50 protein-coding genes, 4 tRNA genes and 1 pseudogene (1 of these 55 running past the window's edge) are annotated in these 57671 nt (G+C 37.8%); 33 read left to right on the forward strand and 22 right to left on the reverse strand.

Going from position 1 to position 57671, the window contains the following annotated elements; genetic code table 11:
- Positions 1 to 94 precede the first annotated feature (94 nt).
- Positions 95 to 167: transfer RNA gene (locus RUH60_RS06135), tRNA-Gly, on the reverse strand.
- 39 nt (positions 168 to 206) lie between these two features.
- Positions 207 to 279, reverse strand: a tRNA-Gly gene (locus RUH60_RS06140).
- Positions 280 to 484: 205 nt separating this feature from the next.
- Here RUH60_RS06140 and RUH60_RS06145 point away from each other — a divergent pair.
- Entirely contained in the window at positions 485 to 922 is a 438-nt protein-coding gene (locus tag RUH60_RS06145; protein ID WP_313806465.1) for a GNAT family N-acetyltransferase, read from the forward strand.
- Between the two features lie 82 nt (positions 923 to 1004).
- Positions 1005 to 2594 (forward strand): murein L,D-transpeptidase, encoded by a 1590-nt coding sequence (locus tag RUH60_RS06150; protein ID WP_313806467.1) that lies wholly within the window; start codon positions 1005 to 1007, stop codon positions 2592 to 2594.
- Here RUH60_RS06150 and RUH60_RS06155 read toward each other — a convergent pair.
- Positions 2583 to 3293: a murein L,D-transpeptidase catalytic domain family protein gene (locus RUH60_RS06155; protein WP_313806469.1), complete on the reverse strand. Its 711-nt coding sequence runs from the start codon at positions 3291 to 3293 to the stop codon at positions 2583 to 2585. The two genes, RUH60_RS06150 and RUH60_RS06155, sit on opposite strands and share 12 nt — an antisense overlap.
- A 207-nt stretch (positions 3294 to 3500) precedes the next feature.
- Here RUH60_RS06155 and RUH60_RS06160 point away from each other — a divergent pair, with 207 nt between their 5' ends.
- From RUH60_RS06160 to RUH60_RS06180, 5 genes are read left to right on the forward strand one after another with little or no spacing between them, the layout of a single operon-like run.
- A complete protein-coding gene (locus RUH60_RS06160) occupies positions 3501 to 5930 on the forward strand; it encodes a DUF5916 domain-containing protein (protein ID WP_313806471.1) in 2430 nt (809 codons plus the stop codon).
- Positions 5931 to 5984: 54 nt separating this feature from the next.
- On the forward strand, positions 5985 to 7502 hold the full coding sequence (gpmI, locus tag RUH60_RS06165; protein WP_313806473.1) for a 2,3-bisphosphoglycerate-independent phosphoglycerate mutase: 1518 nt from the start codon (positions 5985 to 5987) through the stop codon (positions 7500 to 7502).
- Between the two features lie 3 nt (positions 7503 to 7505).
- A complete protein-coding gene (locus RUH60_RS06170) occupies positions 7506 to 8048 on the forward strand; it encodes a thioredoxin family protein (RefSeq protein WP_313806475.1) in 543 nt (180 codons plus the stop codon).
- Between the two features lie 38 nt (positions 8049 to 8086).
- Positions 8087 to 8905 (forward strand): type I methionyl aminopeptidase, encoded by an 819-nt coding sequence (gene map / locus RUH60_RS06175; protein WP_313806477.1) that lies wholly within the window; start codon positions 8087 to 8089, stop codon positions 8903 to 8905.
- Positions 8905 to 9675, forward strand: coding sequence for a methyltransferase domain-containing protein (locus RUH60_RS06180; protein ID WP_313806479.1), 771 nt, complete (start codon positions 8905 to 8907; stop codon positions 9673 to 9675). The genes map and RUH60_RS06180 overlap by 1 nt, the downstream gene beginning before the upstream one ends.
- A gap of 49 nt (positions 9676 to 9724) precedes the next feature.
- Here RUH60_RS06180 and RUH60_RS06185 read toward each other — a convergent pair whose 3' ends face one another.
- Positions 9725 to 12535: an insulinase family protein gene (locus RUH60_RS06185; RefSeq protein WP_313806481.1), complete on the reverse strand. Its 2811-nt coding sequence runs from the start codon at positions 12533 to 12535 to the stop codon at positions 9725 to 9727.
- A gap of 142 nt (positions 12536 to 12677) precedes the next feature.
- On the opposite strand from RUH60_RS06185, the gene RUH60_RS06190 reads away from it, so the two are divergent.
- The 3 genes from RUH60_RS06190 (at position 12678) to pruA (ending at position 16124) form a co-directional block, all read left to right on the forward strand.
- Positions 12678 to 13934 (forward strand): DUF5103 domain-containing protein, encoded by a 1257-nt coding sequence (locus RUH60_RS06190; RefSeq protein WP_313806483.1) that lies wholly within the window; start codon positions 12678 to 12680, stop codon positions 13932 to 13934.
- 71 nt (positions 13935 to 14005) lie between these two features.
- On the forward strand, positions 14006 to 14392 hold the full coding sequence (apaG, locus tag RUH60_RS06195) for a Co2+/Mg2+ efflux protein ApaG (RefSeq protein WP_023578511.1): 387 nt from the start codon (positions 14006 to 14008) through the stop codon (positions 14390 to 14392).
- Positions 14393 to 14498: 106 nt separating this feature from the next.
- Positions 14499 to 16124 carry an L-glutamate gamma-semialdehyde dehydrogenase gene (gene pruA, locus RUH60_RS06200; protein ID WP_313806487.1) on the forward strand — a complete coding sequence of 542 codons (1626 nt, stop codon included), beginning with the start codon at positions 14499 to 14501 and terminating at the stop codon, positions 16122 to 16124.
- A 44-nt stretch (positions 16125 to 16168) separates the two neighbouring features.
- Here pruA and rsmG read toward each other — a convergent pair whose 3' ends face one another.
- Positions 16169 to 16798 carry a 16S rRNA (guanine(527)-N(7))-methyltransferase RsmG gene (gene rsmG, locus RUH60_RS06205; RefSeq protein WP_313806489.1) on the reverse strand — a complete coding sequence of 210 codons (630 nt, stop codon included), beginning with the start codon at positions 16796 to 16798 and terminating at the stop codon, positions 16169 to 16171.
- 109 nt (positions 16799 to 16907) lie between these two features.
- Between rsmG and RUH60_RS06210 the strand changes: the two genes are divergently transcribed.
- On the forward strand, positions 16908 to 18002 hold the full coding sequence (locus tag RUH60_RS06210) for an acyl-CoA desaturase (RefSeq protein ID WP_313806491.1): 1095 nt from the start codon (positions 16908 to 16910) through the stop codon (positions 18000 to 18002).
- A 21-nt stretch (positions 18003 to 18023) separates the two neighbouring features.
- Positions 18024 to 19211: a pyridoxal phosphate-dependent aminotransferase gene (locus RUH60_RS06215; protein ID WP_313806493.1), complete on the forward strand. Its 1188-nt coding sequence runs from the start codon at positions 18024 to 18026 to the stop codon at positions 19209 to 19211.
- A gap of 183 nt (positions 19212 to 19394) precedes the next feature.
- Here the strand turns inward: RUH60_RS06215 and RUH60_RS06220 are convergent, their stop codons facing one another.
- A complete protein-coding gene (locus RUH60_RS06220; protein ID WP_313806495.1) occupies positions 19395 to 20378 on the reverse strand; it encodes a hypothetical protein in 984 nt (327 codons plus the stop codon).
- 108 nt (positions 20379 to 20486) lie between these two features.
- On the opposite strand from RUH60_RS06220, the gene purT reads away from it, so the two are divergent.
- The 8 genes from purT (at position 20487) to RUH60_RS06260 (ending at position 25952) form a co-directional block, all read left to right on the forward strand.
- Positions 20487 to 21695 carry a formate-dependent phosphoribosylglycinamide formyltransferase gene (gene purT / locus RUH60_RS06225; RefSeq protein WP_313806578.1) on the forward strand — a complete coding sequence of 403 codons (1209 nt, stop codon included), beginning with the start codon at positions 20487 to 20489 and terminating at the stop codon, positions 21693 to 21695.
- 2 nt (positions 21696 to 21697) lie between these two features.
- Positions 21698 to 22033, forward strand: coding sequence for a DUF6370 family protein (locus tag RUH60_RS06230; protein WP_313806497.1), 336 nt, complete (start codon positions 21698 to 21700; stop codon positions 22031 to 22033).
- A 1-nt stretch (position 22034) separates the two neighbouring features.
- On the forward strand, positions 22035 to 22610 hold the full coding sequence (locus RUH60_RS06235) for a Crp/Fnr family transcriptional regulator (protein ID WP_313806499.1): 576 nt from the start codon (positions 22035 to 22037) through the stop codon (positions 22608 to 22610).
- 280 nt (positions 22611 to 22890) lie between these two features.
- Complete coding sequence (locus RUH60_RS06240) at positions 22891 to 23607, forward strand: pirin family protein (RefSeq protein ID WP_313806580.1); 717 nt, start codon at positions 22891 to 22893, stop codon at positions 23605 to 23607.
- Between the two features lie 97 nt (positions 23608 to 23704).
- Positions 23705 to 24235, forward strand: a complete 531-nt coding sequence (locus RUH60_RS06245) for a YceI family protein (protein WP_313806501.1) — start codon at positions 23705 to 23707, stop codon at positions 24233 to 24235.
- Positions 24236 to 24458: 223 nt separating this feature from the next.
- Complete coding sequence (gene fabD, locus RUH60_RS06250; RefSeq protein WP_313806502.1) at positions 24459 to 25328, forward strand: ACP S-malonyltransferase; 870 nt, start codon at positions 24459 to 24461, stop codon at positions 25326 to 25328.
- Positions 25329 to 25339: 11 nt separating this feature from the next.
- Positions 25340 to 25591: a hypothetical protein gene (locus tag RUH60_RS06255; RefSeq protein ID WP_313806504.1), complete on the forward strand. Its 252-nt coding sequence runs from the start codon at positions 25340 to 25342 to the stop codon at positions 25589 to 25591.
- Between the two features lie 109 nt (positions 25592 to 25700).
- Entirely contained in the window at positions 25701 to 25952 is a 252-nt protein-coding gene (locus tag RUH60_RS06260; protein ID WP_313806505.1) for a hypothetical protein, read from the forward strand.
- A gap of 68 nt (positions 25953 to 26020) precedes the next feature.
- On the opposite strand, the gene galE is transcribed toward RUH60_RS06260, so the two are convergent.
- On the reverse strand, positions 26021 to 27034 hold the full coding sequence (gene galE / locus RUH60_RS06265; protein WP_313806507.1) for a UDP-glucose 4-epimerase GalE: 1014 nt from the start codon (positions 27032 to 27034) through the stop codon (positions 26021 to 26023).
- A 42-nt stretch (positions 27035 to 27076) separates the two neighbouring features.
- A pseudogene (locus RUH60_RS06270) lies at positions 27077 to 28207 on the reverse strand (DegT/DnrJ/EryC1/StrS family aminotransferase).
- A gap of 100 nt (positions 28208 to 28307) precedes the next feature.
- On the opposite strand from RUH60_RS06270, the gene RUH60_RS06275 reads away from it, so the two are divergent.
- From RUH60_RS06275 to RUH60_RS06290, 4 genes are all read left to right on the forward strand, one after another.
- The gene (locus RUH60_RS06275; protein ID WP_313806509.1) at positions 28308 to 29540 is read left to right on the forward strand and encodes a 3-deoxy-D-manno-octulosonic acid transferase; all 1233 of its coding nucleotides are present in this window, start codon (positions 28308 to 28310) and stop codon (positions 29538 to 29540) included.
- A 55-nt stretch (positions 29541 to 29595) separates the two neighbouring features.
- Positions 29596 to 31347: a DUF4153 domain-containing protein gene (locus RUH60_RS06280; protein ID WP_313806511.1), complete on the forward strand. Its 1752-nt coding sequence runs from the start codon at positions 29596 to 29598 to the stop codon at positions 31345 to 31347.
- Positions 31348 to 31383: 36 nt separating this feature from the next.
- Complete coding sequence (locus tag RUH60_RS06285) at positions 31384 to 33552, forward strand: S46 family peptidase (protein WP_313806513.1); 2169 nt, start codon at positions 31384 to 31386, stop codon at positions 33550 to 33552.
- Between the two features lie 183 nt (positions 33553 to 33735).
- Positions 33736 to 33954 (forward strand): hypothetical protein, encoded by a 219-nt coding sequence (locus RUH60_RS06290; RefSeq protein WP_313806515.1) that lies wholly within the window; start codon positions 33736 to 33738, stop codon positions 33952 to 33954.
- Positions 33955 to 34004: 50 nt separating this feature from the next.
- Here RUH60_RS06290 and RUH60_RS06295 read toward each other — a convergent pair whose 3' ends face one another.
- Positions 34005 to 34148, reverse strand: a complete 144-nt coding sequence (locus RUH60_RS06295) for a hypothetical protein (RefSeq protein WP_313806517.1) — start codon at positions 34146 to 34148, stop codon at positions 34005 to 34007.
- An 8-nt stretch (positions 34149 to 34156) separates the two neighbouring features.
- On the reverse strand, positions 34157 to 35680 hold the full coding sequence (locus RUH60_RS06300; protein WP_313806519.1) for a GH3 auxin-responsive promoter family protein: 1524 nt from the start codon (positions 35678 to 35680) through the stop codon (positions 34157 to 34159).
- 90 nt (positions 35681 to 35770) lie between these two features.
- Between RUH60_RS06300 and RUH60_RS06305 the strand changes: the two genes are divergently transcribed.
- On the forward strand, positions 35771 to 36568 hold the full coding sequence (locus RUH60_RS06305; protein ID WP_313806521.1) for a DUF2797 domain-containing protein: 798 nt from the start codon (positions 35771 to 35773) through the stop codon (positions 36566 to 36568).
- A gap of 29 nt (positions 36569 to 36597) precedes the next feature.
- Here RUH60_RS06305 and RUH60_RS06310 read toward each other — a convergent pair whose 3' ends face one another.
- Entirely contained in the window at positions 36598 to 39240 is a 2643-nt protein-coding gene (locus RUH60_RS06310) for an AsmA-like C-terminal region-containing protein (RefSeq protein WP_313806523.1), read from the reverse strand.
- A 98-nt stretch (positions 39241 to 39338) separates the two neighbouring features.
- A complete protein-coding gene (gene sppA / locus RUH60_RS06315; RefSeq protein WP_313806525.1) occupies positions 39339 to 41105 on the reverse strand; it encodes a signal peptide peptidase SppA in 1767 nt (588 codons plus the stop codon).
- 135 nt (positions 41106 to 41240) lie between these two features.
- Here sppA and folK point away from each other — a divergent pair, with 135 nt between their 5' ends.
- Positions 41241 to 42368, forward strand: a complete 1128-nt coding sequence (gene folK / locus RUH60_RS06320; RefSeq protein WP_313806526.1) for a 2-amino-4-hydroxy-6-hydroxymethyldihydropteridine diphosphokinase — start codon at positions 41241 to 41243, stop codon at positions 42366 to 42368.
- Positions 42369 to 42370: 2 nt separating this feature from the next.
- Here folK and RUH60_RS06325 read toward each other — a convergent pair whose 3' ends face one another.
- Together RUH60_RS06325 and RUH60_RS06330 are read right to left on the reverse strand one after the other, a co-directional pair.
- On the reverse strand, positions 42371 to 42901 hold the full coding sequence (locus RUH60_RS06325; RefSeq protein WP_313806528.1) for an RNA methyltransferase: 531 nt from the start codon (positions 42899 to 42901) through the stop codon (positions 42371 to 42373).
- A 70-nt stretch (positions 42902 to 42971) separates the two neighbouring features.
- Complete coding sequence (locus RUH60_RS06330) at positions 42972 to 43478, reverse strand: DUF1573 domain-containing protein (RefSeq protein ID WP_313806530.1); 507 nt, start codon at positions 43476 to 43478, stop codon at positions 42972 to 42974.
- Between the two features lie 144 nt (positions 43479 to 43622).
- Between RUH60_RS06330 and mutS the strand changes: the two genes are divergently transcribed.
- The 6 genes from mutS (at position 43623) to RUH60_RS06360 (ending at position 48892) form a co-directional block, all read left to right on the forward strand.
- Positions 43623 to 46229 (forward strand): DNA mismatch repair protein MutS, encoded by a 2607-nt coding sequence (gene mutS / locus RUH60_RS06335; protein WP_313806532.1) that lies wholly within the window; start codon positions 43623 to 43625, stop codon positions 46227 to 46229.
- 149 nt (positions 46230 to 46378) lie between these two features.
- Positions 46379 to 46454 (forward strand) — tRNA-Gly (locus RUH60_RS06340).
- Positions 46455 to 46467: 13 nt separating this feature from the next.
- A tRNA-Leu gene (locus RUH60_RS06345) sits at positions 46468 to 46552 on the forward strand.
- Positions 46553 to 46788: 236 nt separating this feature from the next.
- The gene (locus tag RUH60_RS06350) at positions 46789 to 48354 is read left to right on the forward strand and encodes an OmpA family protein (RefSeq protein WP_313806534.1); all 1566 of its coding nucleotides are present in this window, start codon (positions 46789 to 46791) and stop codon (positions 48352 to 48354) included.
- A 13-nt stretch (positions 48355 to 48367) separates the two neighbouring features.
- Positions 48368 to 48496 carry a hypothetical protein gene (locus tag RUH60_RS06355; RefSeq protein WP_313806536.1) on the forward strand — a complete coding sequence of 43 codons (129 nt, stop codon included), beginning with the start codon at positions 48368 to 48370 and terminating at the stop codon, positions 48494 to 48496.
- 39 nt (positions 48497 to 48535) lie between these two features.
- Complete coding sequence (locus RUH60_RS06360) at positions 48536 to 48892, forward strand: hypothetical protein (RefSeq protein ID WP_313806538.1); 357 nt, start codon at positions 48536 to 48538, stop codon at positions 48890 to 48892.
- A 31-nt stretch (positions 48893 to 48923) separates the two neighbouring features.
- Here RUH60_RS06360 and clpX read toward each other — a convergent pair whose 3' ends face one another.
- From clpX to RUH60_RS06400, 8 genes are all read right to left on the reverse strand, one after another.
- Positions 48924 to 50156 carry an ATP-dependent Clp protease ATP-binding subunit ClpX gene (gene clpX / locus RUH60_RS06365; RefSeq protein ID WP_313806540.1) on the reverse strand — a complete coding sequence of 411 codons (1233 nt, stop codon included), beginning with the start codon at positions 50154 to 50156 and terminating at the stop codon, positions 48924 to 48926.
- Between the two features lie 38 nt (positions 50157 to 50194).
- Positions 50195 to 50857 carry an ATP-dependent Clp endopeptidase proteolytic subunit ClpP gene (gene clpP, locus RUH60_RS06370; protein WP_313806542.1) on the reverse strand — a complete coding sequence of 221 codons (663 nt, stop codon included), beginning with the start codon at positions 50855 to 50857 and terminating at the stop codon, positions 50195 to 50197.
- An 82-nt stretch (positions 50858 to 50939) separates the two neighbouring features.
- Positions 50940 to 52265 (reverse strand): trigger factor, encoded by a 1326-nt coding sequence (gene tig, locus RUH60_RS06375; protein WP_313806544.1) that lies wholly within the window; start codon positions 52263 to 52265, stop codon positions 50940 to 50942.
- Positions 52266 to 52366: 101 nt separating this feature from the next.
- Complete coding sequence (locus RUH60_RS06380; protein ID WP_313806546.1) at positions 52367 to 52708, reverse strand: phage holin family protein; 342 nt, start codon at positions 52706 to 52708, stop codon at positions 52367 to 52369.
- A gap of 72 nt (positions 52709 to 52780) precedes the next feature.
- Positions 52781 to 54346: a G-D-S-L family lipolytic protein gene (locus tag RUH60_RS06385; RefSeq protein WP_313806548.1), complete on the reverse strand. Its 1566-nt coding sequence runs from the start codon at positions 54344 to 54346 to the stop codon at positions 52781 to 52783.
- Between the two features lie 21 nt (positions 54347 to 54367).
- Complete coding sequence (locus RUH60_RS06390) at positions 54368 to 55618, reverse strand: OmpP1/FadL family transporter (RefSeq protein WP_313806550.1); 1251 nt, start codon at positions 55616 to 55618, stop codon at positions 54368 to 54370.
- Positions 55619 to 55757: 139 nt separating this feature from the next.
- Positions 55758 to 56525: an alpha/beta fold hydrolase gene (locus RUH60_RS06395; RefSeq protein ID WP_313806552.1), complete on the reverse strand. Its 768-nt coding sequence runs from the start codon at positions 56523 to 56525 to the stop codon at positions 55758 to 55760.
- The gene (locus RUH60_RS06400) at positions 56525 to 57238 is read right to left on the reverse strand and encodes a pyridoxine 5'-phosphate synthase (protein ID WP_313806554.1); all 714 of its coding nucleotides are present in this window, start codon (positions 57236 to 57238) and stop codon (positions 56525 to 56527) included. The genes RUH60_RS06395 and RUH60_RS06400 overlap by 1 nt, the downstream gene beginning before the upstream one ends.
- 93 nt (positions 57239 to 57331) lie before the next feature.
- Here RUH60_RS06400 and RUH60_RS06405 point away from each other — a divergent pair, with 93 nt between their 5' ends.
- Positions 57332 to 57671: the 5' portion of a CBS domain-containing protein gene (locus RUH60_RS06405; RefSeq protein WP_313806556.1), read on the forward strand. Its footprint extends 320 nt past the window's final position; 340 of the gene's 660 nt are visible here — the first part of the coding sequence; its start codon is at positions 57332 to 57334; the stop codon falls past the right edge of the window.

Here is a 57671-nt window from a genome sequence, read left to right on the forward strand (position 1 = left end):
AACTCGCGACATTCAGCTTGGAAGGCTGACGCTCTACCAACTGAGCTACTTCCGCGTTTTGATGCTTTTTAAAACTTCATCGGGTTTTTCCAAGAGCGGAAGACGAGGGTCGAACTCGCGACATTCAGCTTGGAAGGCTGACGCTCTACCAACTGAGCTACTTCCGCGTTTTGATGCTTTTTAAAACTTCATCGGGTTTTTCCAAGAGCGGAAGACGAGGGTCGAACTCGCGACATTCAGCTTGGAAGGCTGACGCTCTACCAACTGAGCTACTTCCGCATTTCAATCATCAAACAATGTTGAATGATTTCGTATTTGTGGGTGCAAATATAGAAAAATAATTTTGTTACAAACAAATTTTATGACGAAAAAATATTTTCAATTGCAAAGCAACTTTCGATACTTTTTTGCATCTAAACAATAATATACTAACAATTAAATCGTTAGCTCTTATTCATCATTACACAACTAAAACGAATGGCTTATGATTTTTATCCATCAAATTGAAGCAGAAGAAACCTTTTCGGTACGCTTACCCGTGCTTCGACCAGGAAAACCGATTGAAAGTTGTCATTTTGAAGGCGACAATTTAGGCACAACGGCCCATTTCGGAATGTACGAACACGATGATTTAATTGGCGTAGTATCTGTTTACAAAGTAAATCACCCCATTTCTTCCAAAAAAGAACAATATCAAATGCGTGGCATGGCTGTTTTGCAGGAACACCAACGAAAAGGTATTGGCGAACAATTAGTAAAAAAAGTTGAACATTATGTAAAGGAGAAAAAAGGAGAACTTATTTGGTTTAACGCCAGAGAATTAGCTGTTCCTTTTTACCAGAAATTAGACTATAAAATCAAGGGAGACTCTTTTGAAATAACTGAAATCGGCACACATTTTGTTATGCTGAAGTGCATGTAAATGTTGAAACATAAAAATGTTAAATTATAAAGACAAGCCTGCTCTTTTTTGTAATTTAACAGTAGTAAAAAAATGATCGATTATGTCGTATAAGTACCTGTTTTTCTTAGCTCCCATCTTTCTTTTTAGCTGTAAAAAAGATACCGTTTTAGCGCACACTCCTCAAAAAGACACCATTAAAGTTGTGCCGCTTTCTTCTCCGGAAGCTATTGCATTCGACAGTTTACTCATCAAAGACAAACCGCTAAGAATTCAGGAATTCTACAAAAACAATTTATATAAAACCGTCTGGACCAAAACCGAAGATCGCGAAAACCTCATCAGCCTGATAAAAGCGACAGAATCCGAAGGTTTAGAACCCGATGACTACAGTTTGAAAACCATCGAACGAAAAGAAAAATCCAGAGCAACATTACCCGAAGCGGAAATTATTGCTACCGATTTTTTACTTACTGAATCGTTTCAAAGGTTAGCCAATCACCTATACAACGGAAAAATTGACCCGACACAATTGTATAAGGACTGGGAAATGCACCCAAAAGAACTAAAAGCCATCGATTTACTACAGGAAGCTTTACGAAATCACACAGTTGCTCAAACCCTTGACACGCTGAAACCAAAGCATTTCGTGTATCATCAGCTTGTTAAAAGTTTGGCAAAAATCAATTCTTATCCAAAAGACAATATTGGATCAATTACTGTTGTCGACAAAATCAAACCCAACGACACTGTTCCTGAAATTAAAACTGTAAAAGAGCGTTTAGCCTATTGGGGCGATTACCGCATGCCGGATTCTCTCACTACAATTTATGATGAAAAAACCGTTGCTGCCATCAAACATTTTCAAACGCGACACGGTTTGGTAGCCGATGGAATTATCGGAAAAGGGACTGCAGCAGCTTTAAATGTAACCCGAAACCAACGCAAGCAACAAATCTTAGTCAATTTGGAGCGCTGGAGATGGTTCCCGAGGCATTTAGGAGACGATTATGTTATCGTAAACATTCCAGAATTTAAATTATATGCCGTAAAAGGCAATGATACAACGCGTACTCACAAAGTTGTTGTTGGGCGCGATAAAAGAAGAACTCCAATCCTTTCGTCCAAATTCAGCAATTTGGTAATTAATCCGACTTGGACAGTTCCACCAACCATCATCAAGGAAGATTTGGGTCCGGCTGGTGCTAAAAATCGAGGGTATTTTGCCGCAACAGGAATTACAATATACAATTCAAAAGGAGCGGTTGTGGATCCGTACAGCTGGAACGCAGCAAAACCAAACAATTATCGTTATGTTCAGAAGCCGGGAAGCAACAATTCCTTAGGTTTGGTGAAATTCAATTTTCCGAATGGACATTTGGTGTATTTGCACGATACCAACCACCGCGAATTATTTGCTTTAAACGGAAGAGCTTTAAGTTCGGGATGTGTCCGTGTGGAAAACCCTTTGGACTTAGCCTATTATATTTTGGAAACTGATGAAAACATCATGAATCAAAAGCGCGTGGAAAAAATTCTGGAAAGCAAAAAAACATCGGGCATTCCATTAAAAAAGCCCATTTTCGTACACCAGTGGTATTGGACCTCGTGGATGGACAAAAATGGACTTCTTGAATTTCGAAACGATATTTACAATCTCGATTTCGAATTGTATGAAAAGTTACGAAACTAATTTCGACTGCTTCTCGTAATTTCTTGACGGATGATAAATAAACAAACATGATTTATCTTTTATCATCTCAATAATTTTTTTGTGAATTGCATAAGGAACCGCAGGACAACCTTGGCTTCTTCCTAATCGGCCTTGTTGTCTGATAATGCTTTCTGCTGCATAATCCGCTCCGTGCATTACTACCGCTCTGCTTCTTGCATTGCTGTTGATTCCGTATTCTAATCCGTCTAATTTTAATGACAAACCGTGTTTCCCGTTATAAGTTTCTCCGGTGGCATAAAATCCTAAGCTGCTTTTGAAAGAATTCGCTTCGTTTGAAAAAGAAGTTGCAAATTCTTCTCCGCTGTTTCTTCCATGAGAAACCACAGATTGCAATAAAACGGAATTAGTCGCCATATCAATCACCCATAATCTTTTTTGCGAAGACGATAAGCTGAAATCGATAATGGTTAAAATCTCTTTTTGAATCGCACCTTGTTCTTTCAATTGGAAATAACCTTCCATTGCTTTTGAAAACGCTTCCATTTTGGGCAACTGAAACGAATTCGCATTCAAACCGGTGTACAAGTTCTTAATCTTTAACTCTAGTGAAGCCTTTGCATTTGCAGCCAATAACTTCGGGTCGTTGTTTTCTTTTATTGTGGCGGGTTTAAAGGATAAAAGAAAAACAAATAAAATTGGCAATACTCTGTAAATCATTGATAATCTAGTTGTTATGTTTTAGTTAAGTCGGCTCAAAAATATACAAATAATTTAAAGTTCCAAATTTATTTTACCACTTATCGGTAATTTTTAACATTTCATCGAATGTTTTTCTTACTTAGTAGTTAAAGATTTCTTAATAAATGCAAGGGTTACGGCAAATATCTATCTTTGACATGTCAATCATCAAATCGAACCAAATAAATGAAACTTAATCTACAATTTGTATTAGTTTTTTTTGCTAGCTATATAATTAACGCTCAAGAGACTACAAATATTTCATTAGCCCCCAAAAAAAAACTTACTGCTTTTAAAACATCCAACTCGATTACAATAGATGGTAAACTTAATGAAAGTGAATGGAGTACTGCAGAAACAGCTTCAGACTTTATTATGTTTGAACCGGATAACGGCAAACCACTTGTCAATGAAAAACGAACCGAAGTAAAAGTTTTGTACGACAATGATGGTATTTATATCGGGGCTGCAATGTATGATGACCCTCAAAAAATATTAAAAGAAATTACTGAACGAGACAACTTCGGCACCTCCGATTTCTTTGGGATTTTTGTAAACGGCTACAACGACGGACAACAAGATTTCCGATTTTTCGTAAGTGCCGCGGGAACCCAAATGGACGCTTTGGCCACCGAAGGTAACGAAGACTATTCTTGGGACGGAATCTGGAACAGCGGTGTTTCCATAACCGATTTTGGCTGGGTAGCCGAAATGAAAATTCCATACGCCGCCTTGCGTTTTGCCGAAAAAGAAGAACAAGTTTGGGGAGTTAACTTTTTTAGGGAAATCCGAAGAGACCGCCAAAAATTTACCTGGAATCACATTAACAATAAAATAGGAACGGTCATTCAACAAGCCGGAATTGTAGAAGGCATTAAAAACATTCAACCACCGACTCGTTTATTTTTCATACCCTATTCCTCCTATTATCTGAGCACCAATAAAAAAGGTACGGAAAATAAATTCAAAGCCGGAATGGATTTGAAATACGGCATCAACGATTCCTTTACATTAGATGCGATTTTAGTACCCGATTTTGGACAGACTACGTTCGATAATGTGGTTTTAAACTTAGGCCCGTTCGAACAACAATTCAATGAGAACCGACCTTTTTTTACTGAAGGAACCGATTTATTTAACAAAGGTAATTTATTTTATTCCCGAAGAATTGGCGCGGAACCTTCAACTTATCCTTCCACAACGGATGACGAAGAGGTAGTCGATTATCCAGCCGCAGTGAATTTAATCAACGCTTTAAAAATATCCGGAAGAACTTCAAAAGGATTGGGAATTGGCGTATTAAATGCCGTAACCGAAAAAACCGACGTTACCATTCGCAACAGAAATACAGGCGAAAGTCGTTCCGAAACGGTAGAACCTTTAACCAATTACAATGTTTTGGTTTTAGACCAGCGTTTCCGAAAAAACTCATCGGTAACTTTTGTCAACACCAATGTTACGAGAAACTGCGAATTTCGTGATGCAAATGTTTCGGCTGTATTATTCGATTTGAACACTAAAGCCAACACTTACAAACTCTCTGGAAATTTCAAATTCAGCCATGTAAACGAAATTGCGGAAGACCTGAATGGCTATACCGGTTATTTAAACTTTAGTAAAACCAGTGGTAAATATCGCTTTACTGTAAACAGCACTTATGTTTCCAATAAGTATGATATTAATGATATGGGAATTATGTTCATCAACAATTACCATAATATCTATGCTAATGTAAATTATCGTATTCTGAATGCCAATAAAACATTCAACAGTTTCAACATCAACACCAATTACTATGCTGAATTTCAGAATGTAACGGGTCGTGCGCAGGAAGCCTACATCAACGTAAATGTAAACACTACTAATAAAAAAAATCATTATATCGGTGGCGGATTACAGGTAAGTCCGTTTGAAACCTACGATTTTTATCAGCCAAGACAAGAAGGCCGTTATTCGTACAATCCAAAAGCGTATAGTGGATGGTTTGATATTTCCACCAATTACAACAATCCGTTTGCTTTGGACACGGGTATGTGGTATGACCGATACAATCAGGACATCCGTCATAATATTGGATTTTATTTCAGTCCTAGATACCGTTTCAGCGATAAATTTGCCTTGATATACTATTTGCAACACAACCGACAAAATGCTGATAAAGGCTGGGTAGATTATGACAGCGTAAACGATGAAATCATTTATTCCAACCGCGACCGTAACACGATTGAAAATACATTGACCGGAAAATTTTCGTTAAACCATAAAATGACGTTCAACTTAAAAGCGCGTTATTATTGGTCTTATACTGAAAATTTAAATTTTCTAACCTTAAAAGAAGATGGTCATTTCGAGGACAACACTACTTATGATCAAGACCAAAACAACAACTTTAAAATCTGGAACTTTGACTTAACGTATTCGTGGTGGTTTGCTCCGGGAAGCCAGATTTCGGTTTTATATCGTAACAACGCTACGCATTTTGAGCGTCGTGTAAACAAAAACATCATTGACAACCTCAACAACACTTTAAGCAACGACCTTAATAATATTTTTTCGGTAAGTGTGCGGTATTACATCGATTACAATCAAGCCAAAAGTTGGGTTAAAAAAGTTTAAAACTGATTTTCCGCTCGCAGCCGATTCGCTATCTTTGTTGAAATTTACGACACGATGAACAAAAAAGTAATCCTGATGATTCTGGATGGCTGGGGAAAATCTCCCGATCCGAAAGTTTCCGCGATTGATAACGCCAATACGCCTTTTATTGATAGTTTATATACCAAATATCCGAATGCCCAATTACGCACTGACGGATTAAATGTTGGGTTACCGGAAGGTCAAATGGGGAATTCCGAAGTGGGGCATATGAATTTGGGCGCCGGTCGCATCGTGTATCAGGATTTGGCTAAAATCAACTTAGCCGTTCAGCACAAAACTTTAAATCAGGAAAAAGTTTTAAATGATGCTTTTGCGTATGCCAAACAGCACCATAAAAACGTTCACTTTTTAGGTTTGGTTTCCGATGGTGGCGTACATTCCCACACTTCACATTTACGAGGTTTGTTGGATGCCGCGAAGGATTTCGGATTACAAAATGTTTTCGTTCACGCTTTTACGGATGGTCGTGATGTCGATCCAAAATCCGGAGCAAAATATATTGAAGATTTAAACAATTACCTGCAAAATTCATCCGCAAAACTAGCGTCAATTGTTGGCCGCTATTTCGCTATGGATCGGGACAAACGTTGGGAGCGCGTTAAAAAAGCTTATGATTTGATTGTGAACGGCATCGGAACGCATTCCATCAATCCGGTAATGAGTATTTTGGCGAGTTACCACAATAATGTAACCGACGAATTCATCGAGCCGATTTTAATGGTAGACGAACACAATCAACCGATTGCCACTATAAAAGAAGATGATGTGGTGATTTTCTTCAACTTTAGAACCGACCGCGGACGCCAGTTGACCGAAGCGCTTTCACAAAAAGATTTCCACGAACAGAACATGCATAAAATGGACTTGTACTACGTTACGATGACCAATTATGACGATACGTTTGAAAAGGTTCATGTGATTTACGACAAAGACAACATCACGGAAACACTGGGTGAAGTTTTAGAATACAACAACAAATTACAAATTCGCATTGCCGAAACTGAAAAATATCCACACGTTACGTTTTTCTTTTCTGGTGGTCGCGAAACGCCATTTGTGGGAGAACGCCGTTTGCTTTGTCCTTCTCCTAAAGTTGCCACATACGATTTGCAGCCTGAGATGAGTGCTTTCGACATCAAAGACAAATTGATTCCCGAACTAAAAAAAGGCGAAGCGGATTTTGTCTGCTTAAATTTCGCCAACGGAGACATGGTTGGTCACACCGGTGTTATGGAAGCTGCCATTAAAGCTTGTGAAGCCGTCGATGTTTGTGTAAAAGAAGTGATTGAAACCGCATTGGAAAACAATTACACCACCATCGTAATCGCCGATCACGGTAACTGTGAAACCATGATTAATCCAGATGGAACGCCAAATACGGCGCACACAACCAATCCGGTACCTATTATTCTAGTTGACAAAGAGTTAAAACACATTAACGACGGCGTTTTAGGTGACATCGCGCCAACTATTTTAGAATTAATGGGACTTGAAAAACCCGAAGTAATGACAAGACATTCTCTTTTATAGCATATGAAAAAAGCAATTTTACTTTTTGCGGCAGTATTGGTGTTCACTATTTGTACCGCTCAAAAGAAACCGATTATGACCTCACAAACCACAACCGTACAATCTAACGATATGCTAGTTGGAAAATATTCCAAAAAAACTTTACTTCATAGTCCTTATAATTTATGGTTCAATCCGAATTATGATAATTACAATCCGAGTGCAACTACAATTTCGGAACTTCAAAAACATCTTGAAGGTGTAACCATCACGGTTTTTCTAGGCACTTGGTGTGAAGACAGCCAGCATCGTGTTCCGGAATTTTTCAAAGTGATTGACGCTATCGGTTTTGACAATAGCAACATCACTTTAATTATGGTGGACAAATCAAAAACCACTCCGGAGCAGTTTGAAAAAGATTTGAACATTACCAACGTTCCGACATTTATCTTCTATAAAAACGGAAAAGAAATCAACCGCATTGTGGAATCCTTCATGGAAAGTGCCGAAAAAGACATGCTGAAAATCATCAGCCAGCAACCCTATAAGCATGCTTATCAGGACTAAAAAATAAACTGTATCTTTGCTGCCCAACATTTTTCAAAATGATTATTACAAAAACCCGCGAAGAAATTGAATTAATGCGTGAAAGCGCTTTGATTGTTTCCAAAACCTTAGGAATGATTGCCTCGGAAGTTAAACCCGGTGTAAGCACTTTATATTTGGACAAATTAGCCGAAACCTTTATTCGTGATCACGGTGCTACACCTGCTTTTTTAGGCATGTATGGTTTTCCGAATTCGTTGTGTATGAGTCCAAATTCTCAAGTAGTTCACGGAATACCGAATGACAAACCTTTGGAAAGTGGCGATATCATTTCTGTAGATTGTGGCGCATTGAAGAATGGTTTTTACGGCGACCACGCTTACACTTTTGAAGTTGGCGAAGTGAATGAAGCTACCCGTAAATTATTGAAAGTAACCAAAGAATCGCTTTATGTTGGTATCCGCGAATTAAAAACCGGAAACCGTACCGAGGATGTTGGAAATGCGATTCAGAAATATTGCGAAAACAACGGTTATGGTGTAGTTCGTGAATTGGTCGGACATGGTATCGGACGTACAATGCACGAAGCTCCCGAAATGCCCAATTACGGAAAACGCGGTCGTGGTAAAATGTTAGTCGAAGGAATGGTGATAGCCATCGAACCGATGATTAATCAAGGCACCAAAAACATCAAACAGCACAAAGACGGCTGGACAATTACCACCGCGGACGGCAAACCATCGGCACATTTTGAACATGATGTGGCTATTATTGACGGTAAACCGGAATTACTTTCCACTTTTGCTTATATCTACCAAGCCTTAGGCATTACTTCCGATGAAGAAAACGAATTCAGAAAACAACCGTTAGTGCTTTAATGAAGAAGCTTTTCAAATTCATCTTAAATACGATTCCACGCCCGATATTAATTCGATTGAGTATTGTGGTGCGTCCAATATTGGCTTTTCTGTTAAAAGGTAATCGATTCACTGACCCGATTGACGGGAAAAGTTTCCGCATGTTTTTACCTTATGGTTACGGAACACAGCGCAATAACGTTTTATCACCCAGCACTTTATCTCTGGAAAGACATCGCTTGCTTTGGTTGTATTTAAAAAACGAAACTGATTTTTTTACGAATACTGAAAAGAAAAAAATATTACACTTTGCTCCGGAACAGGAATTTTACAAGCGTTTCAAAAAGCAAAGCAATATCGATTATACCACAACCGATTTGTTTTCTCCGTTAGCCGATGTGAAAGCCGACATCTGTAACCTTCCGTTTGAAGACAATTCGTATGATATTATTTTCTGCAACCACGTTTTGGAACATATTCCGGATGACACTAAAGCGATGCAGGAATTGTACCGCGTATTAAAACCAGGCGGTATGGGCATTTTTCAGATTCCACAGGATTTGTCGCGCGCTGTAACTTTTTCAGACGATTCAATTACTGATCCGAAAGAACGCGCTAAAATTTTTGGTCAATACGATCATGTTCGCGTTTACGGCCGTGATTATTTCGACAAATTGAGAAGTATCGGTTTTAAAGTTTCTGAAGTCGATTACACCAACAAAATTGCACCCGAATTGGTTGAAAAATACTGTTTAGCAAAAGGTGAAATTCTTCCGGTTTGTTATAAATAAAAAGAGCTGCAAATTGCAGCTCTTTTTTGTTGTTAATTTTTAAATCAACTTATGATTTTTCAGGCATCAACATACCAACTACTTTATCTTTCGTTAAGTATTTCTTAGCAACTTCCTGAACTTCTTTTGCTGTTAATGCGTTTACTTTTTCTTCAAATTTCAACACCTCTTCTGCACTTTGCTCATTAGTATAAGAACGAGTAAAGTTCGATAACCAGAATTTATTCTCTTTGCTTTCTTTTCTGTAATCCTGTAATTCAGCTTCTTTGAATTTTGCTAAATCTTTTGCTTCAGGACCGTTAGCGATAATTTTCTGCAATTCCGCCAAAGCTGAAGTCGTCAATTTTTCTGCATTATCCGGACCACAAGGGAACGAAATACTGAAATTATAGAATCCGTTTGGTACTTTACTCATACTACCACGCGCTCCTACTCCGTAAACACCACTTTCATTTTCACGCAATTGCTCTACCAATTTAATCGTTAAGATTTCTCCCAAAGCCTGCATAGCAAATGCTTCTTTTGCAGAATATTGCGCATCCCCATAATACATAATGTTCACGTTACTCTTAGGATCTTTTCCTTTGTTTACCACTTTTTTGTGCTCTCCTTTTAGCATTCTGTACCCTAAATCTTTCGCTTTCTCTTTAGTTGGAGTACCTGGTAAAGATGCTAAGTATTTAGCAGAGAAATTTTCAATGGCTTGGTCATCAATGTTTCCGACAAAGAAAAACTCAAAATCTCCCGCATTGGCGAAACGCTCTTTATACTTCTCATATGCTAACTTATAATCCGTTTCTGCCCAAGCTTTATCATTTGGAACTAATCCGTTAAAACGTGGATTTTCTTTATTCAAATACGTATAAAACTCCTGTTGGAAGAAGAAATTAGGCTGAGACGCAATATTGTTGAAAAATGCTGATTGCTTTTGCTTATAGCCTTCATATGCTTCAACATCATAATTCAAATCTGTAAAATAAGCATATACCGTTTGAAATAAATATTCTAAATCTTTAGGTGTTGCATTTCCGCGAAAACCTTCAGTAACAGAACTGATATACGGATTTGCATTGGCAATTTTCCCTGTCATGAATTTATTGATATCATTTAATTTCAATCCTGAGAATCCAGCATCAGTTAACGCTCCGTTAGCATACTGTACTTTTTTCATATCGGCATCCGAATACAAATTACTTCCACCGAAACTTACCGCTTCAAACAAAACCTCATCATTTTTGAAATCGGTTTTCTTGTACGTAACTTTAGCACCATTTGACAAATAAAGCGTTTGCGTTCCTAGCTTATCGTTTTTCTCACGCTTTACAATGGAACCTGATTTAGGCTCAGTCTTTAACAAGCTTGCAGCAACAGCAACATCTTCGTAAGCAGTCAGTTCAGCATCATTTACTTTTAGAGCAGCTAAAACCTCTTTCTCAGTCGCTTTCTTCAAATTGTCTTTTTCCGGTCCGGTTAAAATTACCACACGGTTTTCGTCTTTGATAAACCCGCTGATTAATGCGTTAACATCTTTTAATTGCACCGTTGGCAATATTTTTTTGAACGTTTCATATGTCCAAGAAATTCCAGGAACCGGCTCTTTTTCTAAGAAATGAGATTGGTATTCGCTCACAAAATTTTCTGAATTGGTTTTATCACGATCATTGTAACTTCTTTCAATCGAAGCTAAGAAATCTGCTTTAGCACGGTCTAACTCACCTTGTGTAAATCCAAATTTCTTAACACGCTCGTTTTCTCTAACTAAAACTTTCAAGGCTTCAACCTGCTTGTCTTCCTGTGACATTGCTACTGATTGATACGCTTCTTTGGTTCTTGCGAAAGTTCCTCCGTGGTATGAAAAACCATAGGTAAATGGCGGCGTTGCTGAGTTAGTAAGTTCATCTAAACGCGTATTCAACATCGATGTAAATAATCCTTCTGTCAATTCAGATTTAAAATCTTTTAAGGTTATAACTGGTTTTGGCGCTTCAGAATCTTTATACATCAACTGAACCTGAGCGGCAGATGCTTCTTTATCGCTTTCAATAGCTACGAAAGTCTCTTTGTGGTTTGGAACTTCGTAAACTTTTCTTGGTTTCTCGTTCTTAGGGTTTTGATAATTCGAGAAGTGGCTGATGATTTTTTGCTCCATTTCGGCCACATCAATATCTCCCACTACGATTACACTCATTAAGTTCGGACGGTACCAGTCTTTGTAAAAACGAACCAAAGCTTCCGGTTTAAATTTCTCTAGAACTTCTTTTTGTCCGATTGGTAATCGTTTTGCGTAATGAGAATTGTACATCATTTTTGGCATAAAACGGCCCATCATTCTTTTTTGAGCTCCTAATCCGATGCGGTATTCTTCTAAAACTACACCTCTTTCTTTGTTAATTTCTTCTGGAGTTAACACAGCATTGAAAGCCCAGTCTTCTAAAATCTGAAAACCTTTTTCTACTTTTTCAGGGCTGTCGGATGGGATTGGTAAGAAATAAACCGTTTCGTCAAAACTGGTATAGGCATTCAAATGCTGACCAAATTTCACTCCGATACTTTGCAGGTAATCCACCAATTCATTTTTAGGAAAACGTTTGGTTCCGTTAAAACACATATGTTCCATAAAATGCGCTAACCCTTGCTGATCATCGGCTTCTAAAATTGAACCGGCGTTGATTACTAAACGTAAATCGACTTTCTTTTCCGGTTTGGCATTCTTCTTAATGTAGTACGTTAACCCGTTTTTTAATTTTCCGGTTTTCACTTCCGGATCAAAAGGTATGGTTTTTGACCATTCCATTTCCTGAGCAAAAAATGCTGTCGGAATTAACAATAGCCCAAAGGCTAATTTGTTGAGTTGTTTCATAGATGATTAATATTTTTTGTAAAACTATTCATATAACTATTAAGTAAGTTTTTTATTATGTCTTTTTTAACAAAAATATTTTACACTCAAAATAACTCAACAAAATCAATGTTATTAGCTATATTTACTTTTTAATTTTACAATGATGATTTTCAAAAAAATAGCACCAATATTTTTCTTTTTAACCTGCCTAACAAACGTTTTCGGTCAGACAGAAACCGAAACCAATCCACCCTTCAATATCAAAACCGTTGCTTTTGTTCAAAATGGTAATGTGATGATTCCGATGTTCCGATTGGGAGATCCTTTTGAACTGCAATTCGACGATTTATACGGAAACGAAGCTGATTACTACTACACCATCACCCAATGCAATTACGATTGGACGCCAACCCAACTGGCTAAAATGGAATACCTGCAAGGCATGGACAACCAACGGATTATGAATTATCAGAATTCGTTCAACACGCTTCAGATTTACTCGCACTATTCGCTTTCGTTCCCGAATCGCTTCAACCGAATCACTAAAAGCGGAAATTACATTGTGAAGGTTTTCGATTCGAATCAGGAATTGGTTTTTTCCAGAAAATTTATGTTATACGAAGAAAATCTGACGATTCCGGTACAAGTGAAACGTTCTCGTGATATCAGCACCATCAATCAGATGCAGAACCTGGATTTTGTCATCAAAACCGGCGATAATTTATTTCAGAATCCAGCCAATAACATTAAAGTTGTATTGCTACAAAACGGAAGGTTAGACAATGCTATCTACAACATCAAACCGCAATACACTATCGGCAACGACATGATTTACCGCTACAATAAGGAAACGCAATTTTGGGCAGGAAACGAATTTTTATACTTCGAAAACAAAGACATTCGTGGAGTTGGCAACAATGTATTGAATGTTACGGCTGGAGAAATCTACAACAGCCATTTGTACCAACATGAGCCACGTCACGATAAAGGCTACACCTTTGCTCCAGACATTAACGGTAACTTTATGATTAACAACCGAAATGCTTCAAACAGTGATTTAGAGGCCGATTACGCTTGGGTGTATTTTTCACTAAGTGCCAATCCTTTTATTAACAATCAGGATATTTATGTAAACGGATTGTTCAACAATTATGCTTTGTCGGATGAAAACAAAATGGAGTACAACAAAGAGCGTGGTATTTTTGAAAAAGCCGTTTTAATCAAGCAAGGGTTCACCAATTACCAGTTTGTGATTGCGGACAAAAAAGGTAAAATCGATTATGAAAATGCAGTTGACGGCAATTATTATCAAACCGAAAACAATTATTTTGTCTTAGCCTATTACCGTGGTAACAACGACAGATATGACCGAATTATTGGACGCGGCTATGCCAATTCCGAAAACATCACGAATTAAATTTTTCCTAAATCGCTGTTTCTAAAACAAATATTTACTATTTTTGGGAAACTTAAATGATTTCACCTTAGATGGTTTCACAGATTACAAGCGGCATAAAAATTTCAGTTCTGACTAGTTTTGAAGGCACGTACTTCAAGAACTACAAGATTCATTTTGCCTTTTCGTATGAAGTAACCATTGAAAATCAAAGCAAAGACTCCGTTCAGCTGAATTCCCGCCACTGGGAAATCCACGATTCTTTAAACGATTTAGAAGTGGTTGACGGTGAAGGCGTAATCGGGAAAAAACCGGTTTTAAAACCAGGGGAAAAACACACGTATAGTTCCGGTTGTTTGCTTTCGTCTCCATTTGGGGCAATGCGCGGCTATTTCAATATGGTGAATTTTACCTCAACCAGAAGTTTCCGAGTGATTATTCCAACCTTCAAATTAAGCGCTCCTTTCGCCTTAAATTAAGCACAAAACTTTACAAAAGCATTAACAATTAGCCGATTAACATATTGGGTAATAATTTGTATCTTCGCTTCGCGAAAATTTTTTCAAAACACAAATACAACAAATTATGCCAAAAGGAATTTACAATGTTCCCAAAGCGGTTAACGAGCCCGTTAAATCATACGCTCCCGGAACACCGGAAAGAGAAGCTGTAGCGGCAGCTTTCAAACAAATGTACAACAGCACAGTAGACGTGCCTTTATATATCGGTTCGGAAGAAATTCGTACCGGAAAGACCAAAAACATGACGCCTCCGTTCGACCATAAACATGTGGTAGGACAATACCATGAAGCGGAAAAAGAGCACATTGAAAAAGCAATCGCTTCGGCTTTGGAAGCTAAGAAAAAATGGGCCAACATGCCTTGGGAGCAAAGAGCTTCCATCTTCTTAAAAGCAGCAGAATTATTAGCAGGTCCTTACCGCTCTAAAATCAATGCGGCGACTATGATTGCTCAGGCGAAAACGGTTCATCAGGCGGAAATTGATTCGGCTTGTGAATTGATTGACTTCTTACGTTTCAACGTGCAGTTCATGACGCAAATTTATGCTGAACAACCTGTTTCTTCAGAAGGTATTTGGAATCGTATGGAACACAGACCATTAGAAGGATTCGTATACGCGATTACTCCGTTTAACTTTACGGCAATTGCAGGAAACTTACCAGCTTCTCCAGCATTAATGGGGAACGTGGTAATTTGGAAACCAGCAGCTACTCAAGTATATTCTGCTAATGTGATTATGGAAGTGTTCCAACAAGCTGGCTTACCGGCTGGGGTTATCAACATGATTACAGGAAATTCAGGAATGATTTCTGATACTTTATTAGCAAGTCCTGATTTCGCTGGAATTCACTTTACAGGATCGACTGGTGTATTCAATGATATGTGGGCAAAAATCGGACAGAACATCCACAACTATAAAACGTATCCAAGAATTGTTGGAGAAACTGGTGGTAAAGATTTCGTATTGGCACACCCTTCTTCAATTCCTGCACAAGTGGCAACAGCTTTATCCAGAGGTGCTTTCGAATACCAAGGACAAAAATGTTCGGCGGCTTCAAGAGCTTATATTCCAGCTTCAATCTGGCCAAAAGTAAAAGAATTATTAGTAGCCGATTTAGCTACGATGAAAATGGGATCACCGGCAGACATGAGTAATTTCGTTTCTTCGGTAATTTCAGAACAATCGTTTGACAAACTAGCCGGATTCATCGATCAGGCTAAAAAAGACAGCGATGCAGAAATCATTGCCGGTGGAAACTACGACAAATCTGTTGGATATTTCATTCAGCCGACGGTTATTGTAACTACAAATCCAAAATACAACACGATGTGTACGGAATTATTCGGACCAGTGCTTACAATTTACGTTTATGAAGATGCAAAATGGACGGAAACTTTAGCTTTAGTGGACGGAACTTCTAGCTACGCACTTACTGGAGCCATCTTCAGTCAAGATCGTTACGCGATTGTAGAAGCAACCAAAGCGTTAGAAAATGCAGCCGGAAACTTCTACATCAACGACAAACCGACGGGAGCTGTTGTAGGACAACAACCATTTGGTGGTGCCAGAGCTTCAGGAACAAACGACAAAGCAGGTTCGGTATTGAACTTGTTGCGTTGGGTTTCGCCGAGAACGATTAAAGAAACGTTTGTTACTCCTACAGATTACAGATATCCATTCTTAGGATAATTATAATTCAAACAAAAAACGCCTCGAATTATCGAGGCGTTTTTTTACACTTTATATTTCAACGGCAAATGCACTACTTTCTTCGTTTCAAAAAATTCATCTTCAAAGAAATCGGATAAATTGTAAAGTGTAGCTTTTGGAAAATCCTGCAATTCTTCGGTCAAATCGCCTCCTTTTAAATACAAAATACCATTTTGGAGTTCGTGATTGTTTTTCTTCTTGATTTTATCTTTGATCCATTTGTAAAAATCCGGCATGTTAGTTACGGCACGACTTACGATAAAATCGAAATCTTCTTTTACGTTTTCGGCGCGCATTTGTTCGGCTTTTACGTTTTGCAAACCTAATCCTTGCGCTACTTCATTAACGACACGGATTTTTTTGGCGATAACATCAATTAGATAAAAATCGGTTTCAGGATATAAAATTGCTAACGGAATCCCCGGAAAACCACCACCTGTTCCTACATCCATCACTTTGGCACCTGGTTGAAATTCCATCACTTTGGCAATTCCCAAAGAATGCAAAACGTGTTTCGTATACAACTCATCAATATCTTTTCTGGAAATCACATTGATTTTAGCATTCCAATCTTTGTACAATTCTTCCAGTTTTCGAAATTGTTCTCGTTGAGTATCAGTAAGGTTAGGGAAATGGTTTACAATATCCTGCATCGTTCAAAATTTTAGCAAAAATAAACATTTAATACGTGATTTTTTTACAGACTTTAACGAAATAGTTTCTATTAATAATTACCTTTGGGCGAATTTAATGCAATTGAATATGGATACGAATGCTCCTATTTTTTCAAAATCTGATAGTCTGAAGTTTTTCCGAACGCTGAACAAACGCGTAAACGAATACTTTAAGGAAAATAACATCAAAAAAACCGGAAACTGGAAACTGCACTTAAAAACGGTGATTATGTTTACCATTTTCCTTACTCCGTATTTTTTAATTTTAACGTTAGATTTACCGCTTTGGGCGCATTTATTGTTAACTATTGTTATCGGAATCGGAATGGCTGGCGTTGGAATGAACGTTATGCACGACGGGAACCACGGTTCGTATTCTTCCAAACCTTGGTTGAACAAAATCATGGGCGGAAGCATTTATATTTTGGCTGGAAACGTGTACAACTGGCAGGTTCAGCACAATGTTTTACACCATACTTATACCAATATTCACGGTCATGACGAAGATTTGGAAGCAGGACGCATCATCCGCTTTACCAAACATGCTGATTGGTCGCCGATGCACAAATTTCAACACTATTATTCGATTTTCTTATACGGATTATTGACGTTCAACTGGGCCATCACTACCGATTTCAAACAGATGAGAAGTTACATCAAACGTAAATTATCGTACGGTGAATTTCCAAGTCCGGTGAAACTTTGGTCAACTTTAGTGATTACCAAAGTGATTTATTTTTCGATTTGGCTAGTGGTTCCGATGGTTTTAGGTATCGTTTGGTGGGAAGTTTTACTAGGCTTTTTCATCATGCATTACACGGCCGGATTAATTTTAAGTATCGTATTCCAGTTAGCGCACGTTATTGAAGAAACCGAACATCCGCTACCGGACGAAAACAATGAAATTGAGAATACTTGGGCAGCGCATCAATTGTTCACTACAGCAAATTTCGCTCCTAAAAACTGGTTGGTAAACTGGTACACTGGAGGCTTAAACCATCAAATTGAGCATCATATTTTCCCAAATATCAGCCACATCCATTACGGGAAAATAGCCGATATCGTAAAACAAACCGCTGCGGAATGCAACTTACCGTATTACGAATTCAAAACGATGCGTTCGGCTGTATATTCCCACTTTAAGCATTTAAAAGAAATGGGGCAAAAACCTCAATTAGCATAACTCATAACAACACAACACACAATGAACCCGCTTTCGGACAGAATTAACAATTTAGCCGTATCCCAAACTTTAGCCATGGCGGCATTGGCAAGAGAATTAAAAGCCCAAGGAAAAGACATTATCAGCCTTAGTTTAGGAGAACCGGATTTCAACACCCCGGATTTCATCAAAGAAGCTGCCAAAAAAGCCATTGATGACAACTGGAGTGCTTATCCGCCTGTTGACGGTTACGCCGACCTGAAAGAAGCCATCAGCAAAAAGTTCAAACGCGATAACAATTTAAGCTATGCTCCTTCGCAAATTGTGGTTTCCACTGGAGCAAAACAATCCTTATACAACATTGCTCAGGTAATGATAAACGACGGTGACGAAGTGATTTTACCAGCACCGTTTTGGGTTTCATATTCTGAAATTATCAAATTATCAGGTGGAATTCCGGTTGAAGTTCCGACATCGGTTGCAACCAATTTCAAAATCACGCCCGAACAATTAGCAGCTGCTATCACTCCAAAAACCAAAATGATGTGGTTCAGTTCGCCTTGTAATCCTTCAGGTTCCGTTTACAGCAAAGCAGAATTGGAAGGTTTGGCAAATGTTTTAAAAAATCATCCGAATATTTATGTGGTTTCCGACGAAATCTACGAACATATCAACTACACCGGAACGTATTGCAGTATCGGCTCAATCGCCGGAATGGAAAACAACACGATAACCGTGAACGGAGTAGCGAAAGCTTACGCGATGACCGGTTGGAGAATCGGTTATATTGGCGCTCCGGAATTTATCGCCAAAGCATGTACTAAAATGCAAGGACAGGTAACCAGCGGCGCTAACAGTATTGCACAACGCGCAACCATTGCAGCTGTTGAAGCAGAACCATCAGCCATCAAATATATGGTGGATGCTTTCCGTAACCGAAGACAATTGGTGTATGATTTACTTTCGGAAATCCCAGGTTTTAAATTGACGATGCCTGAAGGTGCTTTTTATTTCTTCCCGGATGTTTCCGCCTATTTCGGAAAAACTTTGAGAGGAACTCTTATTAAAGACGCCAACGATTTTGCGATGTATTTATTATCCGAAGCGAATGTTGCAACGGTAACGGGTGATGCTTTCGGAAATCCGGATTGTATTCGTTTGTCGTATGCTACTTCCGAAGACGCTTTAAGAGAAGCTATCAAACGCATTAAAGAAGCGGTTACTGTTTAATAAAAATTTTAAAGCCTCATTTCCGAGGCTTTTTTATTGGATTAATTTCAACGGCTGTGATAAAATTATTCTTCATGATAAAAATTATCACAACTCTGTGATAAACCCATTTGTGATAAAATAAAAAATTACAAATTACTTTATCACAAAACTATCAAGCTTATCTTCTTTGCGGTATATCACTTAATATCCCGTAATCGCATACCCAATCCCAATATTGTAATTTGGATATTCTTCCCCTCTTTTATACACCATCGGACGATTAATACGATGCCACTTCTTATTATCATCAAACACATGCCTGAATAAGGTCAACGCTCCTTTAGGTGCTTCAACCAACGGATAGTTCGGCAATATAATTTTAATAAATTTTCTTTTTACACCTTGGACCTCACGAATATTATAAGGCAGTTCAGGAACATACACTCCAGCTTCGTCCGTTTTTCCCAAAACAGTCAATACTACGAAAAGACCTTCTTCAGGGATGGGTACTTTCTGCTGAAAATCAATATCAATCTTTTTAGAAATCTTTCCCGAATGAACAACAAAGGTTTTGTCATAATCGTAAAGTTTCTCTCCCGGCTCATCGGCAACATTCTCCATAAACTCAATTTTCATCATCGTGCCATAAGGTTTGTTTTCAAAAGAGGCTTCTGTCATTCCTTGATACAAATCCTTTACAATCAACGGAATGGAAACCGACTGCAAAACTCCCCTTTTCCTTTCATTCGGGATATAAAACGCATACTGCTGCCCGAGTGACGACCAATACATCCGATTGATATTTTCATGCAAAACCGGCTTAGTGACAAACTCTTTGCGCTTTTTAATGTCTTCTTTTTCTACAATTACATTTAACTCCTTTAACATTTGAGTGGATGGTTTAAGTAAGACATCCGAACGCGAAACATTCGCTAATAAAATTTCTTTAGCCTCATAACCTACAAATGATACCTTTATTTTCTCCGGAAATTCTTCGTTCAAAACGACCTTACCATTTTCATTGGAAAAAACACCATATCCATTCAGAAAATCAATAGTTGTATAAGGAAGTTGCTCTTTGGTAATCGAATCTTTCACTACAAAATAGTTTTCCTGCGCCAACACAGGACTAAAAGACATACCGATTAAAAAAAAGCAACAAAATTTCAAGATTAGGTTTTTCATACCCTGCAATTATTTTTTAAAAATTATACTACAAAACAATGATGGTCTTTGGATAACTCTAAAACTTTGCAATTAGTATTCAAGCAAAAACATTTTTTGTCAAAACTCATAAACTTACTACCTTTAAAACTTCAAAACAACAACACAACAATGCAAAAAAAAATACTATTACTGGGTTCCGGAGAATTGGGTAAAGAATTCGTCATCGCGGCACAACGCATCGGTCAGAAAGTCATCGCAGTTGACAGTTATGAAAACGCTCCAGCCATGCAGGTTGCCCACGGATTCGAAGTTATCAACATGTTAGACGGCGCCGAATTAGACCGCATCGTCGCCAAACACCAACCCGATTTTATCGTTCCCGAAATTGAAGCCATCCGTACCGAACGTTTTTACGACTACGAAAAACAAGGCATTACGGTAGTTCCTTCTGCCAAAGCGGCCAACTTTACCATGAACCGAAAAGCGATTCGCGATTTAGCCGCTAAAGATTTAGGGTTGCGAACTGCCAATTATCGTTATGCTACCACCAAAGCTGAATTAGAAAACGCAGTAGCCGAAGTTGGTATGCCGTGCGTGGTAAAACCGTTGATGAGTTCATCCGGAAAAGGACAATCCACAATCAAAACACACGAAGATATTGAAAAAGCCTGGAATTACGCCGTAGAAGGTTCTCGTGGCGACATCATTGAAGTTATTGTGGAAGCGTTTGTCAATTTCCATTCTGAAATCACCTTATTGACCGTTACTCAAAATAACCATCCGACTTTATTTTGCGCACCGATTGGACACCGTCAGGAACGTGGTGATTATCAGGAAAGTTGGCAACCGGCACGAGTTTCAGAAAAAGATATTTTAGAAGCACAAGATATGGCCAGAAAAGTTACCGAAGCCCTAGGTGGAGCAGGGCTTTTTGGAGTAGAATTTTTCCTAACTGATGAAGGTGTTTATTTCTCCGAATTATCGCCACGTCCACACGATACCGGCATGGTAACTTTAGCCAAAACCCAAAATTTCAACGAATTTGAATTGCATTTGCGTGCGATTTTAAGTATTCCGATTCCGGAAATCACTTTGGAACGAATTGGAGCGAGTGCTGTGGTGTTGGCATCGGAAAATTCAAACAACCCTACTTACACAGGAATTGAAAAAGTAGCTTCATTGTCTAAAACCGATTTCAGAATCTTCGGAAAACCTACTTCAAGACCATATCGAAGAATGGGTGTTGTTTTAACCAACGATACTTTAGACACACCGATTGAAGAAGTGGTGGAGAAAGCTAAAAAAACAGCTACCTTAGTAACAGTAAATCCTTAATTATGAAAAATATCTTAACACTATTTCTTATCACTGTAGCGTTTTCAGCAAGTGCTCAAGAAAAGAAAGAAAAACCGAAAACTCAAGTCGTAGAAGCTTCCTGCGGACAATGCCAATTTGGTATGACCGACAAAAAAGGCTGCGACTTAGCCGTTCGCATTGATGGAAAACCTTATTTTGTGGAAGGTACTTCAATCGACCAACACGGAGACGCACACGCACACGATGGTTTTTGCAACGCTATCCGCAAAGCAGAAGTTTCCGGTGAAATTGTAGACAACAAATTCAAGGCTACTTCATTCGTTCTATTGGAAACGCAAAGAGCAGAGAAAAAATAAATTGAATTTACTACTGGAAAATATCGCCAAACATGTTTCACTCACAACTGAGGAGCAGGAACGTGTTTTGGCTTTAACCGAAGTACAACATTACAAAGCAAAAACCATTCTCCTGAAAGAAGGTGAAATTTGCACCCATTCCTTTTTTGTCACTAAAGGGATTCTGCGCAGTTATAACATCGATGAAAACGGTGTTGAGCATGTCGTGAGTTTCGCCTGCCCGGGATGGTGGATTGCTGATATGTACAGCTTTTTATCCCAACGACCGGGACAATTGTATATTGAAGTTAATGAAGAAGCCGAAGTATTACTCATGTCCAAAGAAAACCAGGACAAGCTATATATCGACGTTCCTAAAATGGAGCGCTTTTTCAGAATCTTAATTGAAAACTCGCTGGTTGCCCATCAACAGCGCTTAATTGACAACTTAAGTTTTACAGCTGAAGCCCGTTACGACAAATTCTTGAAAAAATTCAAAGATTTAGCACACTGCATTCCACAAAAACAGATTGCTTCCTATATTGGGGTTACTCCGGAATTTTTCAGTAAAATGAAAGCGCGTCTTTTGAAAAAGTAGTCACAGTTTTCAGTCTCAATCAACAGTAAAAATATCTCAATAAATAGCTATTGTAACTCACTACCTTTATTTCTTAATCTAGGTTAAGGACGCTTGCCATATTGCCAACGTAACTTTGTCGTATCAAAATGAACAAGTTATGAACCGAAAAGATTTTATCCGAAAAACGATTCTAGGCAGCGGCGCAGTACTTACTGGTTCTGCTTTAGCCAAACAAACTTCTGAAGCTGCAGAAGAAACTGTAGGATTCAATCACATTCAAAATACAAATTCAAAGATTATGGAAAATGTAGTTTTACATAAAGCCGATTCGCGTGGCAATGCGAATCATGGTTGGTTACAAAGTTTTCACACGTTTAGTTTCGCCAATTATTACAATCCGGAGCGCATGAATTTCGGAGTGCTTCGCGTACTGAACGACGACACGGTTTCGGCTGGAATGGGTTTTGGTAAACATCCGCACCAGAACATGGAAATCATTAGCATTCCTTTAGAAGGCGATTTGGAACATCAGGACAGCATGGGCAACAAAACCGTCATTAAAAACGGGGATATACAAGTGATGAGCGCCGGAACCGGAGTGCAACACAGCGAATACAATAAAAATGAAGACAAGGCTGTAAAATTTCTTCAGATTTGGGTGATCCCGAACAAACAGAGCGTGGCTCCACGCTACGACCAGATTACTTTAAATCCGGAAGAACGACATAACAGATTACAACAGATTCTTTCACCAAATGCAGATGATGCCGGAGTTTGGATTCATCAAGATGCCTGGTTTCATTTAGGAAAATTTGACAAAGATTTCACAACAGATTACAACTTCAAAAAACAAGGCAACGGCTTATATGTTTTCGTTGTGAATGGCGATGTAACTGTAAACGGACAAGTTCTGAACAAAAGAGACGGATTTGGTATTTGGAATACCGATAAAATTTCCATCAAAGCAGATTCGGAAGCAGAAGTTTTACTGATGGAAGTTCCGATGCAATTCTAAAATTAAATTTCTTAATCTAGGTTAAGCACCTGAACAACAACCCTAACCTAACTTTGTTTTATCAAATTTCAACAATTAAAATTTAAAAAATACAATTATGGCAACAACAAAATGGGCAATTGACCCAACACATTCGACAGTAGGTTTTAAAATCAAACACATGATGTTTACCAACGTAGCCGGAAAATTTGAAAACTACCAGGCAAACATTATTACTGAAGATGATGATTTCACGAAAGCAACTATTGATTTTTCAGCCGATATCAATTCGATTGACACTAGAAATACTGACCGCGATAACCATTTAAAAAGCGCCGATTTCTTTGATGTGGAAAACCATCCGAAGATGACTTTTAAAGCTTCTTCTTTTTCAAAAATTGATGACGAAAACTACGAAATCGCAGGAGATTTGAGCATGCACGGCGTAACGAAATTCGTAAAACTTCCGGCAGAATTCAGCGGATTGATGACGGATCCTTGGGGAAATACCAAAGCCGGCTTAAACATTTCCGGAAAAGTAAACCGTAAAGATTGGGGCTTAAACTGGAACTCGGCTTTAGAAACCGGTGGCGTTTTGGTAAGTGAAGATGTAAAACTCGACATCGAATTACAATTGATTAAACAATAAATAGCTTTTCATAATAATAGTTTTTGGTTGATGATGAAACCCGTGGCTTTGTAATGAAGTTCCGGGTTTCTTTCTTTACCGACACAAAAGACAATACCTCTCCAGCCCCGATGGAAGCGGCACCTTGTAAAGCGAACAGCGGGAACGACCACTCCAAAAAAGCCTGAATGTTGGCGCTCCAAAAAAATTAGTATTTTTGTTATTCAAACTAAACAAAATTTAAATGAAAGCATACGTTTTCCCGGGTCAGGGCGCGCAATTTACCGGAATGGGTAAAGAGTTATACGAAACATCGGCTGTAGCAAAAGAATTGTTCGAAAAAGCCAACGATATATTAGGGTTCCGAATCACAGACATCATGTTTGAAGGAACTGCTGAAGAATTAAAAGAAACCAAAGTAACGCAACCAGCTGTGTTTTTACACTCGGTGATTTTAGCCAAAACATTAAACATTAAACCTGATATGGTTGCCGGTCACTCATTAGGCGAATTTTCGGCTTTGGTGGCTAACGGGACTTTGTCTTTTGAAGACGCTTTGAAATTAGTTTCCAAACGTGCTATGGCGATGCAAAAGGCTTGTGAAATTACGCCTTCCACTATGGCTGCGGTTTTAAATTTAGACGATAAAGTTGTAGAAGACATTTGCGCTTCGATTGAGGGCGTTGTCGTGGCTGCAAATTATAACTGCCCAGGACAATTAGTAATTTCAGGAGAATTAAAAGCGGTTGAGGAAGCTTGCGAAAAAATGAAAGAAGCCGGAGCAAAACGTGCTTTGATTTTACCGGTTGGTGGTGCTTTCCACTCGCCAATGATGGAGCCGGCACGCGAAGAATTAGCGGCTGCTATCGAAGCAACAACATTTAACACACCAAGTTGTCCGGTATATCAGAATGTAACAGCAAGTGCGGTTTCTGATCCTGCGGAAATCAAGAAAAATCTAATCATCCAATTGACCGCTCCGGTAAAATGGACGCAATCCGTACAGCAAATGATTGCTGATGGCGCCACAAGTTTTACAGAAGTTGGACCAGGAAAAGTATTGGTTGGTTTGGTGAACAAAATCAATAAAGAAGTAGAAACGATTTCGGCTTAAAACCTGTATTTATGAAAAACCTATTAGTTGTTGCTGTAATACTAACATTGGCTTCCTGTCAGAAAGAAACCCGTGAAAAAGTAAACGAAGCTCGCAAAGCCGTTGGCACTGAAATGAAACAAGGATTGGATTCTGTAAAAAAGAAAGCCGGAAAAGTAATTGACACGGCCAAAGTAAAACAGCAGGTTAAAACCGTAATCGCAAAAAGTGCCGAGACCGTTGAAAAAGGAGCTAAAAAAGTAAAAGAGAAAGCTAATAATTAACTTTAACAAAATAATTTTTCAATTTTTTCACACTGACGTTAAGTATTTTTAAAAAAAAACTATAATTTTATGTCAATTAAAACAATTATTAATTCTTAAAATTTAAAAAATGAAAAAAACACTTTTAGCGTTAGCTTTCGTAGGAGCATTAATGGTTTCTTGTAAAGAAAAAACAGAAGATAAAGTTGAAGATGCAGTAGAAGCTGTAGGTACAGAAATGACTGAAGCTGTAGATTCAACGGCTGCTGCTGCCGGAGAGGCTGTAGACTCTGCTGCTGCTAAAGTAGAAGATGCTGCTGCTGCTGGTGCTGCTAAAGTAGAAGCTGCTGCTAAAGAAGTAAAAGAAGAGGTTAAACACTAAGACCAACGCTTTTTACAAAACAAAAAGTCCTTACTTCGTAAGGACTTTTTTATTGACTTAAACAGAAATTAGTTTCTTATTTTTTGTTCCCATTTCCAGGCGCTGGCCAAGGCTTCTTCTAAAGTTGATTTTGCCTTCCAGCCTAAAACAGTATTGGCTTTATCTGTGTTGGCGTAAGCTACTGTAATATCGCCTTCACGTCTTCCTACAATTTTATAAGGTAATTTTTGACCACTTACTTTTTCAAAAGCAGTAATTACTTCTAATACTGAACTTCCGGTTCCGGTTCCTACATTGAAGGTTTCTACTTTTTGTTGATTTTTGTTGTCAATCAGTCGTTGTAGCGCCACTACATGGGCTTTCGCTAAATCAACTACATGGATATAATCGCGAATGGCAGTTCCGTCTGGTGTTGGATAATCATCTCCGAAAACTGACAAAGATTCCCGCAATCCAGCTCCAGTTTGCGTAATAAAAGGCACTAGATTTTGTGGAACCCCAATCGGCAATTCGCCAATTTCCGCAGATGGATGTGCTCCAATCGGATTGAAATAACGCAGAAGAATCGCATTAATATTGGTTACTTTGGCTACGTCTGTAATAATCTCCTCTCCAATTTGCTTGGTATTTCCATATGGAGAAGCTGCTGGCTGTACTGATGCATCTTCGGTTATCGGCATTTTTTCGGCTTGTCCGTAAACTGTACAAGAAGAACTAAAAATAAAATTTCCAATCTTATTTTGAACTAATTCCTGAAGAATATAAACCAACGTATTTATATTATTTTCATAGTACAACAACGGTTTTTCTACGCTTTCACCAACTGCTTTACTCGCAGCAAAATGAATCACTCCTTTTATATCAGAATGCTTTGTAAAAAAATCCTTAACCTGACTTTTCTCTCTTAAATCAAGTTTTTCAAACACAGGTGTTTTTCCAGTAATTCTCGAAATACCCTCTAAAACTTCTATGGAAGAATTAGACAAATCATCTACAATTACAACATCAAACCCTTGGTTTTGCAATTCAACAACAGTATGAGAACCAATAAAACCTAAACCACCTGTCACTAAAACCTTCATTTTTTTATCCTTTTAGAATCTAAAACTAATTTTAAAAATCGATTACTTAAAAAATTCAAGCACAGAATCGGTGATGTATGCAATTTGTTCGTCGTCTAACTCCGTATGCATCGCTAAAGAAATCACTTCATTTACCAACTGATTGGTTACCGGAAAATCTTCTTCTTTGTAACGAGCATCCAAATACGCTTTTTGACTGTGCAATGGAATCGGATAATAAATCGCACAAGGTACACCTTTATTTTGCAGATGTTCCATTAATGCATTACGATCTGCATCTACAATTCGTAATGTATATTGATGAAACACGTGATCATCACCATTTAAATCAAAAGCCGGTGTAATAATGTTTTTATGATTCGCAAAAGCAGCATTGTATTTAGCAGCAGCTGCTCTTCTGGCTGTATTGTAATCGTTCAACAACGGTAACTTTGCATTCAAAACAGCAGCCTGGACACTGTCCAGTCTAGAGTTCACTCCTACCACATCGTGATGATAACGTACATACATTCCGTGATTTACAATTCCTCTTAACGTGTGTGCCAAAGCATCATCATTGGTGAAAATCGCTCCACCATCTCCATAACAACCTAAGTTTTTAGAAGGAAAGAAAGATGTTGAAGCTACGTGTCCAATCGCTCCTACTTTCTGCTTCGTTCCGTTTCCGAAAGTATAATTAGCTCCAATAGCCTGCGCGTTGTCTTAAATTACAAACAAATTATGTTCTGAAGCCAATTGCATAATCGCTTCCATATTTGCTGCACGTCCGAACAAATGCACCGGAACAATCGCTTTGGTTTTTGGAGTAATCGCTTTTTTAATCGCTTCAATGGAAATGTTCATCGTATCAGCGTCAACATCTACTAAAACCGGCGTTAATTGCAACAAAGCAATCACTTCAACAGTTGCGGCAAAAGTAAAATCGGCTGTGATTACTTCGTCGCCAGGTTGCAATCCTAAGCCCATCATCGCAATTTGTAATGCATCAGTACCATTGGCGCAAGGAATTACGTGTTTCACGCCCAAATAATCCTCTAAAGATTTCTGAAACAGATGAACCTGAGGTCCGTTAATATAGGTTGTAGTATCTAAAACTTCCTGAATCGAAGCGTTTACAGTGTCTTTTATTTTATCGTATTGACTTTTTAAGTCAACCATTTGTAGTTTTTTCATCTGAAAAATTTTTTTGAAAACAAGCAAAAATACGAATTAAAGTAGAATGATTTATGGATAACGAAAAGAAACCGTATTTTAGCACAACAAAAGAAAAAGTATGTTTTTTTGCTATAATGTATTGGTTCATATTGTCGGTTTTCTGTTGAATATCGTAGCCTTATTCAGCCCGAAAATCAAGTTGTTTGTAGAAGGAAGAAAAACCGTTTTCAAAACACTTTCCGATAAAATTTCAGCTTCCGACAAAACGATTTGGTTCCACGCCGCTTCTTTGGGCGAATACGAACAAGGGCTTCCGGTGATGGAAGAAATCAAACATCAATTTCCGGATCATAAAATCATTGTGACGTTTTTCTCGCCATCGGGTTATGAGGTTCGGAAAAACAATACGGTAGCCGATGCAACGGTTTATCTTCCGTTGGACACCAAAAGCAATGCTCAGCAATTTTTAAAATTAGCGCATCCGGATTTAGTCTTTTTCATCAAATACGAATATTGGCCCAATTATCTGAACGAACTCAAAAAACAAAACATCAAAACCTATCTGATTTCAGGAATTTTCAGAGAAAAGCAAAGTTTTTTCAAATGGTACGGCGGCTTTTACCGCAACGCTCTGAAAACCTTTGACTACTTTTTTGTACAGAATGATTCTTCCAAAAAATTATTACAAAGCATCGGATTTAATAATGTAAAAGTTTCGGGCGATACACGTTTTGACCGAGTTGCAACTATTTTGGAACGCAACAACACCTTAGCCTTTATCGAAGAATTTAAAAACAATACAACCACAATCGTAATCGGAAGTTCGTGGCCGAAAGACGAAGAAATTCTCATCAACTACATCAATCAATCGGCTGATGTGAAATTCATTATCGCGCCGCACAATATTAAATCGGAACAGATTCAAAATTTGAAAGCACAACTCAACAAAAAAACAGTTTTGTTTTCAGAAAAAGAAACTAAAAATCTAGCTGAATTTGACGTTTTTATCATCGACACCATCGGAATCCTAACCAAAATCTACAGTTATGCCGACATAGCTTACGTTGGCGGTGGTTTCGGAAATCCGGGCGTTCACAATATTTTGGAACCCGCAACTTTCGGTGTTCCCATTGTAATCGGTCCGAATTATTCACATTTTGCTGAAGCAACCGCATTAGTCAATATGGAAGGCTGTCTTTCTATAAAAAATCAATCGGAACTGAATCAGGCTTTTGATTTGTTATTGCAAAATGAAGACGAGCGTTTCGAAAAAGGGCATATCTGCTCGACTTTTGTACAGATGAATAAAGGTGCGACGAAAATCATACTTTCTCATATTGGCAATAAATAATACTAATTCTGAAAACAGTATCTTGCATAAAATTTAGAGCTAAACACCACACATTATGAATGAAAAGATAGCATTAATTCTTAAAAAAATTCAAAACCTTTTTGTTTGGTATCCGCTAGTTTTATTAATGTCTTTTGGATTAGCTAGCGTGATAATTTATGCTATTGAAAACAACTTAAAGAAAGATCCTGGTTTTTTCTGTTTAAAAATCGGTTTTATTTTTGGTTTGGGAATTTCGCTAATGTTCGCGCTAAAAATGCTTTCCCAAAGAATAAAAAAAGGCTATTTATTCGAAATTTTAGGCTTACTTATTCTCTTTGGTTACTATTTTATTTTCCCGGAAAAAGAAGAAGATTTTACAGAAGTTTATGCTTTTATACTTGTTCCGACGTTCATTCTCAGCCATTTATTAGTGGCTTTCGTTCCTTATTTAAAAAAGGAAAATTCCGAGAAAAGCTTCTGGCAATACAATAAAAACTTATTCGTAAATTTTGTACTGACTTTAATATTCACAGGTGTATTAGTTGGCGGTGTTGAACTTGCCATTGTGTCCGTTGAAAACCTTTTCAATTTAGATTTTAACAGTGAAACCTATGCCGAAGTATTCTTCTCGCTTTCGATAATCGGAAGTGCTATAATCTTTTTATTATTCAATGAAACAGGGCTTGAGTATTTAGAAAAAGACGGAAGCTATCCGATTGTTTTAAAGTTTTTTACGCAATTTATCCTGATTCCGCTTTTACTGATTTATGCAGTAATCTTGTATTTTTATTCTGGAAAAATACTTATCAACTGGGAATTACCAAGAGGCTGGGTTTCCTATCTGGTTTTGGCGTATTCCATCGTCGGGATTTTAGCCTTGCTTTTGGTTCATCCGTTAAAAGAAGAAAAGGCGAAATCGTGGGTAAAAATGTTCAGCAAAATATTTTACTACACCTTAATTCCGCTTATAATTCTACTCTTCATTGCAATTTTTACACGAGTACTGGAATATGGTTATACCGAACCAAGGTATTTCGTTTTACTCTTAGCATTATGGCTAACTACTGTAGTTTTTTACTTTATTTTCAAACGAAATGCTACTATTAAATTTATTCCGATATCACTTTTTCTATTCGGTTTATTCGCGCTGACATTTCCGTATTTCAATACGTTTTCCTTATCCAAAAGAAGTCAGAAAAACGAGCTTGAAAAAATCTTAACCGAAAACCAATTGTTAGTTAATGGTAAAATCGATTTCAACAAAGAAGTTGTCGATACTGTAAAAACAGAAATTGAAAACAAATTCAAATATCTGAACGATCGTCATGAAGAAAATTTCCTAGTTAACTTTATGAGTAAAAAACCAAAATCAACAGAAAACAAGTATTGGTTTTACGATCATTTTAAAAATATCAGATACACGACAACCAATGATTATGATCCAAACAATCGAGTAATCCGACTTCGCAACACTGCTGATTATTTTGATATTAGTGGTTATCAGTACATCATCAACAAAGAAAACTACGAAACCAATATCGATAAGCAATTTGGTGAAGACAATTTCAAAATAGAAAACAGCGGTGGTAAAAACCCTAGTTACCAATTGACTATTAATAGCAAAACAATAGAATTATTTCCAAAAATTAAAGAACTTTGCAAAAACAAGCAAGCATCGGAAAATGAACAAGAAACAACCGATTTATTTATCGAAACAGATTGGGAAGGTTATCACATAAAAATCATCTTCGAATCCATTCAGCGATTCCCGAAAGACGAAACCTATTACATCCAAGATGCTGTTTATCTAATTAAAAAGAATTAAAAAAATTATCCAAATATTAAATCTCAATATACCATTATGAAGTTTTTAAGACTGCTTATTATTTTATTCGTTCTACCAACCTTTGCGCAACAAGGTGGTATGTGGATTCCTTCGTTATTAAAAGGAATGAACGAAACCGAAATGAAAAATTTAGGAATGAAAATTTCTGCGGATGACATTTATTCCGTGAATCATTCTAGTTTAAAAGATGCCGTTCCGCATTTTGATGGTGGTTGTACCGCAGAAGTTATTTCTTCCAAAGGCTTAATTTTAACCAATCACCACTGTGGTTATGACAACATTCAGAGTCATTCTTCCGTAGAACACGATTATCTGACGGATGGTTTCTGGGCTATGAAAATGGAAGACGAATTACCGAACAAAGATTTATTCGTAACCTTCATCGTTCGTATTGAAGACGTAACCAATAAAGTTTTAGAAGGTGTTGTGAATTTACCTTCCGAAGCGGAAAAGCAGAAAAAGATTCAGGACAACATTTCGATGCTGAACAAAACCTTACCAAAAGAATCTTTTCAGGAAAACAGCATCCGTACTTTTTATGACGGAAACCAATACATTTTATTTGTTACAGAAACGTTCCGTGATATTCGTTTGGTTGGTGCGCCGCCAAGTTCTATCGGAAAATTTGGTTCCGATACAGACAACTGGGTTTGGCCGCGTCATACCGGAGATTTCTCTTTGTTTCGCATTTATGCGGATAAAAACAACAAACCAGCGGCTTATTCGAAAGACAATGTGCCTTATACTCCGAAGCATTTCTTCCCGGTTTCTATCAAAGGTATTCAGGAAAATGATTTTACTATGGTAATGGGTTATCCTGGAAGAACTCAGGAATACTTGCCTTCATACGCTGTAGAGCAAATCGTAAATTCAATTGACCCGGCGAGAATTGAAGTGCGTGACCACGCTTTGAAAGTTCAGGACGGTTTTATGCGTAAAGACAATGCGATTAAAATTCAATACGCTTCTAAATATGCATCAGTTGCTAACTACTGGAAAAAATGGATTGGCGAAGTAAAAGGATTGAAAAAATCGAATGCAGTTGCCATCAAGCAAAAATTTGAAAAAGATCTAACCGATAAAATCAACAAAGCCGGCAAACAGGCTGAATACGGAAATTTACTTTCCGATTTCAAAACCAACTACGAAGCTATTGCGCCTTATGCTTTAGCCAGAGAATACTATTCTGAAGTTGTTTTGCGTAATACCGAAATTTTAAGTTTCGCGTATCGTTTGTACCAATTGGAACAAGTTTACAATTCAAAAGGCGAACAAGCTTTTAACGACAGAAAAAATAATTTAATTGCTGGATTTGAAGGTTTATACAAAGATTTCAACGCGAATGTCGATGAAAAAGTCTTCGAACAATTAATCGACTTGTATGCGAACAAATCGCCGAAACAGTTTTTACCGTCAACATTGAACAATATCAATCCGTCACAATTATCAGCTGATGTTTTCAAAAATTCAAAATTGACCAGCTACAATGGATTGAAAGACTTATTAAACGGTGACGCAAAATCTGTTCTTGAAAAATTAAACCAAGACAAAGCCTTTGCTTTGGTAAAATCTATTGCCGATGCTTACAACACCAATGTAGCTCCGAAATACGATGAAATGAATCTGAAAAACATCGCATTGCAACGCACTTATATGAAAGCAATTATGGAATTGAGTCCGAAATCGGCTCGTATTTTCCCAGATGCGAACAGCACACTTCGTGTAACTTACGGAAAAGTAAAAGGGTACAACCCTAGTGATGCAGTTACTTATTCACCGATTACTTATTTAGATGGTGTTATTGAGAAATATATTCCTGGCGATTACGAGTTTGACGTTCCACAGAAATTAATCGATTTGTACAACACGAAAGATTACGGACAATATGCGGCTAAAAACGGAAAAATGCCTGTAGCTTTCATCGCGACAAATCATACTACTGGAGGAAATTCAGGAAGTCCTGCTTTGGATGCCAACGGAAACTTAATTGGTTTGAATTTTGACCGTGTTTGGGAAGGAACCATGAGTGACATTCACTACGATCCGGCGATTTGCAGAAATATTATGGTAGATATTCGTTATGTTTTGTTCGTAATTGACAAATATGCTGGCGCGAAACACTTGGTAGACGAAATGAAACTGGTAAAATCGACTTCTAAAACCATTAAAAAGAAGAAAAAATAATCGTTTAAGTATCAATTATTTACACCGTTCAAAGTCAGAAAAACCAGCAAAACCAATACTTATTGATTTGCTCTAGAAAAAAATTTGATTGAAAACAAAAAAATAATTGATGAAATATTACAACGTATTAAAAAATTTATATCTTTGCTCCGAATTAATAATTAACCTTTATAATTTAGTAAGATGAAAAAAGTTGTTTTAAGCTTGGCATTAGTTGCTACTATGGCAGTTGTTTCTTGTAAAGAAAACAAAGCTGAAGAGGCTGTAACTGAAACTACAGAAGCTGTTGAGGCTACTACTGAGGCTGCTGCTGAAGTTGTTGACTCTGCTGCTGCAACTGTTGACTCTGCTGCTGCTGCTGCTCCTGCTGCTCCAGCTGCTGAAGCTCCAGCTGCTCACTAGTATTTAATACAAGTCAGAAAAAATAAGTCCCGATTGAATCGGGACTTTTTTTATACTATACTTTTTGAATTCTTTTTCTCTAAAGGTTTTTCTTTTACGGAATTATCACATCTTCCGGGACCGCAACCTAATCTTTTTGGCCCACAAGAAACTGACAACCCGACCAAAACCAGTACTACAACTATTCTTTTCATAATTTAATTTATAACGTTGCCGGCTGCATTGCCTTCAATTGTTCCAAATAATCCCGTTGATTGGACAAACGCGGAATTTTATGCTGTCCTCCTAATTTATCCTGTTCTTTCAACCAATCGTAAAACAGATTTTCACGAGCTACATTCAACACCAAAGGATTTAACGTCATATTGTTATAACGTTTTGCTTCGTAATCAGAATTTAAACCTTGCAGCGCTTCATCTAACGTTCTTCTAAAATCTTCTTGATTTTCGGGTTGTTTACGGAATTCTATCATCCATTCGTGGGCGCCTTTTTCTTTTCCTTCCATGAAAATCGGAGCGACAGTATAATCAATTACCTCAGCTCCGGTTAATTTACAGGCTTTCGCAATCGCAGAATCGGTGTTTTCCACCATCAATTCCTCACCAAAAACATTGATATGATGTTTGGTTCTTCCGGTAACACGAACACGGTGTGGATTCAGCGAGGTGAAACGAATCGTATCGCCAATTAAATAACGCCACAAACCGGAATTGGTTGTAATGACCACTGCGTAATTTTTCCCCAATTCTACTTCAGACAAACGAACTACGCGTTGATTTAATGTCCCGAAAGTATCCATCGGGATGAATTCGTAAAAAATTCCATAATCAAGCATCAACAACAAATCGCTGGAATTGTTCAAATCCTGAATCGCAAAAAAGCCTTCGGAGGCGTTATAAATTTCGTAATATTTAAAATCCGATTTTGGCAACAATTTTTTGTATTGCTCGCGATATGGTTCAAATGCTACTCCTCCATGAAAATACACTTCCAAATTTGGCCAAATATCCAACAAACTTTCTTTTCCGGTTTCTTCCAACATGCGGTTCATCAGCACCAACATCCACGAAGGCACACCCGCAAAACTGGTTACATTCTCATTTCGGGTTTCCTGAATAATGGCCTTCAACTTGGTTTCCCATTCACTCATCAACGACACTTTATTGCTTGGCGTACTACTGAATTCCGCCCAAAAAGGCATATTCCCGATCAAGATGGCAGACAAATCCCCAAAAAAAGTATTATTATCTTCGTACAATTGTTTGCTTCCACCTAAACGCAGACTCTTACCGGTAAACAGTTGTGATTCTTCATTATTATTCAAATACAGACACAACAAATCTTTACTGGCTTTGTAATGACAATCCTCCAGAGCTTCCGCACTCACGGGAATGAACTTGCTTTTGGCGTTTGTCGTTCCGCTGGATTTGGCAAACCATTTAATCGGTGTATTCCAAAAAACATTCTGCTCGCCTTTGCGCGTGAGTTCAATCATCGGTTCCAATTCTTCGTAAGTAGAAATCGGTACACGTTCGGAAAATGTTCTGTAACTTTTAATCGATGAGAATTCATGCTTCTTACCAACTACTGTATTTTCAGCAGTTCGCAAAAGCGTAAAAAGCAATTCTTCCTGAACTTCGTTCGGGTATTTCAGAAACAACTCCATTTGGTGGATTCGTTTTTTCAGAATCCAGGAAGCAATCGAATTTATTATCGTTAACGGCATTTTCGTACTAGAATTATGAATTGTAATTTAGGAATTATACCTTTACAATGTTACCAAAAATAACAAAATTCACTTTTAATTCCTATACCAATGACTTACGAAGGTGTCCTGACTAAAATGGAAACTGAATTTGCTAACCCGATTCAATATTATCTGGTTTTTGAAAACAGCTTTCTGAACCTTAACCAACTCTTAAACAAGGAAATGGAAATTACTTTTCAGGGCTACCAATGTTTAAACTGCGGGAAAAAGAAAAAAATATTCCGACAAGGATTTTGTTACGATTGCTTCATGAGCAGTGCTTCGGCAGGCGATTGGATTATGAAACCCGAATTGAGCACCGCACATTTAGACATCGAAGATCGCGATTTGGAGTATGAAAAACGAGTGCAATTGCAACCCCACATTGTGTATCTAGCCTTGTCCAGCGAAGTTAAAGTTGGTGTAACCCGTAAAACTCAGGTTCCGACCCGATGGATTGACCAAGGTGCTATTCAAGCTGTCCCGATAGTCGAAGTGCCGAACCGCTATTTGGCCGGAATCACCGAAGTGGCTTTGAAAAACCATTTTGCCGATAAAACCAATTGGCAAAAAATGCTGAAAAATGAAATTCCTGAGGTTGATTTGGTAGGTGAACGCAACAATCTCGGCAACTTACTACCGCAAGAAGTTCAACAATATTATCCAGCACAACCGGAGAAAACTTATGATTTAACTTATCCGGTTTTAGAGTATCCGAAAAAAGTAAGCAGTTTAAATTTAGACAAGACTCCTAACTTCATCGGAAAACTAACTGGCGTAAAAGGCCAATACCTCATCTTTGAAGACGGAACGGTTTTCAACGTCCGTACTTTCGAAGGTTATGTGGTAAAAATCAATTTATCATAAAAAAAGACCCGTTTGGGTCTTTTCTATTTTTATGGTGTTTGTGTTTTAGGCTCTTCTTTTTTCTTCTTGCCAAACAAATCTTTTATAGCATTCGTAGCCGTATTCTTGATGGCGTCTTTTGGCTTCGGAGGTGTTGCAGTTTTTGTAGTATCTGTGGTTGCTCCTTGTGTTGCAGTATTTGATTTTGGTCCGCCAAACAATCCACCTAAAGCCGAAGTTCCCTGATTCAGCAACTTGTCTTTCTGATACTTAATCAATTGTGTTGTAACATTCGTTACCGCCTGTTTCATATCAGTTGACACTTTAGGACTTCTGAAATTTCCAGTCATGGTAGCATTTACAGGAACATTATCTAATTTTCCTTGCTCTGCCGGAGTTAATTTCGCTAACAACTTGCTTACATCTGGTCCTAAATATTTTGCAGGAACATCAAATTTCAGGTTGTAATTCATCGATTGGTCAAAACCGTGTGTTCCTCCGATAGTTACCTTCACATCCTGATATTTTAAGTCGATTGGTTTTAAATTCACACGACCGTTATCGAAAGACAAAGCCGCTTTTACATCATTCAAATTTAATTTGCTAACATCTAAAAACTTCACATTGGATGTTAAAGCTGATAGCATTTGCGAATTTTGAGCATTAACCTTCGTGGTCAACAACTGTCCCAGTAAATTTCCGGATATCGTTTTCAAATCCGGTGTCATTTCCATCGCATCCAAATTTCCGGACAGATTAATTGTCGAATTCAGTTTTCCTTCCAAAACGCCCGCAATCGGCGCGATAGATTTCAACATATCTAATTGGGTAAACGATTGCGCAATATCGACTTTGTCCAAACCTAAATTCATTTTAAAGGTTGGCGTTTTTCCTTTAGTAGAAACCACTCCGTCTAAGCCAATTCTTCCGTTAAAAATACTGGTTTTCATATCCTGAAGCGTTACCGCCTGATCGCGAATAATCATTTTTCCGGAAACATCTCTTAAAGTCAAATTATCGTAAACCACCGTATTTGCTTTAGCCGTTACAGCACAGTCCAAGAAGGCTGGGATTTTAACAGCTTCTTTTTTAGCGGTTCCTTCTTTTGAATCCGATGCTGTTGTAGGAGCCATGAAATCAGAGACTAAAAACTGATTCGAACTCATGTTGAAGTTGGCTTTCAGAATCTGGTTTTTGAACACAAATCCGTAGAAATTATCCAATGTTCCGGTAGCGTGAATGTCTGATTTTCCGGTTTTCATATCCAACTGGTTCAAACGAATCTGATTCGGGTTAAACGCCACAACTGCCTGAGAAATTTGCACCGGTTTTGCCATTTCAGGACCCGTATAATTGAATCCGGTTAATGACATCGTTCCGGAATTCTGAATATTTTGATACTGACTGGTTTCCACCGATTTCATATCGAATTGCGTCTTCACGTCGGCTTTCAAAATCCCCGAAAGTGGTTTGTCCAGTTTTACCGGATAGGCTTTGGTTACGTTGGCCAAGTTAATCACCCCTTTCAATTCGGCAGCTACGTTCGCATTTTCTGCTATGTTTTTGATGTTGGCTTTCGCGTTGAACACATCTTGGTCAATTCGGAACGATAATTTATCTAAATTCACATACGTATCGTTCATCAAACCGGTTTCATTGATGATTTTTGTATCAATCACAATATTTTGTACCGCTTTTGGTAAATCCGGATATTGGAACGACGCGTTGTTAGAAGCTAAAGTCAAGTTGAATTTCGGAATGGTCGTATCGGTCAACTCGCCTTTTACGGTTCCATCGACTTTAAATTCACCTGTGGTTTTTACATCTTTCAGATTCCCCGCATACGCTTCAGGAATTAGACCTAAGAAGTTTTTGAAATCGGAAGTTGGGGTTTTGAATTTCAAATCGTACAGCTGGCCTTTTTCCAACATCTGGATGAATCCGGTAAACTCCAACGGCAACTGATTGATTAATGCTTTATTGTCTTTGAATTCGTATTTCTGATTTTTCAAATCAATTCCTAAAACAGCATCCAAATTCAAGGCTACATTTTTCATGTAGTTCATCTTGTCCATATCCAACGATAATTTGGCTGATGTTTTGGTGTCCAAATCCAATTTCTCAGCCGCAAAATTTCCGCTTCCTTCGTGGTTCAATTCATCAATAACCATGCGCAGATTCGACTTTTGATCGATATAACGGAAACGTAAATTCTCCACCGAATACTTCTGAATATTCATCGCAAACGGTTTGCTTTCCGAAGAGGATTCTTCTGGCTTATCCTCTTTAAGCGCGATGTCGAAATTCCCGACGCCGTCTTTGTTGAAGATGATATTCACCACACCGTCTTTGGATGAAAACCCTTCAATGTTCATCGGCTCTCCTTCGCTTTTGAAAAGTTCTTTTACCGACATCTTCAGATTCACTTCTCCGGCATACAATAACGTATCACCTTCAAACGGTGCCTTGTTGATGATGCTCAGTTTGTCTATCGTTACACTCGCGTTGGGGAAGTTTTTAAACATACTTACGCCAACATCTTCAAACACTACTTTAGCATCTACGTTTTCATTGATAGTTTTGGCTACCAATTCTTTGATTTTATCTTTAAACAAAAACGGAGCCGCCGCTAAAGCAACAATAACAACCAACAAAGAGATTCCGGTTATCTTTAAAATTTTCTTGATTTTCATATGGACTATTTATCTTACGAATTTACTACAAAAAGTAAACCAACTTACTTAACAAAACGTAAATAAGTTGGTTTCAAAATACAATTATTTGTTAAATCTTATCGAATCGTCAGCACATACGGCATAACTACCTGATTTCCGCGACGTTGGTTTACGGCACGAATTTGTTCGATTACCTGATAATTTTCTTCACCGATTTGTTCTTTGATTAAAGCTTCCTTGCTTTGGAACATAGAAATTCCGCCAAATTTGCTTAACAATTCTTCAAAAGTAGTTTCGTATTCCGGATAGTTTTTTACGCGATATTCTTTCACTTTTCCTAAGGTTGCCGCGTGTTTAATAGCTGCATCCAATCCGCCTAATTTATCGACCAAACCTAATTTCAAAGCATCGTTTCCAGTCCACACGCGACCTTGCGCCACTGAATCTACTTGAGCTGTTGTCATTTTACGACCATCGGCTACACGTTTTAGAAAAATGCTGTAAATATTTTCAATACTTTCGGTTACATAGCCTTTGAAATTATCATCAATTGGTTCAAAAACACTATATCCGACAGCATTCTGATGGGTTTTCACTTGTTCTGCATTAACCCCGATTTTATTAGCCAACGGACTGAAATTCGGCAACGCACCAAAAACTCCGATGGAACCTGTAATGGTATTCGGTTCCGCAAAAATGGTATTGGCATTACACGAAATATAATAACCTCCCGAAGCAGCTACATTCCCCATGGAAACCACGACCGGTTTTACTTTTTTGGTCAATTCGATTTCTCTCCAGATTAATTCGGATGTTAAAGCACTTCCGCCTGGTGAATCGACACGAAGCACAATCGCTTTAACATTTTCGTCGTTTCTGGCTTTTTCTAAGGCGCGACGCATGGAACCTTCTCCGATATAAGAAACATCACCTTCTCCGGATTTGATTTCTCCTTGCGCGTAAACCACCGCAATTTTATTTTTCTCAGACAAACCTTTGCCTTCTTTAGCTACATTTTTAGCATAATCCAGAATACTTACTTTGTTGTATTCTTCATCCTTTTCAACTTCCAATGCTTTACGGATGGCGTTGTGGTATTCGTCTTCATAGGCAATTTTGTCAATCAAATGTTTCGCTTTAGCCAATTCCGGTGTTCTAGCTCCTAAAGTATTGGCGATGGAATTTAAACTGTCAACAGAAATTTTTCGGCTTTGTGAAATGTCTGAAACTACTGTATTCCAAATAGAGTTTAACAGAACGGTCATTTGCTCGCGATTGGCCGGACTCATTTGGTTTTCTAGGAAAGGCTCTACAGCACTTTTGTATTTTCCGTGACGAATCACTTCCATTTTTACCCCGGATTTTTCCTGAAAATCTTTGAAAAATAATACTTCAGCCGAAAGTCCTTTGAAATCTAGTTCACCAACCGGATTTAAGTAAATCGTATCGGCTACAGAATTTAAATAGTATTCTTTTTGCGAAAACGCATTAGCATACGACACTACAAATTTTCCGGTTTTTTTGAATTCCTCTAATTTGCGACGAATGGCTTTGCTTTGTGCTAAACCTAACATCGATTCGTTATTCAGAATGGAAATCCCTTCGATTTTATCATCGGTTTTGGCAGCTTCGATAGCATTCAATACATCAGAAACTCCGTCGTGATTGGCTTCAAAATAGTCAAAATCGGTAAACTTGAACTGGCCTCCGTAATCTTGGGTTACATCCTTCAAATCCAATTCGATAACCGATTTGTCTTTTACGCGAACTTTGTCGCCGTCACCACCAAACAAAACGCCAATTAGTAAAAATCCGAAGAAAAAAATCATCAGAAACACAAAAATTCCCACTATTGTGGCCAAAACATTCCCTAAAAATCTCATTGTGTATAGTATTTTAAATATTAGTAGCAAAATGTTAAAATTGTTACAGCTGGCTACTTGAAATCTGACTCAGAATTTATCAACAATGCCGTAAAATTGCCTGAAATCTAAATTTCTTTTACGTAATTTGCCACTATGTACCATCAGCACCAAGTTGTTTTATCGTTAGGCAGTAATCAGGGAAACCGTTTGGAAACACTCCAAAACGCTATAGTATTGCTTCACAAGAAAGTGGGTACTGTTATCCGTACATCAAAGATTTATGAAACGCCTTCCTGGGGTTTTGAAAGTGACGCTTTTTTAAATTGCTCCGTATTACTTCACACAAAATCGGAAGCTGCAGCAATTCTGAATCAGATTTTAGACATTGAAAAAGAATTGGGCAGAAACCGTTCGGAACAACAAGGCTATCAGGCCAGAACGATTGACATTGACATTGTAGCGTTTGATGAAGCAATTATTTCCGAAGCTAATCTTCAGATTCCACATCCGCAAATGGAAAATCGTTTGTTTGTATTGTTACCTTTTGCCGATTTACAAACCGATTGGACGCATCCGAAGTTACAGAAAACCGTTACCGAATTAATTACCGAAACCACCGACACCAGCAAATGCGTTGCAGTTGAACAATTTCCTTCACTGGTTGATAATTTTAATCTTCAGCAGTACAATTATATTGCAATCGAGGGAAATATTGGCGCCGGAAAAACCACATTGGCTTCAAAAATTTCCGAAGATTTCAATGCCAAATTGGTTTTGGAACGTTTTGCAGACAATCCGTTTTTACCAAAATTTTACAAAGACCAAAGCCGATATGCGTTTCCATTAGAAATGTCTTTTTTAGCGGATCGCTACCAACAACTTTCGGATGATTTGTCGCAATTTGATTTGTTTAAAGATTTTGTGGTTGCCGATTATCACATTTTCAAATCGCTGATTTTTGCAAAAGTGACGTTAGCGGAAGACGAATTTCGTTTGTACAAAACCATGTTCGACATCATTTATAAAGAGATGCCGAAACCCGATTTATACATTTATTTATACCAAAATACAGAACGTTTGTTGCAACAAATCAAACAACGCGGACGTTCGTACGAGCAGGAAATTCCGGCGGAATATTTAGAAAAAATCAATCAGGGTTATTTGGATTACATCAAAACGCAAACCGATTTGAATGTGCTAATTATTGATGTTTCCAACATGGATTTTGTAAATCGACAGGAAGATTACATTGCGATTTTAGACAGAATCAGTAAAGCGTAAGTTTATTGGTTTAGTTTCTGAAACAAGTCCCAAACCACAATTCCGGCACTTACTGAAATATTTAAAGAATGTTTAGTTCCCAACTGCGGAATTTCAATCACGCCATCACTGGCACTCACTACTTGTTGTGAAACTCCTTTAACCTCGTTTCCGAAAACTAAGGCATACTTTTGATTTGCAACAATCTGAAAATCATTCAGCATAACCGAATTCTGAACTTGCTCAACGGAGAAAATCTGAACTGCTTCGGCTTTTAGCTTCTGAACTACTTCCATTACATCTTTTGCGTATTCCCAAACCACGGTTTCGGTTGCACCTAAAGCTGTTTTGTGAATTTCTTTATTAGGCGGCGTGGCAGTGATTCCGCACAAATAAATCTTTTCAATCAAAAAAGCATCGGCCGTACGAAACACAGAACCAATATTGTGCAGGCTTCGAATGTCGTCCAACACAATGATGATTGGTGTTTTATCGGCTTGCTTGAATTCCTCAATATTTTTACGTTCCAGTTCGCTGTTGGCCAGTTTTCTCATAATAGTGCAATAAAAAAGCCTTCAAAAGTAATCATTTCGAAGGCTTTTCCATTCAATTTTGAATTAAAAATTAACTCTTTACTTCCTGAGCTTTTACAGTTTCAACTTTCGGAGCTGCAGCTTTCACATCTCCTTTAATGGTTAAAACTTTCGGAGTTTCAGAAGCATTGGTAGTTAATGTCACTTGTTTACTGAATACACCAGTTCTGTGTGTATCGTATTTCACACCGATAACTGCTTTTGCACCTGGAGCAATTGGCTCTTTAGGAAAAGTTGGCACAGTACATCCGCATGACCCAACCGCGTTCATGATGATTAACGGTTTGTTTCCGTTGTTCGTTAATACGAATTCTCTTTTTCCGTCTGCATCTTGATCGATAGTTCCGTAATCGATAGTTTCATTTTCAAAAACCATTCCTACTCCATCGACAGTTGGTAATTTTGCTTTTTTAGATTTTTTAGCTTTCTTCGATTTCTTAACCTCAGTTTTTACTTTAGTAGTTGAAGCAATTTCCTGAGCTTGAGTAGCTACAGTTCCTAAAATAAAGAAAGCGCCTAATAGTAATATTTTTTTCATAATGTATTGTATTTAAACATTTAGAAGAACAAATCTATTAAAAAAGAGTTGCTACACAATAAAACGCATTCAATTTTAATTAATTTTTAAGACAAATTTTCCCATACGAAGTCTTACTGTATATTTGCAAATAAACCGATTACCATGTCCGCAAAAGAAAAAGCGCCGAAAGAAACCCCGTTAATGAAACAATACAACGAGATAAAGAACAAATATCCCGATGCTTGTTTATTGTTTCGTGTAGGTGATTTTTACGAAACTTTTGGGGAAGACGCGGTTCGGGCAGCCGGTATTTTGGGTATTACCTTAACCAAACGTGGCGCCGGTTCGGATTCTGAAACGGCTTTGGCGGGTTTTCCGCATCATTCTTTAAACACGTATTTACCGAAATTGGTAAAAGCAGGACTTCGGGTTGCAATTTGCGATCAGCTGGAAGATCCTAAAATGACCAAAACTATTGTAAAACGCGGCGTAACAGAATTGGTTACTCCGGGTGTTGCTCTGAATGATGAAGTTTTATCTTCCAAATCCAACAACTTTTTGGCTTCGGTTCATTTTGGCAAAAAACTGATTGGTATTGCTTTTTTGGATGTTTCCACTGGAGAATTTTTAACCGCTCAAGGGAATTCGGAATACATTGACAAATTGTTACAAAATTTCAATCCAAGTGAAGTTTTGGTGCAGAAGCATTTCAAAAATCAGTTTAAAGAAGCTTTCGGAGAAGACTTTCATTCGTTTTATTTAGAAGATTGGATCTACAAAGAAGATTATGCTTTTGAGCGTTTAACCAACCATTTTCAGACCAATTCTCTAAAAGGTTTTGGAATCGAGGAATTACAGGAAGGCATTATTGCTTCGGGTGCGATACTTTATTATTTATCCGAAACGCAACACAATAAAATTCAACACATTACCAACATTCATCGTATCGCGGAAGACGCTTACGTTTGGATGGACAAATTCACGATTCGCAACTTAGAATTGTACCACAGCTACAATCCGAATGCTGTTACTTTATTGGATGTAATTGACCGAACACTTTCACCCATGGGAGGCCGCTTGTTAAAACGCTGGCTGGCTTTACCACTGAAAGACATCACAAAGATTCAAGGACGTCATGAAGTAGTTGATTTTCTGAAAACCAATTCGGAAGTTTTACAGCAGTTTCAGTATCAGATTAAACAAATTTCAGATTTGGAACGTTTGATTTCCAAAATTGCTACAGGAAAAGTGAGCCCTAGAGAAATTGTCTATCTGTGCAATTCGTTAGATGCTATCATTCCGATGAAAACTAAAGCTTTGGAAAGTTCTAACGAAGCTTTAAAAACCATTGGCGACAGTTTCCACGCCTGTGATTTGTTGCGTGAAAAAATCAAAACCACTTTAAATCCCGATGCACCAGTTGCCATCAATAAAGGAAATGCGATTGCTAAAGGCATCCATCCCGAACTGGACGAATTGAGAAGCATCGCCTTTTCCGGAAAAGAATATTTGGAAGCTATGGAGGAACGGGAAAGTGAAAAAACCGGCATTCCCTCGTTAAAAATATCCTTCAACAATGTATTCGGGTATTATATTGAAATCCGAAACACCCATAAAGACAAAGTGCCTTCGGAATGGATTCGCAAGCAAACTTTAGTCAATGCAGAACGTTACATCACCGAAGAACTTAAAGAATACGAAACCAAAATTTTAGGCGCCGAAGAGAAAATCCACAAATTAGAATCGGAACTTTTTGAACAACTCGTAATCTGGATTGGCACCTACATCAAACCGGTTCAATTGAATGCGAATTTGGTGGCACAATTAGACTGTTTGTGTTCCTTTACACAATTGGCTATCGAAAACAACTACATCAAACCCGAAATTGACGAAAGCTTTGATTTAGACATCAAAAACGGTCGTCATCCCGTTATTGAAAAACAACTCCCTATTGGCGTTCCATATATTGCAAACGATGTTTTCTTAGACAATGTAAGCCAACAGATTATTATGATTACCGGACCGAACATGTCGGGTAAATCGGCTATTTTGCGCCAAACAGCTTTGATTGTTTTATTAGCACAAATGGGAAGTTTTGTTCCGGCAGAAAGTGTTCGCATGGGCATCATCGATAAAATTTTTACCCGAGTTGGAGCCAGCGATAATATTTCGATGGGCGAATCTACATTTATGGTGGAAATGAACGAAACGGCTTCTATTTTGAACAATATTTCGAATCGAAGTTTGGTTTTATTAGACGAAATCGGTCGTGGAACTTCAACTTATGACGGAATTTCCATCGCTTGGTCTATTGCAGAATATTTACACGAACATCCGAACAAACCCAAAACGCTGTTTGCCACACATTACCACGAACTCAACGAAATGGAAACTACTTTTGATCGTATTCAGAATTTTAATGTTTCCGTAAAAGAATTAAAAGATAACGTTTTGTTTATCCGAAAATTAGTTAAAGGCGGAAGTGCGCATAGTTTTGGTATTCACGTAGCAAAAATGGCCGGAATGCCACAAACGGTAATTCAAAAAGCACAGAAAATTTTAAAAAAACTGGAAAAAGATCATTCCAGCGAAGCGATGACCGGTATCAAATCGGATAAAGAAGAAATGCAGTTGAGTTTTTTCAATTTAGACGATCCGCTTTTGGAAGAAATCAAAGAGGAAATTGTCAATTTAGACATCAATACACTTACACCGGTTGAAGCATTGATGAAACTAAATGAAATCAAACGCATGTTAGCCAAAAAATAAGCTACTGTAAATTATAGGCAATCAAACAATTATAAAAAAGTTTATTTTTTTTCATTTGAAATCCTTGCGAAATTAAATTAATATATTACATTTGCACTCGCAATACGAAACAACACACACTTTCGTATGTTATTTGAAAAAATGTTTACGCGAAAATAGCTCAGTTGGTAGAGCGCAACCTTGCCAAGGTTGAGGTCGCGGGTTCGAACCCCGTTTTTCGCTCCATACCAATATAAATGCTCGAGTGGTGGAATTGGTAGACACGCTGGACTTAAAATCCAGTGGACATTATGTCCGTGCGGGTTCAAGTCCCGCCTTGAGTACAAAAGCCTTAAACTGAATAGTTTAAGGCTTTTTTGTTTTTCAAACATATTGTTACAACTACAACTGTTTTTTTTATAACTCTTTTTTCTTACTCTATTTTGTTAAAAATGCAGATTAACGAATTTTTGTGCAGTTTAACGATTATTTAATGATTATATAATACAAGGACTACCTTTGCAAGCGAATTTGAATTTTTGCTAAAAAAATAATCAAAAACCACAAAAAACCACAAATAATGAAAACTAAAGCACTTTTATTGCTTGCCTCTTTAATCAGTTCAACAATTGCAGTTGCCCAAGGAGGTCAAAACACAAAAAACAGCAATAAAACAGTAAGTTCTTCTAAACTGGAAACCACCGGATTAAACTTCATCATCAATGATTCTGGTATTAACACAGAAATGTCAGAGGTGGGTTCTACATTCTTTATGGACAAATACCTAATCCTTTCTAATAAAAAAAGAGGATTTGCCAAAGTAACTACAAACGAAAACAATAACGCCAATAACAACCTTTTTTGCGCCAATATCGACAAATACGGTAACTTATCTTATCCAATCGTTTTTTCAAAAATTTTAGACTCTGAAACTAACGAAGGCGGTGTAGCATTTTCTCCTGATCAAAAAACTATGTACTTAACACGTGCTAAAGCAGAAAACACAAATCAATTTGAATTGTATAAAGCCACTCTAGATTTGGAAGTAAAAGGATACTGGAAAGATGTTCAGAAATTAGCCATCAACGGAGATTTCTCAATCGAAACACCTTCTATGAACGCTGAAGGAACAAAAATGTACTTTGCTTCGGATATGGCAGGTGGTTTTGGAGGTTACGATATTTACGCTGCGGATGTTTTAGCGGATGGAACCTTAAGCAACATCGCAAATTTAGGTACTACTGTCAACAGTGCTGCAAACGAAAAACACCCATACACCAACGGTCGTTATATTTTCTTCTCTTCGGAAGGACATGAAAACTACGGAGGTTACGACATCTTCAGAGCTTCTATGACTGATAACGGAGTTACCAATCGTGTAAACATCGGAAACACTTTAAACACTAACAATGATGAAGTAGCTTTCATTTTAAGCGGTCCGAACAAAGGGTATGTTTCATCTAACAAAAACAACAATAAAGAAGATTATAACGTTTACAAATTTGAATTAACTCGTTTAAATCAAAAATTAAACGCACTTGTTGTAGAAACAAACTCTAAAGTTGCATTACCTAACACCAATGTTGTAATTGCTAACGAATTTGGTGAAATCATCAAAACTACAACTACAGACGAAAACGGTAAAATTAGTCTAGCGGTTGAGCCTTTAACACAGTACACCATTACAGCAGAGAAAGATGGATACGACAATAACCAGTCAATCTTCAGAGCTTGGAGCAGCGAAAACAACAACTACAACGAAGTTATCGCAATGAACCAAACTAAAGCTGAAATCATCGACAACACTATCGTAATCGAGAACATCTATTTCGACTTCAACAAAGCTTCAGTTAAGAAAGAATCTGAGTTATCATTGAACAAAATCATCGAAGTATTGAACACAAATCCGGAAATGAAAATCGCGATTAACGCGCACACGGATGCTAAAGGTTCTGATGCTTACAACATGACTTTATCTGAGAAACGCGCTAAGTCAGCTTACGAATACCTTGTTAAGAAAGGAATTTCGAAAGACCGTTTAGAATTTAAAGGTTTCGGAGAATCTCAGTTGAAATTTGATTGTGGTGCAAAATGTTCTGAAAAAGAAGATAGCTTAAACCGTAGAATTGAATTCTTAATTAAATAACAACAACACAACAATGAAAAAATTAGTATTGGTCGGAGCTATTGTTTTTAGCCTAGCCTCATGCTCAAGCGGATGGAACTGCAAAGCGCGATATGTAAAATCCGATATCCAAAAAAAGAAAGAAACGCACCGCGTAGCTTAATAAAAAGTCCCGAATATTTCGGGACTTTTCTATTTTTGCATGATACTATACATTATGGGAACTTTCACGATAAGTAAAAAAGAAAACGGCCTAATTAAATTCGAATTCAATTCTCGAAAGGGGAAAACTTTGCTTACCAGCCAAAGCTATAAAACCAAAGAAGAATGCGAAAAAGACATCCATTTTCTAAAAACCAGAATAGAAACGGTTTCTTTTTTAAAATTCAAAACACCTGCAGGAAAGTTCTTCTTTAAAATGATTTATAACGGTCACATTCATGGTATCAGCAGAAAATTTACCACAGAATTGTTACTGACAAAAGGCATGGATGAAATTCGAAACAAATTCACTGAAGCAGAAGTTCTTGACTTTTCCGAAGAAATATTTTTTGATTAAAAAAACCGAGCGTTGCTCGGTTTTTTTCGTTTTAAGAAGCAGCTTGCAAACGCTGCAATAAGTTCTTACTTAGCGAATGTTCCGCGTATTCTCTATCGATAATCAGTTCAGTTTCGTCTGAACCTGGTAAATCGTACATCGCATCGGTTAAAATAGCTTCGCATAACGAACGTAATCCGCGAGCACCTAATTTGTATTCCAAAGCTTTATCTACGATAAAATCCAAAGCGTCTTCAGTCATCGAAAACTCAACGTCGTCCATGGCAAATAACTTCTTATACTGTTTTACCAAAGCGTTTTTCGGCTCGGTTAAAATGGCACGAAGCGTTTCTCGGTCTAACGGATCCATGTGAGTCAACACCGGCAAACGTCCGATAATTTCCGGAATCAATCCAAAATCTTTAATGTCTTTCGGAATTATATACTGTAACAAATTGTCTTTGTCAATCGAATCGGAACTTTTTGAAGAGCCATAACCTACCGCCTGACGGTTCAAACGTTTGGAAATAACGCGCTCAATCCCGTCAAAAGCACCACCGGCAATGAAAAGAATGTTTTGCGTATTAACTTCCACAAATTTCTGATCGGGATGTTTACGACCTCCTTTTGGCGGTACATTTACCACAGTTCCTTCCAATAACTTCAACAAAGCCTGTTGCACGCCTTCTCCGGACACATCTCTTGTAATTGAAGGATTGTCACTTTTACGTGCAATTTTATCAATCTCGTCGATGAAAACGATACCACGCTCTGCTTTGGCAACATCATAATCTGCCGCTTGTAACAAACGGGTTAAGATACTTTCCACATCTTCACCTACATAACCTGCTTCTGTTAAAACTGTTGCATCTACAATCGCCAAAGGCACGTTCAGCATTTTGGCAATGGTTTTGGCTACCAACGTTTTTCCCGTTCCGGTTTGCCCCACCATGATGATGTTGCTCTTTTCGATTTCAACCTCATCTTCCAATTGCTTTTGTAACAATCGCTTGTAGTGATTGTAAACCGCTACCGACAATACTTTCTTCGTTTGATCCTGACCAATCACATATTGGTCTAAGAACGCGCGGATTTCTTTCGGTTTGCTTAATACTAAATCTGCCAGTTGGGCTGAATGTCCGCTTTGCTTCAATTCTTCCAACACGATACCATGTGCCTGCTCGATACACTTATCACAGATATGCGCATTGATTCCGGCAATTAACAGATTGGTTTCCGGCTTTTTACGTCCGCAAAAAGAACACTCTAAAACTTCTTTCGCCATATTCTCTCCTTCTGAGCGACATTATTGCCGCGTTCGTTTTATTTATTTCTTGTTAAAACCTCGTCGATCATACCGTATTCTTTTGCTTCTGCTGCAATCATCCAGTAATCTCTTTCGCTGTCTTTGTATACTTTATCGTAAGGCTGATTGGAATGTTGAGAAATAATCTGATACAATTCTTCTTTCAGTTTCAACATTTCTTTCAAGTTGATTTCCATATCAGTTGCCACACCTTGCGCACCTCCAGATGGTTGGTGAATCATCACACGAGAATGTGGTAAAGCCGAACGTTTTCCGTCTGCTCCGGCACACAATAAAACCGCTCCCATCGAAGCCGCCATACCCGTACAAATAGTTGCTACATCAGGTTTTACAAATTGCATCGTATCGTAAATTCCTAAACCGGCATACACACTTCCGCCCGGTGAATTGATATAAATACTGATGTCTTTTGATGCGTCCACACTTTCCAAAAACAACAATTGTGCTTGAATAATGTTTGCTACATAATCATCAACTCCTGTTCCCAAGAAAATGATTCGGTCCATCATCAAACGGGAAAACACATCCATCGAAGCTACATTCAACTGACGCTCTTCAATAATATATGGTGTCATACTTCCGACAATTTTATCGTAGTACAAACTGTTTACCCCGTGATGTTTCGTGGCATATTTTTTAAATTCTTTACCGTAGTTCATATAAAAAAGTAGTTTCTAAGTTTAAAAAAAAGCGCCAAACTACAAAGTCTGACGCTCAAATATAACTATTTTTTACGAGAAATTATTCTCCGTACATTTCTTTAATAAAGTCTTGATAAGAAACTTCTTTAGCTTTTGCCGAAACCTTCTCTTTGAATAAGTTCAACATCTTCTCGCTCATTACTTGCTCCGATAAACGCTTTACTTCTTCTTGGTTTGACATTACGCGAGCAACGATGTTTTCTACATCCGCATCTGTCGGATCCATTTGTCCGAATTGTGCCATTTGTTTTTTAATCAAAGTAGATGTGTACGCTTTCAAATCTTCGAAAGTGATTTGTAAGTTGTTCTCTGTGATTACTTTTCCTTCGATTAATTGGTAACGCAATCCGTTTTCAGATTTTGCATACTCTTCTTCAGCCTGCTCTTCCGTTAGTGGGTTCTCACCTACTGTCTGAATCCATTTTTTAAGGAATCCTGCCGGCAATTCGAATTTGGTATTTTCAATCAAGAATTCCGTAACATCATTTAAGAATTTCTGGTCTGCTTGAGTAGCGAATTGTTGCTCTGCATCTTCTTTGATTTTACCTTTCAATTCTTCTACTGAAGACACATTTCCAGCTCCGAATAATTTATCGAACAATTCTTGGTTCAATTCTGCTTTTTCAGAAGTATTGATTTCTTCGATAGTGAAGTTTACATCGATATCCAAACCGTGAACATCATCATGATCAACTTTTAAGAAATCCATCAATTTGTGATCGTCGTCGAACAAACCTTTGGTTCCAACTGTTACCACATCACCAACTTTCTTACCAACGAATTTTTTGATGTCGGTTTTTCTCTTGAAAGCATCTAAATTAATGTTTACTGTATTGTTGATTCCTTTCTCTTCGTTAGAAAAAGTTCCTCTTAAATCGTCACCTTCTTCTGCTTTTTCTTTAGAAATTAATTTTCCGAATTGCTTCTGAATGCGCTCTACCTGCTCATCAATCATTTGATCGTCTGCTACGATAGTGTATTTTGTGATTTTATTTTTTCCTGTTAAATCAACTTTGAAATCTGGTGCTAAACCTAATTCAAATTCGAATTTGTAGTTATCAGTATCCCAATCGAAATCTTCGGTTACTTTTGGAAGCGGATTTCCTAAAATATCCAATTTCTCTTCTACCAAATAATTGTTTAATGAATTTTGCAACAACTTGTTCACTTCATCCAACAAAACTGCTTTACCGTACTGTTTTTTAATCAAACTCATCGGCACAGCTCCTTTACGGAATCCCGGAATGCTAGCATTTTTACGGTAATCAGCCAATACTTTCTCTACCTGACCTGCATAATCGTCTTTAGTAACCTCAACCGTTACTACTGCATTTAACGCATCTACGTTGTTTCTTGTAATATTCATTATCTTTTTATTTACATACTAAAATTGGGTTGCAAAATTATAGAATTTTTACAACCCAACCAAGTTTTTAACTAATTGTATTTCAATAGGGTTTAATTTCTTTAATCCCCAACAAACAGATTCAAAATCCATTGACTTAACGAAAGTACAACACTAAAAATAAAAGCATTAACAAACGTGGCCACACTGAAATCATCAATCAAATAATCGGCCAGTAAAACCATAGCGGTGTTTATAACCAAAAGAAACAGACCTAAGGTTAACAACGTAATAGGCAACGTAAAGAAAACCAATATCGGCTTTAAGAACGTATTCAACAAACCTAAAACTACTGCGACAATTAGCGCCGTTTTAATGGTTCCAACCTGAATGCCCGGTAAAAAATTAGACAAAACCACTATCAATACAGTAGTAATTAATAAACGTATCAGTAAATTTTTCATAGGATAGCTTTTCTAGTAAAGATAAAAAAAGCGCTGAAAATTCAGCGCTTTTATATGTTTTTCTCAAACAAATTAGTTTGAAGTTACCAAATGAACTCCTGGATAACTTGCTGAGTTTTTATAAGGTAATTTTGCATTAAAATGCTCATTAATCACCCCAATAATTTTATTAGCAATTACAGCATACCCTCTAGCGTTTGGATGCACTCCATCAAGAGAGAATAACACCGAACCAATATTTGTTCCGTTGAAATATTGAGCGTTGTAAACTGTTCCATCTTCTACTGTTAATCCGGTTGGCGAAGCCAATTGTTGCATGAAAAGATTCATATCTGCAATGGCAATGTTCGCCGATTCTTTAGAACGTATATGCGTATTAATTGCATTAGTAGCAGTTGTTACATGTCCAACCTCAATTTGAGTCAACACCCAACGATCAGCCAAAGGCGCAGTTAGACCATTGATATTGAATGGCGCAGGATTAGCATTTGTCTGTCCGATAACACCACTTGCTGGCAACACAATCAAATCATTAGCGGTTGTTTGTCTAGCTCTTCCATAAACCGCCCCTAAAGTTGCCGCATTAGACACCAACAATGGGTTTCCAGAACCTGCCGCGTATGCTGAAATCTGAGCACTTAAGTCAGTTAAATCTTCATCAACAATAATTACAGGATTCATTGCTCCAGCGGCTGTGTTCAAAGGCATAATTCTTCCGTTAGTAGCTACAGCTAAAAACTGATAAAGCGCAACCAAAAGTGGCGCCTGAGGATTAGCATTAATTACCTCAGCCTGAACCGGCGCATAAGGAATTCTTGTAAAATAAGGAATTGACGTTACGTAAGGAATCGTACACAAAACCCCTTTTACATTATTTGTCCCATTGGCAGTCAATGTATTTAAAACACCATCATAAGAAGGAACAAACACAGACATAGGTGTAATGTCATTAGCTCCCGTACCTGCAGTTGACCCTACACCTCCAGAAGTAGCATAAGCCAACACATCCATATCTCCAATCCAGTTGGTGAAGAATGTTGGATTCATTTGCATAGCATCACCCAAAACAGTCGCAGAAGCTGACGTTGCATGACGTACGTACCAAGGATTCGCAGTTCCTGTTCCTAAACCAGTCAAACTTCCGTAACCTGAAAAAGTTGCGTGAAATGATTTCATACCTGGCACACCCATATTATGATATGCTTTAGCCTGTAACGCAGAAACTTCATTAGTTGAAGTTGCATTAAGATTTTCCGGCCTTAACTCAGACTCATCAAAAACCATACGTGTTGGAAACAAGTTCGCTCCAGACATTGGATCTAAAATCGGGTTTCCTCCTAAAAGCAATCCTCCAATATTGTTCGCATCCATTGAAAAATCCGGCTGTGTAAATTCCCCACCTCCAACTATTGCAAATTGTTGAGAAAGCATATTAGGAAATGAATATTGCTGACTTCCTTTAGAAACAGTACCATCAATATAACCAGCAGACAAAGAGTTCCCTAAAGCAACGTAACTTGTGAAATCAGCATCTCCTTTCGAATAAGATGCGTCTGAAATTTCGTTTTCAAATTCAGGCTCACACGAAGCTAAACCCATAGCTGCTAACACAGCAAAATATAAAAATTTATTTTTCATAATTGTTTTTCTTTAAATGTATTAGAAACTATAGGTCAAACCAACACCTGGAGAAAATACTGTACTTTTGTATGTTCCACCAAATGGCACTGAATTCCCTCCTTCTTGATAATGATCGTAAGAAGCATCTACTTCATCAAAATGTAAGTATAAGAATGATGCATCAATTCCTAATTTTTTAGTTACCTGATATGTTAAACCTCCCGTATAACCAGTTGCATCATTACGCGGTGTTTCTGGCGCAAAATAACCTGCAGAAATAGGACTTTCGTCTTTATACCATCCCGCTCTGAACGTAAATTTGTCGTTTGCTTTGTACTGCGTACCCACTCTATACGTGTTAGTATCGTGGTAATTTCTTGGATTATTTGATGTTGGTGCAGAATTTGCAAAATCAACAACTAATGCATCATAAGCTCTCCATAACGTTCTGTTATAATCGAATGCAATCATCCATTTGTCAGTTATATTATAAGACAAACCAGCAGTAATTTCGGCTGGCAAAGGTAAATCTGCATCAAATTGCGTATCCGTAAGACCCGCTGCTTGTTGAAGTAAAACAGGCACATTACTGAAATCTGCATTACCACCACGAGCTTCCATAATAATTTCAGAACGGTAGTTAAATCCTAAACGCAAGTCTTTACAAGGATTAAACATGAATCCTGCGGTATATCCCCAAGCTGTAATTCCTTTTGCGTCTAAAGTAACATTTGATCGCACTCCATTTTCATCTGTTAAACTTCTACTTAAGTTTCTGTTGAATTCAACTGAACCTGTAACATAGATAGGACCTCCACCAAAACTAAACTCATCACTTACTTTAATGGACAATGTTGGCTGTACATAAATTGCCTGTAAATCAATATTATTTACCAAGTGAGAACCTTCCCAATCCTTATCCCATTCAACAGCACTTCCATATGGCGTATAAACCGCTAAACCTGCTGTTAACCATTTGTTGATTTTGTAAGAAGCATAGATATTAAAAGGCGTACCCATGTTCTCTGTTGAGTTTTTCCAGTTATACGTTTCGTTTTGGAATTTAGTCTTTGCAAATAAAGCATTAGCTCCAACAGAAAGATTGAATTTATCTTCCAAAAAAGACAATCCGGCCGGGTTAAAAAATGCAGACTCCGCACTGTTCACCACAGCTACTCCCGTATGCCCCATTGCCAGTTGCTTCTGCCCCTGTAAGCTCACACGGTATCCTCCTGCAAATGCCGAAGTTCCTGCCAAAGCCAATAAAGTTAGCGATAATAGTTTTCTCATAATTAAATAAATAGTGTTAGTTTTTCTTTGTTCTTACCATAATAAGCTTCCCAAATTTATAACAAAATATGGATTTTACAATATTTTTAAGAAAAATGTTATGCTTTCCTAATACTTTCTTAAAAATTCTTCTCAGGCATTAATTTTTCAGGTAGTTCGCCACGTAATCAAAAAAGTCTTTCGGATTTTCAGCATGCAGCCAATGTCCGGCATTTCTAACGGTGACAATTTCCGCTTCAGGAAAGTGATGATAAAGAGTTTCAAAATCGGAATCCAAGATATAATCCGACTTGTCTCCCCGTAAAAACAATGTTGGATTTAAAAATGTTGCCTCAAAAGATAGCGCTTCTCCAATAGTTTCAATTTTACGATTAAAAACATCCAAATTAAAACGAAAAGCCAATTGTCCAGGCGTTTCCCAGTATAAATTTTTCAAGAGAAATTGTTTGGTTCCGAAGTCTGAAATGTATTGTGACAAAGTTGCTTCCACTTCTGAACGGCTGGGCTGCAACGAAAAATCAACTGCTGTTAAACCAGCTAAAATCTTCTGATGGTGCGGCGCGTAATATTTTGGGCCAATATCGGCTACGATAAGTTTTTCAACCATTTCCGGAAATTGGGTCGCAAAAAACATCACAATCTTCCCTCCCATAGAATGCCCTAACAAATTTACTTTTTGCAAATTATGCTGCTGACAATAGTCTACAATATCCTGAACCATCATCTGATAGCTAAACTCTTCACTGTGCGGACTTTTTCCGTGATTGCGCATGTCGAGCATGTGAACCTGATAACCCAATTCCGCAAATTGGCTTCCAAGGGTTTTCCAGTTGTCCGACATTCCTAAAAATCCGTGGATGATTAACAACGGCGCTCCTCCGCCTTCGATTCTTGAGTACAATTCCATTATTTCAGTCTTTGTAAGTACATGTTCACCACATTTTCCAATCCGAGATACAAAGATTCTGAGATAAGCGCGTGACCGATGGAAACTTCCAACAAATTTGGCAGATTATCTTTGAAGAACTTAATATTGTCCAAACTTAAATCGTGTCCGGCATTAACCCCTAAATCTAATTCTCCGGCTAATTTGGTTGCTTCCGAATACGGCTGAATTGCTGCTTTATTTCCTAAACCGTATTGGTGCGCAAAAACTTCTGTATAAAGCTCAATTCGGTCAGTTCCAGTTTCTTTTGCCCCTTCAATCATCGCCAAAACCGGATCCACGAAAATGGAAGTTCGGATGCCGTTGCGTTTGAATTCCGCAATAACTTCTTTCAAATACGCTTGATGCGTTACCGTATCCCAACCCGCATTAGACGTTAAAGCGCCAATCGCATCGGGAACCAACGTAACCTGGGTCGGTTTGCATTCTAAAACCAAGTCGATGAAATTGTGCTGCGGATTTCCTTCAATATTGTATTCCGTATGTACTACAGACACTAAATCGCGAGCATCCTGATAACGAATATGACGCTCGTCAGGTCTTGGATGCACCGTAACCCCTTCGGCTCCAAATCTTTGAACATCTCTTGCTACTTGAAGCAGGTCAGGCACATTTCCGCCACGGGAATTTCGCAACGTGGCAATTTTATTGATATTTACAGATAGTTTTGTCATGATAAAAATATTTCCTCACAAAAATACAAAGTATAATTAAGCGGAAATGTCCTATTTTTTGATTATTTTGCATTCGATTTCGAAATTATTCCCATGAATGAAATTACAGCCTATATAACCCGTGAAATAAACGCCTTGTCGGTTACCGATACTGTAGAGAAAGCTCAGGACATTTTCCTGAATTTGCCTTTTAGCCATTTTCCGGTTTTGGAAGATGGTGTTTACATCGGCTGCACTAACGCAGAAGATGCTGACCTACAAGATCCTGACCGAAAAATTGGTGAATTCCGATTCAATTTCGACCGCTTTTTTGTACGCAACAAAATGAGCTGGCTGGACGTTTTGGAAGTTTTTGCCAAGAACGAAACTAACTTAGTACCGGTTTTAGACGAGAAAAACAATTACATGGGCTACTATGAAATGGAAGACGTTA

Source organism: Flavobacterium sp., from assembly GCF_032153895.1.
Lineage (GTDB): Bacteria > Bacteroidota > Bacteroidia > Flavobacteriales > Flavobacteriaceae > Flavobacterium.

Excerpts from the sequence above, each read along its gene's own strand:
- RUH60_RS06145 (WP_313806465.1), top strand. The coding sequence starts at position 485 with ATGATTTTTATCCATCAAATTGAAGCAGAAGAAACCTTTTCGGTACGC.
- RUH60_RS06150 (WP_313806467.1), top strand. The coding sequence starts at position 1,005 with ATGTCGTATAAGTACCTGTTTTTCTTAGCTCCCATCTTTCTTTTTAGC.
- RUH60_RS06155 (WP_313806469.1), bottom strand. The coding sequence starts at position 3,293 with ATGATTTACAGAGTATTGCCAATTTTATTTGTTTTTCTTTTATCCTTT.
- RUH60_RS06160 (WP_313806471.1), top strand. The coding sequence starts at position 3,501 with ATGAAACTTAATCTACAATTTGTATTAGTTTTTTTTGCTAGCTATATA.
- gpmI (WP_313806473.1), top strand. The coding sequence starts at position 5,985 with ATGAACAAAAAAGTAATCCTGATGATTCTGGATGGCTGGGGAAAATCT.
- RUH60_RS06170 (WP_313806475.1), top strand. The coding sequence starts at position 7,506 with ATGAAAAAAGCAATTTTACTTTTTGCGGCAGTATTGGTGTTCACTATT.
- map (WP_313806477.1), top strand. The coding sequence starts at position 8,087 with ATGATTATTACAAAAACCCGCGAAGAAATTGAATTAATGCGTGAAAGC.
- RUH60_RS06180 (WP_313806479.1), top strand. The coding sequence starts at position 8,905 with ATGAAGAAGCTTTTCAAATTCATCTTAAATACGATTCCACGCCCGATA.
- RUH60_RS06185 (WP_313806481.1), bottom strand. The coding sequence starts at position 12,535 with ATGAAACAACTCAACAAATTAGCCTTTGGGCTATTGTTAATTCCGACA.
- RUH60_RS06190 (WP_313806483.1), top strand. The coding sequence starts at position 12,678 with ATGATGATTTTCAAAAAAATAGCACCAATATTTTTCTTTTTAACCTGC.
- apaG (WP_023578511.1), top strand. The coding sequence starts at position 14,006 with ATGGTTTCACAGATTACAAGCGGCATAAAAATTTCAGTTCTGACTAGT.
- pruA (WP_313806487.1), top strand. The coding sequence starts at position 14,499 with ATGCCAAAAGGAATTTACAATGTTCCCAAAGCGGTTAACGAGCCCGTT.
- rsmG (WP_313806489.1), bottom strand. The coding sequence starts at position 16,798 with ATGCAGGATATTGTAAACCATTTCCCTAACCTTACTGATACTCAACGA.
- RUH60_RS06210 (WP_313806491.1), top strand. The coding sequence starts at position 16,908 with ATGGATACGAATGCTCCTATTTTTTCAAAATCTGATAGTCTGAAGTTT.
- RUH60_RS06215 (WP_313806493.1), top strand. The coding sequence starts at position 18,024 with ATGAACCCGCTTTCGGACAGAATTAACAATTTAGCCGTATCCCAAACT.
- RUH60_RS06220 (WP_313806495.1), bottom strand. The coding sequence starts at position 20,378 with ATGAAAAACCTAATCTTGAAATTTTGTTGCTTTTTTTTAATCGGTATG.
- RUH60_RS06230 (WP_313806497.1), top strand. The coding sequence starts at position 21,698 with ATGAAAAATATCTTAACACTATTTCTTATCACTGTAGCGTTTTCAGCA.
- RUH60_RS06240 (WP_313806580.1), top strand. The coding sequence starts at position 22,891 with ATGGAAAATGTAGTTTTACATAAAGCCGATTCGCGTGGCAATGCGAAT.
- RUH60_RS06245 (WP_313806501.1), top strand. The coding sequence starts at position 23,705 with ATGGCAACAACAAAATGGGCAATTGACCCAACACATTCGACAGTAGGT.
- fabD (WP_313806502.1), top strand. The coding sequence starts at position 24,459 with ATGAAAGCATACGTTTTCCCGGGTCAGGGCGCGCAATTTACCGGAATG.
- RUH60_RS06255 (WP_313806504.1), top strand. The coding sequence starts at position 25,340 with ATGAAAAACCTATTAGTTGTTGCTGTAATACTAACATTGGCTTCCTGT.
- RUH60_RS06260 (WP_313806505.1), top strand. The coding sequence starts at position 25,701 with ATGAAAAAAACACTTTTAGCGTTAGCTTTCGTAGGAGCATTAATGGTT.
- galE (WP_313806507.1), bottom strand. The coding sequence starts at position 27,034 with ATGAAGGTTTTAGTGACAGGTGGTTTAGGTTTTATTGGTTCTCATACT.
- RUH60_RS06275 (WP_313806509.1), top strand. The coding sequence starts at position 28,308 with ATGTTTTTTTGCTATAATGTATTGGTTCATATTGTCGGTTTTCTGTTG.
- RUH60_RS06280 (WP_313806511.1), top strand. The coding sequence starts at position 29,596 with ATGAATGAAAAGATAGCATTAATTCTTAAAAAAATTCAAAACCTTTTT.
- RUH60_RS06285 (WP_313806513.1), top strand. The coding sequence starts at position 31,384 with ATGAAGTTTTTAAGACTGCTTATTATTTTATTCGTTCTACCAACCTTT.
- RUH60_RS06290 (WP_313806515.1), top strand. The coding sequence starts at position 33,736 with ATGAAAAAAGTTGTTTTAAGCTTGGCATTAGTTGCTACTATGGCAGTT.
- RUH60_RS06295 (WP_313806517.1), bottom strand. The coding sequence starts at position 34,148 with ATGAAAAGAATAGTTGTAGTACTGGTTTTGGTCGGGTTGTCAGTTTCT.
- RUH60_RS06300 (WP_313806519.1), bottom strand. The coding sequence starts at position 35,680 with ATGCCGTTAACGATAATAAATTCGATTGCTTCCTGGATTCTGAAAAAA.
- RUH60_RS06305 (WP_313806521.1), top strand. The coding sequence starts at position 35,771 with ATGACTTACGAAGGTGTCCTGACTAAAATGGAAACTGAATTTGCTAAC.
- RUH60_RS06310 (WP_313806523.1), bottom strand. The coding sequence starts at position 39,240 with ATGAAAATCAAGAAAATTTTAAAGATAACCGGAATCTCTTTGTTGGTT.
- sppA (WP_313806525.1), bottom strand. The coding sequence starts at position 41,105 with ATGAGATTTTTAGGGAATGTTTTGGCCACAATAGTGGGAATTTTTGTG.
- folK (WP_313806526.1), top strand. The coding sequence starts at position 41,241 with ATGTACCATCAGCACCAAGTTGTTTTATCGTTAGGCAGTAATCAGGGA.
- RUH60_RS06325 (WP_313806528.1), bottom strand. The coding sequence starts at position 42,901 with ATGAGAAAACTGGCCAACAGCGAACTGGAACGTAAAAATATTGAGGAA.
- RUH60_RS06330 (WP_313806530.1), bottom strand. The coding sequence starts at position 43,478 with ATGAAAAAAATATTACTATTAGGCGCTTTCTTTATTTTAGGAACTGTA.
- mutS (WP_313806532.1), top strand. The coding sequence starts at position 43,623 with ATGTCCGCAAAAGAAAAAGCGCCGAAAGAAACCCCGTTAATGAAACAA.
- RUH60_RS06350 (WP_313806534.1), top strand. The coding sequence starts at position 46,789 with ATGAAAACTAAAGCACTTTTATTGCTTGCCTCTTTAATCAGTTCAACA.
- RUH60_RS06355 (WP_313806536.1), top strand. The coding sequence starts at position 48,368 with ATGAAAAAATTAGTATTGGTCGGAGCTATTGTTTTTAGCCTAGCCTCA.
- RUH60_RS06360 (WP_313806538.1), top strand. The coding sequence starts at position 48,536 with ATGATACTATACATTATGGGAACTTTCACGATAAGTAAAAAAGAAAAC.
- clpX (WP_313806540.1), bottom strand. The coding sequence starts at position 50,156 with ATGGCGAAAGAAGTTTTAGAGTGTTCTTTTTGCGGACGTAAAAAGCCG.
- clpP (WP_313806542.1), bottom strand. The coding sequence starts at position 50,857 with ATGAACTACGGTAAAGAATTTAAAAAATATGCCACGAAACATCACGGG.
- tig (WP_313806544.1), bottom strand. The coding sequence starts at position 52,265 with ATGAATATTACAAGAAACAACGTAGATGCGTTAAATGCAGTAGTAACG.
- RUH60_RS06380 (WP_313806546.1), bottom strand. The coding sequence starts at position 52,708 with ATGAAAAATTTACTGATACGTTTATTAATTACTACTGTATTGATAGTG.
- RUH60_RS06385 (WP_313806548.1), bottom strand. The coding sequence starts at position 54,346 with ATGAAAAATAAATTTTTATATTTTGCTGTGTTAGCAGCTATGGGTTTA.
- RUH60_RS06390 (WP_313806550.1), bottom strand. The coding sequence starts at position 55,618 with ATGAGAAAACTATTATCGCTAACTTTATTGGCTTTGGCAGGAACTTCG.
- RUH60_RS06395 (WP_313806552.1), bottom strand. The coding sequence starts at position 56,525 with ATGGAATTGTACTCAAGAATCGAAGGCGGAGGAGCGCCGTTGTTAATC.
- RUH60_RS06400 (WP_313806554.1), bottom strand. The coding sequence starts at position 57,238 with ATGACAAAACTATCTGTAAATATCAATAAAATTGCCACGTTGCGAAAT.